General features: G+C 61.8%; 47 protein-coding genes and 3 tRNA genes. 28 read left to right on the plus strand and 22 right to left on the minus strand.

Translation table 11 applies throughout. The features are described from left to right. Positions 1-283 precede the first annotated feature (283 nt). The 3 genes from CAK78_RS05330 to CAK78_RS05340 all read right to left on the minus strand — a co-directional run bounded on the left by CAK78_RS05330 (position 284) and on the right by CAK78_RS05340 (position 598). Positions 284-359 (minus strand) — tRNA-His (locus CAK78_RS05330). A 49-nt stretch (positions 360-408) separates the two neighbouring features. Beyond that, a tRNA-Arg gene (locus CAK78_RS05335) sits at positions 409-485 on the minus strand. 36 nt (positions 486-521) lie between these two features. Next, positions 522-598: transfer RNA gene (locus CAK78_RS05340), tRNA-Pro, on the minus strand. A gap of 203 nt (positions 599-801) precedes the next feature. On the opposite strand from CAK78_RS05340, the gene folD reads away from it, so the two are divergent. Further along, positions 802-1,665 (plus strand): bifunctional methylenetetrahydrofolate dehydrogenase/methenyltetrahydrofolate cyclohydrolase FolD, encoded by an 864-nt coding sequence (gene folD, locus CAK78_RS05345; RefSeq protein WP_005300012.1) that lies wholly within the window; start codon positions 802-804, stop codon positions 1,663-1,665. Positions 1,666-1,772: 107 nt separating this feature from the next. On the opposite strand, the gene cspD is transcribed toward folD, so the two are convergent. Continuing rightward, positions 1,773-1,991: a cold shock-like protein CspD gene (gene cspD / locus CAK78_RS05350; protein ID WP_005300025.1), complete on the minus strand. Its 219-nt coding sequence runs from the start codon at positions 1,989-1,991 to the stop codon at positions 1,773-1,775. Positions 1,992-2,220: 229 nt separating this feature from the next. Between cspD and clpS the strand changes: the two genes are divergently transcribed. Together clpS and clpA are read left to right on the plus strand one after the other, a co-directional pair. Then, a complete protein-coding gene (gene clpS, locus CAK78_RS05355; protein ID WP_005300028.1) occupies positions 2,221-2,538 on the plus strand; it encodes an ATP-dependent Clp protease adapter ClpS in 318 nt (105 codons plus the stop codon). Between the two features lie 59 nt (positions 2,539-2,597). After that, positions 2,598-4,850, plus strand: coding sequence for an ATP-dependent Clp protease ATP-binding subunit ClpA (gene clpA, locus CAK78_RS05360; protein ID WP_094696609.1), 2,253 nt, complete (start codon positions 2,598-2,600; stop codon positions 4,848-4,850). A gap of 69 nt (positions 4,851-4,919) precedes the next feature. Here clpA and infA read toward each other — a convergent pair whose 3' ends face one another. The 3 genes from infA to aat form a co-directional block, all read right to left on the minus strand. After that, positions 4,920-5,138 (minus strand): translation initiation factor IF-1, encoded by a 219-nt coding sequence (gene infA, locus CAK78_RS05365; RefSeq protein WP_005300033.1) that lies wholly within the window; start codon positions 5,136-5,138, stop codon positions 4,920-4,922. A 68-nt stretch (positions 5,139-5,206) separates the two neighbouring features. Continuing rightward, entirely contained in the window at positions 5,207-5,923 is a 717-nt protein-coding gene (locus CAK78_RS05370) for an arginyltransferase (RefSeq protein WP_065017773.1), read from the minus strand. Next, positions 5,920-6,627 carry a leucyl/phenylalanyl-tRNA--protein transferase gene (gene aat, locus CAK78_RS05375; protein WP_094696610.1) on the minus strand — a complete coding sequence of 236 codons (708 nt, stop codon included), beginning with the start codon at positions 6,625-6,627 and terminating at the stop codon, positions 5,920-5,922. The genes CAK78_RS05370 and aat overlap by 4 nt, the downstream gene beginning before the upstream one ends. A 19-nt stretch (positions 6,628-6,646) precedes the next feature. Between aat and CAK78_RS05380 the strand changes: the two genes are divergently transcribed. After that, on the plus strand, positions 6,647-7,117 hold the full coding sequence (locus tag CAK78_RS05380; RefSeq protein ID WP_017765515.1) for a glycine zipper 2TM domain-containing protein: 471 nt from the start codon (positions 6,647-6,649) through the stop codon (positions 7,115-7,117). A 106-nt stretch (positions 7,118-7,223) separates the two neighbouring features. On the opposite strand, the gene CAK78_RS05385 is transcribed toward CAK78_RS05380, so the two are convergent. Together CAK78_RS05385 and trxB are read right to left on the minus strand one after the other, a co-directional pair. Then, entirely contained in the window at positions 7,224-8,471 is a 1,248-nt protein-coding gene (locus CAK78_RS05385; protein ID WP_094696611.1) for a diguanylate cyclase, read from the minus strand. 57 nt (positions 8,472-8,528) lie between these two features. Next, on the minus strand, positions 8,529-9,479 hold the full coding sequence (gene trxB / locus CAK78_RS05390; RefSeq protein WP_094696612.1) for a thioredoxin-disulfide reductase: 951 nt from the start codon (positions 9,477-9,479) through the stop codon (positions 8,529-8,531). 749 nt (positions 9,480-10,228) lie between these two features. On the opposite strand from trxB, the gene lrp reads away from it, so the two are divergent. From lrp to miaE, 8 genes are all read left to right on the plus strand, one after another. Further along, a complete protein-coding gene (gene lrp / locus CAK78_RS05395; RefSeq protein ID WP_005300047.1) occupies positions 10,229-10,720 on the plus strand; it encodes a leucine-responsive transcriptional regulator Lrp in 492 nt (163 codons plus the stop codon). A 201-nt stretch (positions 10,721-10,921) separates the two neighbouring features. After that, entirely contained in the window at positions 10,922-13,447 is a 2,526-nt protein-coding gene (locus CAK78_RS05400) for a DNA translocase FtsK (RefSeq protein WP_094696613.1), read from the plus strand. A 77-nt stretch (positions 13,448-13,524) separates the two neighbouring features. Then, positions 13,525-14,133: an outer membrane lipoprotein chaperone LolA gene (gene lolA, locus CAK78_RS05405; RefSeq protein ID WP_094696614.1), complete on the plus strand. Its 609-nt coding sequence runs from the start codon at positions 13,525-13,527 to the stop codon at positions 14,131-14,133. A 76-nt stretch (positions 14,134-14,209) separates the two neighbouring features. Beyond that, the gene (locus CAK78_RS05410) at positions 14,210-15,547 is read left to right on the plus strand and encodes a replication-associated recombination protein A (RefSeq protein WP_094696615.1); all 1,338 of its coding nucleotides are present in this window, start codon (positions 14,210-14,212) and stop codon (positions 15,545-15,547) included. Positions 15,548-15,886: 339 nt separating this feature from the next. Beyond that, the gene (gene serS, locus CAK78_RS05415) at positions 15,887-17,182 is read left to right on the plus strand and encodes a serine--tRNA ligase (protein ID WP_094696616.1); all 1,296 of its coding nucleotides are present in this window, start codon (positions 15,887-15,889) and stop codon (positions 17,180-17,182) included. A 186-nt stretch (positions 17,183-17,368) separates the two neighbouring features. Then, positions 17,369-17,857, plus strand: coding sequence for a CvpA family protein (locus CAK78_RS05420; RefSeq protein WP_094696617.1), 489 nt, complete (start codon positions 17,369-17,371; stop codon positions 17,855-17,857). 21 nt (positions 17,858-17,878) lie between these two features. Beyond that, positions 17,879-19,399, plus strand: a complete 1,521-nt coding sequence (gene purF / locus CAK78_RS05425; protein WP_005300060.1) for an amidophosphoribosyltransferase — start codon at positions 17,879-17,881, stop codon at positions 19,397-19,399. 184 nt (positions 19,400-19,583) lie between these two features. Beyond that, positions 19,584-20,342, plus strand: a complete 759-nt coding sequence (miaE, locus tag CAK78_RS05430) for a tRNA isopentenyl-2-thiomethyl-A-37 hydroxylase MiaE (RefSeq protein WP_094696618.1) — start codon at positions 19,584-19,586, stop codon at positions 20,340-20,342. A gap of 155 nt (positions 20,343-20,497) precedes the next feature. Here miaE and CAK78_RS05435 read toward each other — a convergent pair whose 3' ends face one another. The 7 genes from CAK78_RS05435 to pspF all read right to left on the minus strand — a co-directional run bounded on the left by CAK78_RS05435 (position 20,498) and on the right by pspF (position 27,076). Next, positions 20,498-21,283: a peptide ABC transporter ATP-binding protein gene (locus CAK78_RS05435; protein WP_005300064.1), complete on the minus strand. Its 786-nt coding sequence runs from the start codon at positions 21,281-21,283 to the stop codon at positions 20,498-20,500. Between the two features lie 55 nt (positions 21,284-21,338). Continuing rightward, complete coding sequence (locus CAK78_RS05440; protein ID WP_005300065.1) at positions 21,339-22,337, minus strand: peptide ABC transporter ATP-binding protein; 999 nt, start codon at positions 22,335-22,337, stop codon at positions 21,339-21,341. Next, positions 22,337-22,465, minus strand: a complete 129-nt coding sequence (locus CAK78_RS23055; RefSeq protein WP_017409657.1) for a hypothetical protein — start codon at positions 22,463-22,465, stop codon at positions 22,337-22,339. The genes CAK78_RS05440 and CAK78_RS23055 overlap by 1 nt, the downstream gene beginning before the upstream one ends. After that, entirely contained in the window at positions 22,465-23,358 is an 894-nt protein-coding gene (locus CAK78_RS05445; protein WP_045790037.1) for an ABC transporter permease subunit, read from the minus strand. The genes CAK78_RS23055 and CAK78_RS05445 overlap by 1 nt, the downstream gene beginning before the upstream one ends. A 35-nt stretch (positions 23,359-23,393) precedes the next feature. After that, a complete protein-coding gene (locus CAK78_RS05450) occupies positions 23,394-24,353 on the minus strand; it encodes an ABC transporter permease (RefSeq protein ID WP_094696619.1) in 960 nt (319 codons plus the stop codon). A gap of 2 nt (positions 24,354-24,355) precedes the next feature. Then, positions 24,356-25,951 (minus strand): ABC transporter substrate-binding protein SapA, encoded by a 1,596-nt coding sequence (gene sapA, locus CAK78_RS05455; protein WP_176452689.1) that lies wholly within the window; start codon positions 25,949-25,951, stop codon positions 24,356-24,358. A 90-nt stretch (positions 25,952-26,041) separates the two neighbouring features. After that, the gene (pspF, locus tag CAK78_RS05460) at positions 26,042-27,076 is read right to left on the minus strand and encodes a phage shock protein operon transcriptional activator (RefSeq protein ID WP_094696620.1); all 1,035 of its coding nucleotides are present in this window, start codon (positions 27,074-27,076) and stop codon (positions 26,042-26,044) included. Positions 27,077-27,272: 196 nt separating this feature from the next. Here pspF and pspA point away from each other — a divergent pair, with 196 nt between their 5' ends. The 12 genes from pspA (at position 27,273) to CAK78_RS05520 (ending at position 36,926) form a co-directional block, all read left to right on the plus strand. Then, the gene (gene pspA / locus CAK78_RS05465; protein WP_005300077.1) at positions 27,273-27,953 is read left to right on the plus strand and encodes a phage shock protein PspA; all 681 of its coding nucleotides are present in this window, start codon (positions 27,273-27,275) and stop codon (positions 27,951-27,953) included. A 3-nt stretch (positions 27,954-27,956) separates the two neighbouring features. Further along, a complete protein-coding gene (gene pspB, locus CAK78_RS05470) occupies positions 27,957-28,193 on the plus strand; it encodes an envelope stress response membrane protein PspB (RefSeq protein ID WP_005300084.1) in 237 nt (78 codons plus the stop codon). Then, positions 28,190-28,594 (plus strand): envelope stress response membrane protein PspC, encoded by a 405-nt coding sequence (gene pspC, locus CAK78_RS05475; RefSeq protein ID WP_176452686.1) that lies wholly within the window; start codon positions 28,190-28,192, stop codon positions 28,592-28,594. The genes pspB and pspC overlap by 4 nt, the downstream gene beginning before the upstream one ends. Before the next feature lie 133 nt (positions 28,595-28,727). Further along, entirely contained in the window at positions 28,728-30,134 is a 1,407-nt protein-coding gene (locus CAK78_RS05480; RefSeq protein ID WP_094696622.1) for a YcjX family protein, read from the plus strand. Positions 30,135-30,195: 61 nt separating this feature from the next. After that, positions 30,196-31,227, plus strand: a complete 1,032-nt coding sequence (locus CAK78_RS05485; RefSeq protein ID WP_094696623.1) for a YcjF family protein — start codon at positions 30,196-30,198, stop codon at positions 31,225-31,227. 172 nt (positions 31,228-31,399) lie between these two features. After that, positions 31,400-32,194, plus strand: coding sequence for a phenylalanine 4-monooxygenase (gene phhA, locus CAK78_RS05490; RefSeq protein ID WP_094696624.1), 795 nt, complete (start codon positions 31,400-31,402; stop codon positions 32,192-32,194). A 52-nt stretch (positions 32,195-32,246) separates the two neighbouring features. Beyond that, positions 32,247-32,585, plus strand: coding sequence for a 4a-hydroxytetrahydrobiopterin dehydratase (locus CAK78_RS05495; RefSeq protein WP_005300093.1), 339 nt, complete (start codon positions 32,247-32,249; stop codon positions 32,583-32,585). 28 nt (positions 32,586-32,613) lie between these two features. Further along, entirely contained in the window at positions 32,614-32,706 is a 93-nt protein-coding gene (locus CAK78_RS05500; RefSeq protein ID WP_010634202.1) for a 4a-hydroxytetrahydrobiopterin dehydratase, read from the plus strand. Positions 32,707-32,875: 169 nt separating this feature from the next. Continuing rightward, complete coding sequence (tyrR, locus tag CAK78_RS05505) at positions 32,876-34,423, plus strand: transcriptional regulator TyrR (protein ID WP_094696625.1); 1,548 nt, start codon at positions 32,876-32,878, stop codon at positions 34,421-34,423. 195 nt (positions 34,424-34,618) lie between these two features. After that, positions 34,619-35,170 (plus strand): YfiR family protein, encoded by a 552-nt coding sequence (locus tag CAK78_RS05510; RefSeq protein ID WP_094696626.1) that lies wholly within the window; start codon positions 34,619-34,621, stop codon positions 35,168-35,170. Beyond that, on the plus strand, positions 35,167-36,435 hold the full coding sequence (locus CAK78_RS05515) for a diguanylate cyclase domain-containing protein (protein ID WP_017765502.1): 1,269 nt from the start codon (positions 35,167-35,169) through the stop codon (positions 36,433-36,435). Before CAK78_RS05510 ends, CAK78_RS05515 begins: the two co-directional genes overlap by 4 nt. Before the next feature lie 2 nt (positions 36,436-36,437). Next, entirely contained in the window at positions 36,438-36,926 is a 489-nt protein-coding gene (locus CAK78_RS05520; RefSeq protein ID WP_005300102.1) for an OmpA family protein, read from the plus strand. 58 nt (positions 36,927-36,984) lie between these two features. On the opposite strand, the gene CAK78_RS05525 is transcribed toward CAK78_RS05520, so the two are convergent. Then, positions 36,985-37,719 (minus strand): TerC family protein, encoded by a 735-nt coding sequence (locus tag CAK78_RS05525; RefSeq protein ID WP_176452687.1) that lies wholly within the window; start codon positions 37,717-37,719, stop codon positions 36,985-36,987. Between the two features lie 109 nt (positions 37,720-37,828). On the opposite strand from CAK78_RS05525, the gene CAK78_RS05530 reads away from it, so the two are divergent. The 3 genes from CAK78_RS05530 to CAK78_RS05540 all read left to right on the plus strand — a co-directional run bounded on the left by CAK78_RS05530 (position 37,829) and on the right by CAK78_RS05540 (position 41,095). Then, complete coding sequence (locus CAK78_RS05530) at positions 37,829-38,944, plus strand: ATP-NAD kinase family protein (RefSeq protein WP_094696628.1); 1,116 nt, start codon at positions 37,829-37,831, stop codon at positions 38,942-38,944. Between the two features lie 110 nt (positions 38,945-39,054). Next, positions 39,055-39,333: a YfcL family protein gene (locus CAK78_RS05535; protein ID WP_005300108.1), complete on the plus strand. Its 279-nt coding sequence runs from the start codon at positions 39,055-39,057 to the stop codon at positions 39,331-39,333. A gap of 97 nt (positions 39,334-39,430) precedes the next feature. Further along, positions 39,431-41,095, plus strand: a complete 1,665-nt coding sequence (locus CAK78_RS05540; protein ID WP_094696629.1) for an AMP-binding protein — start codon at positions 39,431-39,433, stop codon at positions 41,093-41,095. Between the two features lie 74 nt (positions 41,096-41,169). Here the strand turns inward: CAK78_RS05540 and cdd are convergent, their stop codons facing one another. From cdd to CAK78_RS05555, 3 genes are all read right to left on the minus strand, one after another. Continuing rightward, positions 41,170-42,051 carry a cytidine deaminase gene (gene cdd, locus CAK78_RS05545; protein WP_094696630.1) on the minus strand — a complete coding sequence of 294 codons (882 nt, stop codon included), beginning with the start codon at positions 42,049-42,051 and terminating at the stop codon, positions 41,170-41,172. 187 nt (positions 42,052-42,238) lie between these two features. Beyond that, positions 42,239-42,925 carry an LrgB family protein gene (locus CAK78_RS05550; protein WP_094696631.1) on the minus strand — a complete coding sequence of 229 codons (687 nt, stop codon included), beginning with the start codon at positions 42,923-42,925 and terminating at the stop codon, positions 42,239-42,241. Then, positions 42,922-43,278, minus strand: a complete 357-nt coding sequence (locus CAK78_RS05555) for a CidA/LrgA family protein (protein ID WP_017785392.1) — start codon at positions 43,276-43,278, stop codon at positions 42,922-42,924. The genes CAK78_RS05550 and CAK78_RS05555 overlap by 4 nt, the downstream gene beginning before the upstream one ends. 159 nt (positions 43,279-43,437) lie before the next feature. Here CAK78_RS05555 and CAK78_RS05560 point away from each other — a divergent pair, with 159 nt between their 5' ends. Beyond that, a complete protein-coding gene (locus CAK78_RS05560) occupies positions 43,438-45,147 on the plus strand; it encodes a glycoside hydrolase family 36 protein (protein ID WP_094696632.1) in 1,710 nt (569 codons plus the stop codon). Positions 45,148-45,219: 72 nt separating this feature from the next. Here CAK78_RS05560 and CAK78_RS05565 read toward each other — a convergent pair whose 3' ends face one another. Both CAK78_RS05565 and sbcB read right to left on the minus strand, forming a co-directional pair. Then, positions 45,220-45,726, minus strand: a complete 507-nt coding sequence (locus CAK78_RS05565; protein ID WP_176452688.1) for a hypothetical protein — start codon at positions 45,724-45,726, stop codon at positions 45,220-45,222. A 154-nt stretch (positions 45,727-45,880) separates the two neighbouring features. Further along, the gene (gene sbcB, locus CAK78_RS05570; protein WP_094696634.1) at positions 45,881-47,308 is read right to left on the minus strand and encodes an exodeoxyribonuclease I; all 1,428 of its coding nucleotides are present in this window, start codon (positions 47,306-47,308) and stop codon (positions 45,881-45,883) included. Positions 47,309-47,517 lie beyond the last annotated feature (209 nt).

Below are 47,517 nucleotides of genomic sequence, written 5' to 3' on the forward strand. Positions count from 1 at the left end.
TGACCCTCCATCATCCTGCCCTGATGCGGCCGCTGTTCCAAATAGCTGTCCAGGTTTGACTACATCAGCCCCACCGACTTATGCCAAGTTGTTCCCTCTGTGATGCCCACAAGGTCCGAGACGGGTTGCTGGCAACCGCCAACACCAATGCTGATGCATTTTAGAGTGTCCCCTGTGCGACCCGTTACGGGCATTTTTTCAGGAACGGGCAGGGCATTGAAGAGGCGATTTATGTCTACAGGATTTAAATAGATAAGACGGGATGTCTTCTGAAAGGAGATAATGGGGTGGCTGATGGGGCTCGAACCCACGACAACCGGAATCACAATCCGGGACTCTACCAACTGAGCTACAACCACCACTGAAGATAGCCATTAATGCCTGCATCGGAGAGATGCATATCATCAATGGCGCGCCCTGCAGGATTCGAACCTGCGACCCACGGCTTAGAAGGCCGTTGCTCTATCCGACTGAGCTAAGGGCGCATTACCTCGACAAGCCTGGCGGCATGTCGAAAAACCTGGTCGGTGATAAAGGATTCGAACCTTTGACCCTCTGGTCCCAAACCAGATGCGCTACCGGGCTGCGCTAATCACCGAAAATCTCGCCTCCAGCATAGCGACAGCGGCTGTACTGGGCAACGGGCCGGCATCATACCCAAGCGGGAAAGCCAGCGTCAACGAATTTTTCCACCAATGAATTCAAATGCCTACTTATTGCCCTCCATGCGAGAGCCGCTAACACCCGTGGCAAAAAAATGCGACAATGCGCGGCAGTTGAACACATGGTGAGTGAAGAACGATGTCTGCCAAAATCATTGATGGAAAACAGGTTGCGCAAACGATTCGCAATCAGGTCGCAGCGCAAGTCCAACAGCGGTTGGCACAAGGAAAACGGGCGCCGGGTCTGGCGGTGATCTTGGTTGGGGTAGATCCTGCCTCTCAGGTCTATGTCGGCAGCAAGCGGCGTGCCTGTGAAGAGGTGGGCTTTATCTCCCGCTCTTACGATCTGGATGCGACGGCAAGCCAGGAAGAGTTGCTGGCACTGATCGATAAGCTGAATGAAGACGCAGACGTTGACGGTATTCTGGTGCAGCTCCCCTTGCCGGCTCACTGCGATACGACTCAGGTATTGGAGCGCATTCGTCCTGACAAGGATGTGGATGGTTTCCACCCCTACAACGTGGGTCGACTGGCACAGCGAATTCCGGCACTGCGCCCCTGCACGCCCAAGGGCATCATGACCTTGATTGAAACGACCGGGGTCAAGACACACGGCTTGCATGCGGTGGTGGTCGGTGCGTCCAACATCGTTGGCCGGCCGATGACACTGGAGCTGCTGTTGGCCGGTTGTACTACCACCACCTGCCACCGTTTCACTCAGGATCTGGAAGAGCAGGTTCGCCGTGCCGACCTGCTGGTGGTCGCCGTTGGCAAACCCAATTTCATCCCGGGTGAGTGGGTCAAGCCGGGGGCACTGGTGATCGATGTGGGTATCAACCGGTTGGCTGATGGATCTCTGGTTGGTGACGTGGAGTTCGAGACGGCCCGCAACCACGCATCCTTCATCACGCCCGTACCGGGTGGGGTGGGCCCCATGACGGTCGCCAGCCTGATGGAAAACACCCTGAGCGCCTGTCAGGACTATCACGACAACGCAAAATGATCTTTGCCTGACCCGCCAGGAGAATGCACTTCTCCTCTAGGATCGCAGCAATAAAAAAACCGGCAAGCCGCAAGGTTGCCGGTTTTTTTATTTATCCAGTTCGACTCTTACATGTTCTGTGCTTCGTTTGGCACAATGACAGAGGCATGATTGCCCTTCGGCCCCTGCTGCAGTTCGAAGTTGACTGCTTGACCTGCTTTCAACGTCTTGTAGCCTTCCATTTGTATCGTGGAGTAGTGGGCGAAAATATCTTCGCCACCTCCTTCCGGACAGATAAACCCAAATCCTTTTGCGTTGTTAAACCACTTGACTGTTCCGGTTGCCATACATCTACATCCTTTTATTGATTACCTTGAAGTCGTTGAGTAACCTGCGCCAGCCCTTTATAACTAGTAACATAGCCCATAGCAGACGGGCGCCGATTAGCAAGTAACCAATCTAGTCTAACTTTTGAGCGAGTCAAGGAGTTGTTAACAACTGATGTGATCTGGTTAACAAGTCTATTGACCAATCTTGTGTTAGGCGGTAGTAATCTAGAGGTACCAAAGCGCGACTATGAGCAAGCAGAAAGAACTCTTTGCTAATGAAGAGATTGCAGAGGCAGAGAAAACCAAGCTGCAACCGCCACCCATGTACAAGGTCGTCCTGAACAACGACGACTACACACCGATGGAGTTCGTGGTGGAGGTGCTGCAAAAGTTCTTTGGTATGGATTTGGACAAGGCCACTCAGGTGATGCTGAGCGTGCATTATAGTGGTAAGGGAGTCTGTGGCACATTCACCGCCGAGATTGCCGAAACCAAAGTGGTCCAGGTCAACACCTATGCACGTAACAACGAACATCCACTGCTCTGTACCATGGAAAAGGCTTGAATCTGATGACTTGATGGCGATGACGACACCACATTGTTGCTGTACTAGGGGAGGTGCCTATGTTGAATAAAGATCTAGAAAAGACGCTGAACGAGGCTTTCAAACTGGCCCGTGACGAGCGCCACGAATTCATGACCGTCGAGCACCTGTTGTTAGCCCTGCTGGATAACAGCTCAGCCAATGAGGCGCTGAGTTCTTGTGGTGCTGACGTGGAGCAGATGCGCAAAGAGATCAGCGCATTCATCAGTCAAACAACCCCGCTTATTCCCCGTGATGATGAAGACCGCGAGACTCAGCCCACACTGGGCTTCCAGCGGGTGCTGCAACGCGCCGTGTTTCACGTTCAGTCCTCCGGCAACACCGAGGTCAGTGGAGCCAACGTGCTGGTTGCCATCTTCAGCGAGCAGGAGTCCCAGGCCGCCTACTTCCTGAAAAAGGCCGAGATCAGCCGGCTGGATGTGGTCAACTTCCTCTCCCATGGGGTACGCAAAGACAGCAAACCGGACAACAGCAACAACAACGTCGAGTCTGACGATGAGGTCTCTGCTGCCCAGATTGAGAGCTTTGCCACCAACCTCAATCAGCTGGTACTGGAAGGGCGTATCGATCCCCTCATCGGGCGCGATCAGGAGCTCAACCGTACCATCCAGGTGCTCTGCCGCCGTCGCAAGAACAACCCCTTGCTGGTGGGCGAAGCCGGGGTGGGCAAGACAGCCATCGCGGAAGGGCTGGCCTATCGTATCGTCAAGGGTGATGTGCCCGAGGTGATTGCGGGCAGTACCATCTACTCCCTGGATATGGGGTCGCTGCTGGCGGGAACCAAATATCGCGGTGATTTCGAGAAGCGCCTCAAGGTGCTGCTCAAGCAGATCGAGCGCCAGGAAGGGGCCATCCTCTTCATCGACGAGATCCACACCATCATAGGGGCGGGGGCTGCCTCCGGTGGTCAGCTGGATGCGGCCAACCTCATCAAGCCACTGCTCTCCAATGGCTTGCTGCGCTGCGTCGGCTCCACCACCTACCAGGAATACTCCCAGATTTTTGAAAAAGACCGCGCCCTGGCGCGTCGCTTTCAGAAGATCGACATTGTCGAGCCCAGCGTGGATGACACTACGCGTATCCTGATGGGCCTCAAGAGCCGCTATGAGGCTCACCACGGGGTACGTTACACCGTCAAGGCCATCCGTGCCGCGGTGGAGCTATCCGCCAAGTACATCAATGACCGTCATCTGCCGGACAAGGCGATCGACGTGATCGACGAGGCCGGGGCGGGTCAACGCTTGCTGCCGGTGAGCAAGCGCAAGAAAGTGATCAATGTGCAGGAGATCGAAACCATCGTCGCCAAGATTGCCCGCATCCCGGAGAAATCAGTCTCCTCTTCCGACAAGGAAGTGCTGAAGAACCTGGAGCGCAATCTCAAGATGGTGGTCTTTGGCCAGGACAAGGCCATCGAGGTACTGACAGACTCCATTCGCCTCTCCCGCTCGGGGCTTGGCAACGAGCGTCGCCCTGTGGGCTGCTTCCTGTTTGCCGGCCCGACCGGGGTAGGCAAGACCGAGGTCACCCAGCAGCTCGGCAAGGCGCTTGGCGTGGAGGTGCTGCGCTTTGATATGTCCGAGTACATGGAGCGCCACACCGTCTCTCGTCTGATCGGGGCGCCTCCCGGTTATGTGGGGTTCGAGCAGGGGGGTCTGCTGACCGACTCTGTCCTCAAGCATCCGCACTCAGTGGTGCTGCTGGACGAGATCGAAAAAGCGCATCCGGACGTGTTCAACCTGCTGCTGCAGGTGATGGACAACGGCACCCTGACTGACAACAACGGGCGCAAGGCGGATTTTCGCAACGTGATCCTGGTGATGACCACCAACGCAGGGGTACAGGAGACCCAGCGCAAGTCCATCGGCTTCCAGCAGCAGGATATGAGCCACGATGCCATGGCGGTGATCAACAAGACGTTCAGTCCGGAGTTTCGCAACCGGCTTGATCACATCATCTGGTTCAACCATCTGGACATGCAGATCATCCATCAGGTGGTCGACAAGTTCATCGTCGAGTTGCAGGTACAGCTGGATGCGAAAGGGGTATCCCTTGAAGTGTCCGAGGGTGTCCGCCACTGGCTGGCCGAGAAAGGATATGACAGGGCCATGGGGGCAAGACCCATGGGGCGGGTCATCCAGGAACACCTCAAGAAACCCCTGGCCAACGAGATCCTGTTCGGGGCGCTGGTCGATGGGGGGGTTGTGAAGGTTGAGTTGATAAACGACAGCCTCAGCTTTGACTATCAGGTCGATGTTGAAGCCGTTTCCCACTAAGCATTGAACGGTCGAAAGACCACAAAAAACCCCAACCGAAAGGTTGGGGTTTTTTGCTGAATTCCTGGCTTAGCGAGAGCGGAAAACAATACGTCCCTTGGAGAGATCGTACGGAGTCAGAGCTACCGTTACTTTGTCTCCAGTCAGGATACGGATGTAGTTTTTGCGCATCTTGCCGGAAATATGAGCGATAACCACGTGACCATTCTCCAGTTCCACACGGAACATGGTATTGGGCAGGGTTTCGAGAATAGTGCCCTGCATCTCAATACTGTCTTCTTTAGCCATTGAATCCTCTTGATAAGCCACAACAAAAATCCGCTGGATCATGCCGGATTTAAGGCTATGTGTAAAGTTTACTCGGGCTTGCTGTCGATATTTTTCCATTCTCCCTGTATCAGGCGCTCATGAGGCAGGTACTGGCTCTTGTAATTCATCTTGCGGCACTCTTCCACCAGGTAGCCCAGATACAGCCAGCTGCGGCCGGTACGCCTGGCCAGTTCCAACTGGCTCAGAATGGCGAAGGTACCGAGTGAGCGGTCGGCATGGTCCGGATCGAAGAAGGTGTACATGGCACTGAGGGAGTGGGGCAGCAGATCCGTGGTGGCCACGCCGATCAGCCGATGGTTCTTGCGCATCTCGAGGTAGAGGGGAGGCATCCAGTCGCAGTGGAGAAACCCCTTGTACTGGGTGCGGCTGGGGGGATACATGCTGCCGTCATGGTGGCGTTCGCGAATGTAACGTTCATAGAGCTGGTAGTATTCGGGCTTGTCGTCGTAGCTCAGTACCAGCTCGATATCCCGGTTGAGCTGACGGATCCGCTTTTGGCTGCGGCTGGGCACGAACCGTTCGCTGTGGATACGCAGGGATTGGCAGGCATTACAGGATGGGCAGTGGGGGCGATAGATGTCGTTGCCACTGCGCCGGAAGCCGGCCGTCAGCAGGCGCTCGTAACCGCTGGCGTTGAGCAGGCTGTGATCCATCAATACCAGCAGCTGTTCCTGTTCATGACCCAGATAGCTGCACTGATGCTTGGGGGTCAGTCCTACCTTGAGGATCACTTCTTCGGTCATAGTGTCATGCTCCCCGCCTGCCAGCAGCCGGCCGCCAGTGGTTGCCGGCTCAGCTGGGTCAGCGTCGTCAGGAATTTGCTTCTCGGCCACTCCTCTATTCCCATGGTGGCCAGAAAGTCGTTCTGCATCTGGCAATCTATCAGGGCCCCGTCATGCCGGGCAAAGTGCTGGCAGAGGGCCACCATGGCCAGCTTGGCGCCATTGTCAATGCGACTGAACATGGACTCGCCACAGAACACCCGGCCGAGGGATAGGCCGTAGAGGCCGGCCTGCAGCCGGCCATCCTGCCAAATCTCGATGGAGTGGGCATGGCCAAGGCGGTGCAGTTGTCGATAGGCGTCGATCATGGGTGTGCTTATCCAGGTTCCACTGGCACTGCGACGGGGGGCGGCGCAGGCCGCTATCACCTCATTAAAGGCGCGATCGATGGAAATATCGAATGGGGTACGGCGGATAAATTTGCGCAGGCTGCGGCCGATGTGCAGTTGCGTCGGCAGCACCACGCCTCTGGGATCGGGTGACCACCACAGCAGCGGCTGGTGGGGTTCGTTCCACGGGAAGATCCCCTTGTGGTAAGCTGCCAGCAAGCGGGCGGGGGAGAGATCGCCACCGATCGCCAGCAGGCCGTTGGGTTCATCCAGGGCGTGCTCGGGGTCGGGAAACCAGCACAGCTCATCATCCAATTGGGTAAGATAGCGAGACATAAGGCAACGAGGTTCATAGATGAAGGCCATTATCCTGATAGTATCCAGCTTGTTCTGCTTTGTCACTGCGCCCGCCTGGGCCCAGGTCTACGAGCGCAATACCGCCAGGCCCGTGAATCAGGTGGTGTTTGGCCAGGTTGAAACGGTGCGCAACATCACCCAGCGTCAGATCCTGGAATCCGAGCGTTCAGGCTGGAAAACCCTGGGCGGCGCCGTGCTGGGTGGCCTGCTTGGCAACCAGTTCGGTGGCGGCCACGGTCGGGAAATCGCCACTGCCGTCGGGGCCCTGGCGGGCGCCGCTGCGGCGCAGCAGTATCAATCCGGCGGCACAGTGGTGGAGAACAAGCTGGTGGAACTGCTTATTCGCAACGAACAGAACGGACTGATCAACGTCATTCAGGATTACGATCCGGCCATGGTGTTCATGAACGGCGACAAGGTGCGCATCCTCTATTTCGACGATGGCGTGCGGGTCGACAAGACCTACTGAGCAGAGCTGTGACATGACGGGAGGTAACAGGAGGGGAACCCGACGTGTGCCCGGGGAGGGGCTGCGGTCGGGCGGTACTACACGACGAGCATCCGGGATGGTGCGATCAGGCCGCTGAGCCTTGAGACACTATCTTGTCACGACCGGTGTTCTTGGCCTGATAGAGCAGGCGATCCGCTTCGCTCAATGCCTCGTCCATGGAGACGCGCCCGACCTGGATCACCCCGAAACTGGCGCGAACGAACAGTAGCGTTTCCCGTGACAGCGGTTGCTGGCGCATCTGCTGGCGCAACCCTTCCAGCCGTTTGAGCAGCACGGGCACGGTGCAGTGAGGCACCATCAGGGCAAACTCCTCGCCGCCAAAGCGGGCGATCATGGCGTCGGGGAAGAACTGGGTGAGCAGACGGGTGAGGTGACATAACAGCTGATCGCCGATGGCGTGACCCCAGTGATCGTTGACCTGCTTGAAGTGATCCACATCGAGTACGCACAGTGCAAGCGGCGTCTCCTGGCGCTGGTGTTCCTCGAACCATTTCTGACCCTCGTTGAACCAGTAGCGCCGGTTGTAGAGCCCGGTCAGGTAGTCGCGATTGGCCGACTCCTGGATGCTGTTGAACTGCTCCAGCGCCTCCAGATTGTGGCTGACCCGGCACTGCAGCTCTTCCGGCTCGAACGGCTGGTTGAGGAAGTCGTTGGCACCCTGTTTTAGGTAGCGGGCGGAGAGGCCGCGTTTGTCCGACACCGAGATCCCGATGATGGCGAGCTGCTGCTTGCTGTAGCGCTCGCGCAACATGCGTACCAGGCTGATCCCGTCAATTTCTGGCATATAGTAGTCGACCAGTACCAACCGGATGGCCGGGTTCTGCTCGAGCTGGGCCAGCGCTTCACGGGCATGGCTCGCCTCGTGCACCCGCAGCAGTTGCTTGCGCAGCTGGGCCATGGTGCGGTGGCGGGAGGTACGGGAATCATCGACCACCAGCACTTCGATGCGCTGGTTGAGGTAGAGGCGATGGACCAGGCTGACGGCATACTGCAGGGAGTGGCGTGAATCTTTCATCACGTAATCGAGCACCCCGGCCTCAAGCCAGGCTTCCCGTTTATCCTCGCTGATGTCGGCGGTGAGGATCACCACCGGCAGGCCGCGCTCCAGCAATACCTTGACCGCTTCTCCGCTGGGGGCATCCGGCAAGGTGAGATCCACCAGGGCAACCACATACTCTTCTCCCCGACAGTGTCGGGCCCCCTCCAGGGTTTCGAACGCATCGATCTCTAATCCGGTTTGCTGGGCAATGGCCTGGATCAGCATGCGGCGAATGGTCAGACTATCCTCGACAATCAATATTTTCTGTTTCATCCGGCTCCTTAAAGCAAAAAGGCATGCCTTGCGGCATGCCTTTTATATCCCTTGTGCTTATTGCGCGTCCAGATAACGCTCTGCATCGAGGGCGGCCATACAGCCGGTACCGGCGGAGGTGATGGCCTGACGGTAGGTATGGTCAGCCACATCACCGGCGGCAAAAACCCCTTCAATGCTGGTCTGGGTGGCAAAGCCGTCGAGGCCGCCACGCACCTTCAGATAGCCGTTCTGCATCTCCAGCTGGCCGTCGAAGATCTGGGTGTTGGGCTGGTGACCGATGGCGATGAAGACGCCCATCAGTGGCAGGTCGGTGGTGGTGTCGTTCTGGGTGTTGCGCAGGCGTACACCGGTCACCCCCATGTCGTCACCCAGCACTTCGTCCAGGGTCTGGTGGGTGTGCAGCACGATATTGCCGCTCTCGACCTTGTCATGCAGGCGCTTGATCAGGATCTTCTCGGCGCGGAACTCGTCGCGGCGATGGATCAGGTGCACCTTCTTGGCGATGTTGGCCAGATAGAGTGCCTCTTCCACGGCGGTGTTGCCGCCGCCGACCACGGCCACTTCCTGGTTGCGATAGAAGAAGCCGTCACAGGTGGCGCAGGCGGAGACGCCGCGGCCCTTGAAGGCCTCTTCGGAAGGCAGGCCCAGGTACTTGGCGGAGGCGCCGGTGGCGATGATCAGCGCATCACAGGTGTATTCGCCGTTGTCGCCCTTGAGGCGGAACGGACGCTGGGTCAGCTCCACTTCATTGATGTGATCGAACAGGATGCGGGTATCGAACTTCTCCGCATGCTCTTTCATGCGCTCCATCAGGGCCGGACCGGTCAGACCCTCGGGGTCACCGGGCCAGTTTTCCACTTCGGTGGTGGTAGTCAGCTGACCGCCTTGCTGCATGCCGGTGATGAGCAGCGGATTGAGGTTGGCACGGGCGGCATAGACGGCGGCAGTGTAACCCGCCGGGCCGGAGCCCAGGATCAGCAGTTTGCTATGAGTGACTTGGCTCATGATGTGATTTCCGAGACGTGATGAGTTTGCGCGATTGTAGGTAATTCGTGATATGGGGTCAAAGGCCAGTGCGTCGATTGCATCAATCGGCCTAAAGGTCCTTCCTGAAGGGGAAACGGTCTCTTGTCACGGGTGTTCCCTGGCGGTCGTCATGGGCCCGGGTGAGCAATGCCTGGTGGCCCCACGGCCGACAACAAGGGGAGGGGAGTGGGGCTCGTGCGTACTGATTGCCGGCACAAGTGAACCGGACCTCGATCAGATGGAGACAAGCTCGCCAGGATTGACAGCTTCTGGCGCAATGGGGCCCGCCGTGGGCGGGACGTACATCTATAAAAAGAAGGGAAGCGCGAGGGGGACAACCGGCTTGGCGGCCTTGGCTAATCGTTGTGGTGACTCTGCCCTGGCGAAAAGCTCGGCAATACAGGACAAAATAGCAGCAGTGGCAGCGTGATAATCTGCATTGGCAAACTCATTGCCGCTTCCTGCGCCGCTTTGGGCGAAAACGGTATGGTTTCGTGCTGTTAGTTAACGTACACTGGCCAGAACCATGCCTAAGCGGTATTCATGGTTTTTTATTTCTTCAGGTACACCGATAATCATGCTATCCCTCGACTATCGATTGGTGTTTTATGTTGCAGTTATTTTCAGCAACATTTGCGCCTAGCATATTCAGGTATTGACAGGATTTGTGACCATAATTATAAAATGACTGGTGATTCTTACCAAAAAATAGCCAAAGGATGGAATAAATGATGGAAGCTAAGAGTCGGCTAAAGGATTTGGACAGGATTGACCGCAACATTCTGAATGAGCTGCAAAAGGATGGCAGAATTTCGAACGTTGAGTTGTCCAAACGTGTTGGCCTGAGTCCCACACCGTGTCTGGAACGGGTTCGTCGCCTCGAGCGACAAGGGTATATCGAAGGATATGCCGCCATTCTGAACCCTCATTATCTGGATGCGTCTCTGCTGGTATTCGTGGAAATCACCCTCAATCGCGGTGCCCCGGATGTATTTGAACAGTTCAACAAGGCTGTTCAGGTGCTCGAAGAGATCCAGGAGTGCCATCTGGTCTCCGGCGACTTCGACTATCTGCTCAAGACCCGAGTCAGCGACATGTCGGCCTACCGCCGCCTGCTGGGGGAAACCCTGCTGCGTCTGCCCGGCGTCAACGACACCCGCACCTACGTGGTGATGGAAGAGGTCAAACAGAGCAGTCGGCTGGTGATCAGCACCCGTTGAGTTGGGTTATGCTGTGGCTTGCCAGCCTTGCGACAAGTCACGACATTCAGAAACGAGCGGCTGGTCCGCTCGTTTCTTCTTATCGTGCCGGTTGTGAATACGGTCGGCACATCGGGCACTGGCTGACAACCGGTGGGCTTTTCAGGGATACTAGGCCCCCTTATCCCCCTGCATTACATGTTTTCAGAAAGGAGCCGGAGTTTGGCCGATAAAAAGCTGTTTACTCCTTTATCAGGTACACAACGGATCTTCGAAGCCGTCTTGATCGCCATCACCCTGATGGCTGCCTATCTCTTGCTTGCCCTGTTGTCCTACCACCCCGCCGATCCCGGTTGGTCCCAGACCTCCTGGCAAGGGGAGGTGAAGAACCTCGCCGGCAGCGCGGGTGCCTGGCTCGCCGATATCACCATGTTTACCTTCGGGGCTTTCTCCTACCTGGTGCCCCCCCTGGTCGTGCTGCTTGGCTGGAGCCTGTTCTGGCGTCCAAGCCGCTTGCTCGATGTGGACTACCTTACCCTGTCGGTGCGCATCGTCGGTTTCATCCTGACCGTGCTCGGCATGTCCGCCATCGCCAGCATGAACTTCAACGATCTGCAGAATTTCTCCGCCGGCGGCCTGGTGGGGGACGTTATCTCCTCCGCCGTGGTGCCGCTGTTTGGCGGCGTCGGGGCCAACCTGCTGCTGCTCTGCTTCGTGGCCACCGGCATCACCCTGTTTACCGGCTGGTCCTGGCTCACCATCGTCGAGCGGATCGGTGCCGCCTGCACCGGTTCGGTCAGCGCCGTTTATCACTTTCCTGCTACCCTGGGCCGCTGGCTCACCGGCGGCTGGCGCCAGCCCCGTTACGAGGGGCCGGATCCCCTGCTGGAAGGGGGCGTGGGTGCCATCGAGCTGGGTGACGACGAGGAGGATGAGCCGCACACCGGCTGGACCCGTCGTCCCAGGGAGAAGGCGGCTGCCAAGGGCCAAAAGGCCAAGTCCGAGGAGTGGCTGCCCGAGCTCGACGAGGATACCTTCCAGTTCGATCCGCAGTTTGACGACGACGATGATGAGCCTGCGCCGGTTACCCGCACCAAGCGGGCCGCCGCGGCCGGCGCCCGTCGTCAGCCCGCGCTGGTGACGGCCGATGACGAGGACGATGATCTCGACTTGCCCTGGGCCGAAGGGGATGAGGAGGCGCCGGCACCGGCTGCCCCAACTCCTGGCAAGCCCAAGCGCCGCCTGCAACCAGGGCTGCCCCCCTTGCCGAGCATCGAGCTGCTGGACCGTCCGCCCGCCAAGACCCAGATGATGAGCAAGGACGAGCTGGAGCGCATGGGCCGGCTGGTGGAGGCGAAACTCGCCGACTACAACGTGCAGGCCAAGGTGGTTGGCGTCTATCCGGGCCCCGTCATCACCCGCTTCGAGCTGGATCTGGCACCCGGTATGAAGGCGAGCAAGATCACCAACCTCTCCCGCGATCTGGCCCGTTCTCTGTCGGCCAGCAGCGTGCGGGTGGTGGAGGTGATCCCGGGCAAGACTTATGTGGGGATCGAGCTGCCCAACCGGGTGCGTCAGACTGTCTACCTGCGCGAGACCCTCGACTGCGAGGCGTTCTCGGGCAGCCGCAACCCGCTCACCATGGGCCTGGGTCAGGACATCGCCGGCGAACCCGTGGTGGTGAACCTCGCCAAGATGCCCCACCTGCTGGTGGCCGGTACCACCGGCTCCGGTAAGTCGGTGGGGGTGAACACCATGATCATCTCCATGCTCTACAAGTCGACGCCGGACGATCTGCGCTTCATCATGATCGACCCCAAGATGCTGGAGCTGTCGGTCTACGAAGGGATCCCCCATCTGCTGACCGAGGTGGTCACCGACATGAAGGATGCCGCCAATGCCCTGCGCTGGTGCGTGGGCGAGATGGAGCGTCGCTACAAGCTGATGTCGGCGGTCGGGGTGCGCAACCTCAAGGGCTACAACGACAAGGTGCTGGCGGCCATCGAAGAGGGCGACCCCCTGCTGGATCCGCTGTGGCGTCCGGGCGACTCCATGGATCAGATGCCGCCTGAGCTGGAAAAACTGCCTCACATCGTGGTGGTGGTGGACGAGTTTGCCGATATGATGATGATCGTCGGCAAGAAGGTGGAGGAGCTCATCGCCCGTATCGCCCAGAAGGCGCGGGCGGCTGGTATTCACCTCATTCTCGCGACCCAGCGTCCGTCGGTGGATGTGATCACCGGCCTCATCAAGGCCAACATCCCGACCCGTATCTCGTTCCAGGTGTCGAGCAAGATCGACTCCCGTACCATCATCGATCAGGGTGGCGCCGAATCCCTGCTCGGCATGGGCGACATGCTCTACATGCCGGCTGGTACCTCCAACCCGACCCGGGTGCACGGCGCCTTCGTCGATGACCACGAGGTGCACAAGGTGGTGGCGGACTGGAAACTGCGCGGCGAGCCGAACTACATCGAGGAGATCCTCTCCGGCGAGTTGGGCGGCGAGGGCGGCAGCGGCGAATATGGCGGTGGTGACGACGAAGAGCTCGACCCCCTGTTTGACGAGGCGGTGGCCTTCGTGGTGGAGTCGCGCCGCGGCTCCACCTCCAGCGTGCAGCGCAAGTTCAAGATTGGTTACAACCGGGCGGCCCGTCTCATCGAGCAGATGGAAAACCAGGGCATCGTCAGCGCCCCGGGCGGCAATGGTCAGCGCGACGTGCTGGCCCCGCCGCCGGTGCGGGACTAAGGCTCACCCCTCTATCATCCTGGCCATGCCCTTTGCGGGCGTGGCCTTTTATCGAGATAGCCGTTATGAAAAGCGTGATGAAAAAACAACTGTTGATGGGCACTGTGCTGCTGGTGGCCAGCAGCCAGGCGTGGGCCGACGCGGCCAGCGATCTCAAGCAGAAACTGGCGGGGGTGAGCCTCTTCTCCGCCAAGTTCGCCCAGGTGGTCTATGACAGCAAGGGCAAGGAGCTGCAGCGTGCCGGCGGTACCCTGCTGGTACAGCGTCCCAACCGTTTCAACTGGCACACCACCACGCCGGACGAGAGCCTGATCGTGGCCGATGGCAAGGATGTCTGGATCTACGATCCCTTCGTCGAGCAGGTCACCGCCCTCAAGATGAAGGATGCGGTGCTCAACACCCCCTTCGTGCTGATCGCCGGCAACGACGATTCGCTCTGGAAGAACTACGACGTGACCCAGCAGGGGGACGTCTACACCGTCACCAGCCGCAACCAGGACGAGTTGATCGCCTCCTTTCGCATCACCTTCGACCGCCAGAACAACATCAACCGCTTTGACGTGAAAGAGGCCCAGGGGCAGTGGAGCGAGTTCACCCTGAGCAACTTCAACCGCAAGCCGGCGCTCAAGGGCAACGAATTTGTCTTCAAGACACCTGCGGGGGTCGCACTGGACGATCAGCGCTGATGCGCAAGCAGACGCTGGCTTTATTGGCAGGCCGCCCGGCAACGGTGGCCTGCACCCTTCCTGACGGTCAATACAGATGAGCAATTTATCGCTGGATTTCTCGTCGGACTTTCGTCCGCTGGCGGCCCGGATGCGGCCACAAACCCTCGAGCAGTATATCGGTCAACAACATATCCTCGGGCCCGACAAACCGCTGCGCAAGGCGATCCTGGCGGGCCACTGCCACTCCATGATCCTGTGGGGCCCTCCCGGCACCGGCAAGACCACGCTGGCAGAACTGGTTGCTCACTACTGCCAGGCCGAGGTGGAGCGGCTCTCGGCGGTGACCTCCGGCATCAAGGAGATCCGCGCCGCCATCGACAAGGCCAAGGAGAACAGCTGGCGCGGGGTGCGCACCATACTGTTCGTGGACGAGGTGCACCGCTTCAACAAGAGCCAGCAGGATGTGTTCCTGCCCCACATCGAAGACGGCACCATCACCTTCATCGGCGCCACCACCGAGAACCCCTCGTTCGAACTCAACAACGCGCTGCTCTCCCGGGCTCGGGTCTATCTGCTCAAACGGCTGGAGGAGAGCGACATCCTCGCCATGATCGATCAGGCGATGCAGGACCCCCGTGGCCTCAATGACCCGAGCCTCGCCTTCGCCCCCGGGGTGAAGGAGGCGCTGGCGAAAGCCGTGGATGGGGACGGGCGCAAGTCCCTCAACTATCTGGAGCTGTTGGCCGACATGGCCGAAACCGACAGTGCCGGAGCGCGGGTGATCGACAGCAGCCTGCTCGCCGCCGTGGTGGGGGAGCACGTGGCCCGCTTCGACAAGGGCGGTGATCACTTCTACGACCTCATCTCGGCGGTGCACAAATCCATCCGGGGTTCGGCGCCGGATGCAGCGCTCTACTGGTATGCCCGCATGGTGAGCGCAGGTTGCGATCCCCTCTACATCGCGCGCCGGCTGCTGGCGATTGCCTCCGAGGACGTGGGCAACGCCGATCCCCGTGCCATGCAGGTGGCCCTCTCGGCCTGGGACTGCTTCCATCGCATCGGCCCGGCGGAAGGGGAGCGGGCTATCGCCCAGGCGATCGTCTACCTCGCCTGCGCCCCCAAGAGCAATGCGGTCTATACCGCCTGGAAGGCGGCGCTGGCGGACGCCAAGAACCTGCCGGACTTCGAGGTGCCGCCGCACCTGCGCAACGCGCCGACCAGGCTGATGAGCGAGCTGGGCTATGGCGCCGAGTATCGCTATGCTCACGACGAGCCGGGCGCCTATGCCGCCGGCGAGCTGTACTTCCCGCCTGAGCTGGCCGGCAAGCAGTACTATCAGCCCACCGATCGCGGCCTTGAGAAGCAGATCGGCCAGAAGCTCGACTACCTGCACGAACTGGACAAGCAGAGCCCGCGCCAGCGGGAGAAATAACCTACCGGGGCAGGGGAGTGGCCGCGCCTCTGCCTGACCAATTCGGGCCGATTGCACGTTAATTGGTCAGCCGATTTGATCCAGGTCGTCATCCCCCGGAAAACAGGGCAAAACGGGCGCAATAGTCCCTGTTCGGGCGGGGGGGCGGTCTGATACACTGCCCCTCTGACCCCGCTTGTCTTGGCCTGGTGCCATCTTCTTGATTTCGAAGGCTTGCTCTTGTTGGCCCGATGCAAAAAGACGACAGGGGTGTGCCAACCGATGTTAACTTCCGGATCTGTTTCCCAGCCCGTCATGATGACTCAGGCCCAGATCCCATTTTAAAAAAGTAGGTAAACCATGCTGGATCCCAAATATCTGCGCAGCGACATCGACGATGCCGCCGCTCGTCTGGCGACACGTGGCTACGCTCTGGACGTAGCGGCTGTCAATGCTCTGGAAGAGAAACGCAAGGATCTGCAGTCCCGTACCCAGGAGCTGCAAGCCGAGCGCAACGCCCGCTCCAAATCCATCGGTGAGGCTGCCCGTCGCGGCGAAGATGTTGCCCCGCTCAAGGCCATCGTTTCCAAGATCAACGAAGAGCTCGAGACCAGCAAGGTCGAGCTGGATGCCCTGCTGGCCGAGCTGAAGACCATCGCTGACGCCATCCCCAACCTGCCGAGCGACACCACCCCGGTTGGTCGCGACGAGAACGACAACGTGGAAGTGCGCCGCTGGGGTACCCCGCGCGAGTTCAGCTTCCAGGTGCGCGATCACATCGATCTGGGTGAAGCGGTCAAGGGCGTCGACTTCAAGAACGGCGTCAAGCTCTCCGGTTCCCGTTTCGTGGTGATGAAGGGCCAGATCGCCCGCCTGCACCGCGCCCTGGCCCAGTTCATGCTGGACCTGCACACCCTGCAGCACGGTTACACCGAGTGCTACGTGCCCTACCTGGTCAACCCGGACAGCCTGTACGGCACCGGTCAGCTGCCCAAGTTCTCTCAGGATCTCTTCAATACCGGCATCGAAGGGGAAGGGGAGGAAGAGGGCAAAGTACGCAAGTTCTCCCTGATCCCGACCTCCGAAGTGCCGCTCACCAACATGGCCCGCGACGAGATCTTCGACGAGCAGGAACTGCCCATCAAGATGACCGCCCACAGCCCCTGCTTCCGCTCCGAGGCGGGCTCCTACGGCCGTGACACCCGCGGTCTCATCCGCATGCACCAGTTCGACAAGGTCGAGATGGTACAGCTGGTGCACCCGGAAAAATCCTGGGACGCGCTGGAAGAGATGGTGGGACACGCCGAGAAGGTACTGCGACTGCTGGAGCTGCCGTATCGCGTGATGGCACTCTCCACCGGTGACATGGGCTTCTGCGCCGCCAAGACCTACGATCTGGAAGTGTGGCTGCCGGCCCAGAACACCTATCGCGAGATCTCCTCCGTCTCCAACTGCACCGACTTCCAGGCGCGCCGCATGCAGGCTCGCGTGCGCATCGACGGCAAGCCGCAGCTGCTGCACACCCTGAACGGCTCCGGCCTGGCGGTGGGTCGCACCCTGGTGGCCGTGCTGGAGAACTACCAGCAGGAAGATGGCCGTATCGCCATCCCGGCTGCGCTGCAATCCTACATGGGCGGCCTGACCCACATCGGGTAAGCGCTCATTGCAGACGACAACGCCATGGCATGCCATGGCGTTGTGCATTCTGGTGCCGGTCAACCGTTTCTATCGTGAATAAATCTGCGCTGCCGGCGCCTCTTTGAACATGTAACACAATTTTATCAAGCATTGCGCAATCGTTTTTGTTAGACTGCGCCGCAATTTCGCAGGACATCTTTTTCTATGGTCTGGATTGATTACGCCATCATCGGCATCGTCGGTTTCTCTGCTCTCATCAGCCTGGTGCGCGGCTTCGTCAAGGAGGCCATGTCTCTCGTCACCTGGTTCGTCGCCTTCTTCATCGCCAGCCATTTCTATTCCGATCTTGCCGTCTATTTCACCTCCTTCAGCGATCCCCTGGTGCGCAACGGTCTGGCCATCGCCGCCCTGTTCGTGGCGACCCTGATCCTGGGCAGCGTGGTCAACTACGTGGTGGGGCTGCTGGTGGACAAGACCGGGCTGTCCGGTACCGATCGGGTACTCGGCATCTGTTTTGGCGCCATTCGCGGGGTACTGATCGTCAGTGCCCTGCTTTTTTTCATGGATACCTTCACCAGCCTCTCCCAGAGCGACTGGTGGGTGGCATCCAAGCTGGTGCCCGAGTTCAAGCCGGTCATCCAGTGGTTCTTCGGGTTCATGCTGAACTCATCGAGTTTTCTTAAACAGGTATAGTGACTTCGAGGTAGCAAAGACATGTGTGGTATTGTCGGTATAGTTGGCACCACCCCCGTCAATCAGGCCCTCTACGACGCCTTGACGGTGTTGCAGCACAGGGGACAGGATGCCGCCGGGATCGTGACCATTGACAGTGGAAACTTCCGGCAACGCAAGGCCAACGGCCTGGTGAAGGACGTGTTTGAAGTGCGTCACATGCAGCGCCTGAAAGGGCATATCGGCATAGGACATGTCAGATATCCCACCGCAGGCAGCTCCAGTGCCGCTGAAGCCCAGCCTTTTTACGTGAACTCTCCCTACGGCATGGTGCTGGCCCACAACGGCAACCTCACCAACGCCAAGGAGCTCAAGGAGCAGCAGTTCAAGGTGGCCCGCCGCCACATCAACACCACCTCGGATTCCGAAGTGCTGCTGAACGTGCTGGCCCACGAGCTGGATCGCTGCGACAAGATGGCCCTGCAACCGGAGGACATCTTCGCCGCGGTGCGCAAGGTGCATCAACAGATCCGTGGCGCCTATGCGGTGGTCTCCCTGGTGATTGGCCACGGCCTCATCGGCTTTCGCGATCCCAACGGCATTCGCCCGCTGATCCTGGGTCGCCGGGTCGACGAGCAGGGGCAGGTGGAGTACATGCTCGCTTCCGAGAGCGTGGCACTCGATGCCATCGGGTTCGAAACGGTGCGTGACATCGCCCCGGGCGAGGCCATCTACATCACCGAGCAGGGCCAGCTCTTCTCCGAGCAGTGTGCGGAGAACCCGCAGATGAGCTCCTGCATCTTCGAGTACGTCTACTTCGCTCGCCCTGATTCGTGCATCGACAAGGTGTCGGTCTATGCCGCCCGCCTCAACATGGGTCGCAAGCTGGGTCAGAAGATCGCCCGCGAGTGGGAAGATCTCGATGTGGACGTGGTCATCCCCATCCCGGAGACCTCCTGCGACGTGGCGCTGGAAATCGCCCACACCCTGGATCTGCCGTACCGTCAGGGCTTCGTGAAGAACCGCTACATCGGCCGTACCTTTATCATGCCGGGCCAGACCCAGCGCAAGAAGTCGGTGCGTCGCAAGCTCAACGCCATCAGCTCCGAGTTCAAGGGCAAGAAGGTGTTGCTGGTGGATGACTCCATAGTGCGCGGCACCACCTCCGAGCAGATCATCCAGATGGCCCGTGAAGCAGGGGCGGCCAAGGTCTACTTCGCCTCGGCGGCACCGGAAATTCGCTTCCCCAACGTCTACGGCATCGACATGCCCACCGCCAACGAGCTGATCGCCCACGGCCGGGAAGTGGAAGAGGTGTGCAAGCTCATCGGCGCAGATGGCCTCATCTTCCAGGATCTGGAAGATCTGGAAGCGGCGGTGCGGGAGATCAACCCCGAGCTGCGTCACTTCGAGACCTCGGTGTTCAACGGCCACTACGTTACTTCCGACGTGGATCAATCCTACCTCGACCACCTCAATGCCATGCGCAGCGATGACAACAAGGCGGTGCGCGAGTGGCAGGAAGGCACCAGCAACCTGGAAATTTTTAACGAAGGCAGTTAAACGTTTTCCACGCTGAGGTGTTGCAACGAGATGGGGGCCAAGGCCCCCATTGTTGTTTCCGCTTGCCGAAAAGGGCCCGCATCTGCTTGAAAAAGCAGCGTTTGTACCCGTAGCTATGGGCAGTGGCGGCGGGATCCGCTAGCATGGGCCGCCGCCGTATCAACCCGACCAGACGAGAGTTCAGATGGATGACCTGCTAGCCCCCGTGCGCCAGTTTTTGCACTGCGAGACCCCGGATGCGTGGATCGAGATGGCGCGGGATCCTGCCCAGCTGCCGACCCTGCTCATCGATCACGCCAACTGTGAGAACAAGGCTGCGCTCACCGCCCACAGCCTGGTGCGCCGCTACTGCCTGCCCAAGGGCAAGCGACATCTGTTGCCCAAGCTGGAGTTCTATCGGGAGCTGGACGCCATTCCGGAGAAGGCCGAGATCCTCGGCAAGCGGACCATGGGAGAGACCGATCGCACCGTGTTCGAGGGGCTCTCTCGCAATCCGCTGCTGTTTCCCATGGTGCGCCTTATTCAAGAGGAGCTGCACCACTTCGAGCAGGTGCTGGAGCTGATGGCCGCCCGCGACATCCCCTACGGCCCGGTGACCGCCTCCCGCTATGCGCGCAACCTGATGCAGCACGTGCGCACCCACGAGCCCGCCACCATAGTCGACAAGCTGATCATCGGCGCCTACATAGAGGCGCGTTCCTGTGAGCGTTTTGCCAAGTTGGCACCCCATCTGGACGAGGAGCTGGGTCGCTTCTACGTGTCGCTGCTGCGCTCAGAGGCGCGCCACTATCAGGATTATCTGGCGCTGGCCGAGCAATATGCGGGAGAGGACATCAGCGAGCGGGTGGCCTTCTTCGGCCAGCTGGAGGCGGAGCTGATCCGCTCGCCGGATCCGCAGTTCAGGTTCCATAGCGGTCTTCCTGTCAGATCTGACAGTTGTTGACGCGAAGGGGGCTGCCTACCATTGCAGCGTTCCTACTACGAGCGACGCATTCATTTTTGAGCGCAATTCCCGGCCCTGAGCCGGGATTTTTTTGTCTCTTTTTCAGGGCAGCGGAAACAGCGGGAAAGGGCCGGCGGCAGGCCGCCGGGCAGGGCTCAGCGGCGGTATTCGTTGTCGTAGTTCTGGATGAGGCGGCGGGTCACCTCGTGCTGGGGATCGGCGAACACCTTGAGGGTCTTGCCGCGCTCCACCACCCGCCCTTCGTGCATCACCAACACCTCGTCGCTGATGTGGCTCACCACCCCCAGATCGTTGGCCACCAGCACATAGCTGAGCCCCATGGTCTCCTGCATCTCCAGCAGCAGGTTGATGATCTGGGAACGTACCGAGATATCCAGAGTAGAGAGCGCCTCGTCGGCCACCACTATCTTGGGGTTGAGGATCAGTGCACGCGCCAGCGCCACCCGCTGCTGCTGGCCGGCGGAGAGCATCTGCGGGTAGAAGAGGGCGTGATCTGCCAGCATGCCCACCATGCGCAGGGTTTGTATCACCTTGTCGCGGCGCTCCTCCTCGGTCATCTCGGTGTTGAGGCGCAGCGGCGTCTCCAGGATCTGGCCGACCCGGATCTTGCGATTGAGGGAGGAGTTGGGGTCCTGGAAGATCATCCGCAGCAGCTTGCAGCGGGTCTGATAGTCACCGTGGATCATCGGCTGCCCCTCGATGGCGATCTCGCCACCGCTCGGCTCTATCATGCCCGCCAGAATCCGGGCCAGGGTGCTCTTGCCGGAGCCGGCCTCGCCGACGATGGCCAGGGTCTGGCCCACCTCGAGATCAAAGGAGAGCGGCTTGATGGCTTCCACCGCCCGGCGTCGAAACAGGCCGGTGCGGTTCTGATAGGTCTTGCACAGGCCCCGGACCTGCAGCAGAGAGGGTTCGATCACTGTCCTGACTCCTTGGTGACAGGGCTCGCTGTCACGCACTGATACGAAATTGACGTCACTTTTTGGGCTCTTCCATGTTCAGCGGGAAATGGCAGCTGAACTGGTGCCCCTTGATCTTGCTCATCAGCGGCGTCTGCACGCACTGCTTCTGGGCGTAGGGACAACGGGGGCCGAGCCGGCAACCGATGGGCAGGTGCTGCAGCGGCGGAATGACGCCGGGCAGGGTCTCGAGGCGCGACTTGTGGCGAACCAGCTTGTCAAAGTCGGGGATCGACTTGAGCAGCGCATCGGTATAGGGGTGGTGGGGGGTCTCCAGGATCTGCTCACGGGTGCCCACTTCCACCATCTGGCCGCAATACATCACGTTGATGGTGTCGGTCAGGTTGGCGATGGCGGCGATGTCGTTGCTGATGATGAGGATGGTGGTGTTGCCCAGCTTGTTCATCTTGTCCAGCAGCCGCAGGATCTGCGAATGGGTGGTGGACTCCATGGCGCTGGTGGGTTCGTCCGCCACCAGCAGGCGTGGCTGGTTGGCGATGGCCATGGCGATCATCACCTTCTGGCACATGCCGTCCGACAGCTCGTGAGGGTAGGCCCGCATCACCTTGCGGTGATCCTTGACGCCGACCCGGTGCAGCAAGGCGATGGCCTTCTTCTTGCGCCACTGGAAGCGCTGCCAGAACTGCCCCTCGAACGAGTCGGTCGGGATCGCCTCTTCCAGCTGGGTGCCGATCTCCTCTGAGGGGTCGAGACAGCTGATGGGGTCCTGGAAGATCATGGCGATCTCGCGGCCCATGATGCGGCGCCGCTCGCGGGGCGCCATGGTCAGCAGGTCCATGTCGTTGAAGCGCATCCGGTCGGCGCGCACCGTCCAGTTGTCCTTCTGGATGCCGACGATCACCTTGGCCACCAGGCTCTTGCCGGAGCCGGATTCCCCCACCAGGCCGCGGATCTCCCCCTCGGCCAGGGTCAGGCTCACCTTGTCCACCGCCTTGACCTTGCCCTGCGGGGTGTCGATCTCGATGGTGAGGTTGCGTATGTCGAGCAGCGGCATCAGTCGTTCCCCTCTTTGAGTGCTTCGCGAATGCCTTCGCCAACCAGCGATGGGTTGACCTGCACGCCGTACAGGAACGGGCAGGGGACAAGGGTGAGCATGCCTATCTTGGGCACAGAGCATTGCATCAGTCATTCCCCTCTTTGAGCGCTTCGCGAATGCCTTCACCTACTAGATTGGTGACCAGCACGCTGAACAGGATGGCCATGCCCGGCAGGGTCACGGTCCAGGGGGCGAGGTAGATGAGATCGCTGGAGTCCGCCAGCATGGCGCCCCACTCAGGTTGCGGTGACTGGGCGCCGAGGCCGAGAAAGCCCACCGCCGAAATGTCGAGGATGGCCGCCGACAGGGTGCGGGTGGTCTGGGCCACCAGGGTCTCGACGATGTTCGGCAAAATGGCGAGGCGCATGATCCGCAAGGGGGGCGAGCCATCGAGCCGGCTGGCGATGATGTACTCCTTCTGCATCTCGGTGTGGACCGCGTTGTAGGTGGCCCGGATGAAGGGCGGGATCAGCGCCAGGGTGATGGCGATCAGGGTGTTGAACAGACCCGGCCCCAGGATGGCCACCATGATGATGGCCAGCAGCAGGGAGGGGATGGAGAGCAGGGTATCGAGCAGGTGGTGCAGCACGCTCGACTTGAGCCCCTTGCTCATGCCGCCGAGGATGCCGATGGCGGTGCCCACCACCATGGCGATCACCACCACCAGCAGGGCGTTGCCAAAGGTGAGTCTGGCACCCACCACCAGCCGGGAGAGGATGTCGCGCCCCAGATCGTCGGTGCCGAGGAAGTAGTCGATGTTGCCGCTGTTGGCCCAGGAGGGGGCCAACAGCAGGCGGGAGCTGTGCTGCTCGTCGATGCCGTAGGGCACCACCAGCGGGCCGAACAGGGTGATGAGCAGCAGGATCACGAAGCACCAGAGCCCTGCCATCGCCAGCGGATTGCGGCGATAGGAGGCCCAGGTCTGCTCCAGTGGCGAGAGGATCTTGAGCTCGGGGTAGAGGCTAGTCTTGTCTTGCATAGGATTCCTGGCTTCGGGTCATGCCATGAGCACGTTCAGTCTTGTTTTGCATAGAGTTCTTTGCGCCGCGCCGGGTAGATGATGGTGGTGAGCAGCTCGGTGCTGACGCTGATGAAGATGACGAAGCTGGCCACCACCAGGGTGGCACCGCGGATGGCGGCGTAGTCCTGCAGGGCGATGCTGTTGATGAGCCAGCGGCCGATGCCGTGCCACTCGAATACTACCTCGGTGATCATGGCGGAGGTGAGCACGCTGCCCAGCTGCAGGCCCAACAGTGGCAACACCGGCGGCAGGGCGTTCTTGAGACCGTGACGCCAGACGATCTGGCGGCGGGAGAGGCCGCGGCTGGCCGCCGCCTTGATGTAGTTCTGCTTCATCACGTCGATGAGGGAGCTGCGCACATGGCGGATCACCTCGGTGGTGGGCACCACCGCCAGCACCAGCGAGGGCAAGATCAGGTGGCGCAGGGCGTCGTGCAGGGCGGCCTGGCGCCAGGGCTCGTGGCTCATCAGCACGTCGATGAGGGCGATGCCGGTGATGGAGGGCACGTCATAGAGCAGGCTGATCTGGCCCGAGGCGGGCAGCCAGCCGAGATCCAGCGAGAAGAACATCACCACCAGCAGTGCCAGCCAGAACACCGGCACCGCGTAGCCGATGAGGCCGGCGGTCATGATGGTGAGATCGAGCGGCTTGCCCTGGGAGAGGGCCGCCAGGGTGCCGAGCGGGATGCCCACCAGCAGCGAGATGGCGAAGGCCGCCCCGCAGAGGATCAGGGTGGCGGGGAAGTAGTGACGGATCTCGTCCAGCACCGGCAGACCGGAGACGCTGGAGAGCCCCAGATCCCCGTCCAGAATGCGGCGCAGAAAGTCGGGGTAGCCGCTCCAGAAGCTAGCCTGCTGGCCGATGAGGCGCACGTCCAGCAGGTAGGCGACGAAGGTCAGCGCCAGCAGGGTGATGAGCAGCAGATTGATGCGACGCAGGATATAGAGAAACATGCTTACTCCCGATAGACCTGGTTGAAGACGGTGCCGCCAAAGGGCATCAGGGAGAGCCCCTCGATGTCGCTGCGGCTGACCTGGGTACGCAGGGCATGGGCCAGCGGAATGAGCGGCATCTGTTCGTTGAGCAGGGTCTGGGCGTAATAGTAGTTGCGCAGCCGGAACGCCAGCTGGGGCGTGGTCACCGCGTCGTCCAGCAGCTGATCAAACGCCGGGCTGCACCAGCGGCTGTAGTTGTTGCCGCGCTCGACGGCGGCGCAGCTCAGCAGCTGGCGAAAGAAGTTGTCCGGGTCGGCGTTGTCGGCAATCCAGCCGCTGAGCAGACTGTCGTACTGACCCTGGGCGAGGCGGGCCTCGATGACCGGCCACTCCTGCTGCACGATCTTGAGCTTGATGCCGATCTTGGCCAGATCGCTTCGCATCAGCTGGGCGGTCTTGAGGGCATCCGGGTTGTAGGCGCGCGAGCCCGGTTGCACCAGCACCTGCATCTCGAAGCCTTGCGCCAGTCCCGCCTCCTTGAGCAGCTGACGCGCCCGTTTGAGATCCGGCTGGCGCATCGGCAGGGAGGGGTTGTAACCCCAGGAGAGCGGTGGCAGCAGGCTGTTGGCGGGCTGGCCCGTCTTGAAATAGACCGCCTGCAGCAGGTTGTCGATGTTGATGGCGCTGGCGATGGCCTGGCGCACCTGCACCTTGTTGAACGGTGCCTTGCGGGTGTTGAGGGCGAGGAAAGCGACGTTCATGCCGGACTGCACCGCCAGGCTGAGGTCGGGATCCTTGTCGATCACCGACAGCTGGCTGGCGGAGGGGGTGCTCATCACGTCGCACTCGCCGGTCAGCAGCTTGGCCAGCCGCTTGGAGGACTTGGGAGTGATGTCGTAAATGAGCTGCTCAATCTTGGCCTCGCCGCCCCAGTAACCCGGGTGGCGCAGGTAGCGCACGTATTCGTTGTGGCGATACTCCTTGAAGCTGAACGGCCCTGTGCCCACCGGGCGGCTATCGATGAGCCCCGGGGTGCCGGCCTTCTGCAGTTGCTCGGCATACTCGGCAGAGAGCACGATGGCGTAGTCGCTGGCCAGGGTGGCGAGGAAGGAGGCATCCGGCCGGTTGAGCTCGAACACGACTTTATCGGCCCCCTTCCGGTAGACCCGCTTGATCAGCTGATCCAGCCCCAGGCTGTAGAAGTAGGGGTATTCGCCGCCGGACACCTCGTGATAGGGGTGCAGCTTGTTGAGCAGCCGCTGCCAGGTGAACACCACGTCGTCTGCGTTGAGGGCGCGGGAGGGGTTGAACCAGGGCGTGTGGTGAAAGGTCACCCCCTGGCGCAGGGTCAGAGTATAGGAGAGGCCATCCTCGCTCACCTGCCAGCGGGTGGCGAGCCCGCCTTCGAGCGCCAGGGTATTGGGATTCACCTCCAGCAGGCGGTCATAGAGCGGGCGCGAGCTGGCATCCAGGGTCACCCCCGAGTTGGATACCTGGGGATTGAAGGTCTGGGGCGAGCCTTCCGCACAATAGATGAGTCCCGTTCTGGACGCGTCATCCTGTTTGTGACAACCGGTGAGCAGCACCAGCACACCAAGCAGCAGGGGTTTGAGCATTCTCATTGTCGAACCATGTTTTTATACGAAGTTGCCGGCGATGGGGCCGGCAAGGGGCGGGAGCCGCTTTGGCACGGGCTGCCCGGGTTATTAATCCGCATCGTTGTCACTGTCCAGCAACTGGTATTTGCGCAGCATGCCGCGGAACTGGTGATAGCTCAGGGCCAGCAGTTGGGCGGCTTTGCGCTGATTATACTGGGATTGCTGCAACGCTTGCTTGAGTAAATTAATCTCGTAGCCCGCCACCGCCTGTTTGAGGTCCAGCGGCAGGGTTGCAGTGGCCGCAACAGGCGCCGGTTGCACCTCGCTCGGCAGCACTGCGGCGGTGTCGGTGCGAGCCAAGGGTCGCCAGGGGGAATCGAACGGATTGAGCACCAGCTCGGCCAGCGGCAACTGGGGGCTGCCCTGGCGGTAGATGCTGCGCTCCACCACGTTTTTCAGCTCCCGCACGTTGCCGGGCCAGGGGTAGTCCAGCAGCAGCTGGGTCGCCTTGCGTGAGAAGCCGGCAAACAGCGGATAGCCGAGCTCCCGGGTCATGCCGTGGGCGAAGTGCTCCGCCAACATCAGAATATCGTCGCGCCGCTCCCGCAGGGGGGGCAGGGTGATGACGTCGAAGGCGAGCCGGTCGAGCAGGTCGTGGCGAAATTGCCCCTTGTCGGCCAGCGCCGGCAGATCCTCGTTGGTGGCGCACACCAGCCGCACATCCACCTTGAGGGCCTTGGCACCGCCCACCCGCTCGAACTCGCCGTATTCGATGACCCGCAGCAGTTTTTCCTGCACCCGGGCGCTGGTGGTGGCCAGCTCGTCGAGAAACAGCGTGCCGCCATCGGCCCGCTCGAAGCGACCCTGATGACGTTTGGCGGCGCCGGTGAAGGAGCCCGCCTCGTGGCCGAACAGCTCGGTCTCCAGCAGGCTCTCGCTCAGGGTGGCACAGTTGACGGTGACAAAGCTTTGATCCCAGCGCGCCGAGAGATAATGTAGGCGGTGGGCGATCAGCTCCTTGCCGGTACCCCGTTCGCCGATGATCAGCACGGGCTTGCGCAGCGGCGCCAGGCGGGAGGCCTGCTCAATGATCTCGAGAAATGCGTTGGATTCCCCCAACAGGCTTTCCGTGGCCGTGGTCATAGTCATCCCCGTGAGTCGGTGAAAGCTGGTCAATCTTACCAAAAGTTGGTGATTCTAATCATTACTTGTGTGGCGCCTCTTGAAATGCGATCGAGCAGCCCCATATAAATCAACAAGTTAAATTCTGTTCCAGATTGGCACACAAGTTGCCATTGTCAATGGAGAAACAACGTATGCCAACCACAGGAGTACAATCATGAGTATTTTTTCCCGCCTGGCCGACATCATCAATTCCAACCTGACGGCCCTGCTCGACAAGGCAGAAGATCCCCAGAAGATGGTGCGCCTGATCATCCAGGAGATGGAAGACGAATTGGTGAAGGAGCGTTCCAACCTGGCCCGCTTCCTAGCCAACCAGAAAGAGATCGGCCGTCAGGTCGCCCGCCATCAGGAGCGGGTCGCCGAGTGGCAGGGCAAGGCCGAGCTGGCCCTGAGCAAGGAGCGGGAAGATCTTGCCCGCGCGGCGCTCATCGAGAAGAAGAAGCAGGCCGAGCTGGCCGACTCCCTGTTGCGTGAGCAGCAGGCGGTGGACAGCGGCATCGAGAAGCTGGGGGAGGAGATCCGTCAGCTGGAAGCCAAGCTGGAAGATGCCCGTGCCCGCCAGAAGGCGATGGCCATTCGCACCGAAGCGGCCAGCAGCCGTCTCAACGTACAGAGCCAGGTGGCCCGTGGCGACAGCCAGGCGGTGGTGAGCAAGTTCGAGCGCATGGAGCGCCGCATCGACGAGATGGAGGCCCGTGCCGATCTGGGGCAGTCCGACAAGGCGCTGGCCCAGCAGTTTGCCGAGCTGGAAGCCGACGATCAGATAAGCAAAGAGCTGGAAGCCATGCGCCAGAAGCTGGGCCAGAGCGACACCACGCCGAAACAGGGAGAGTAACTGATGGAAGATTTGCTGGGTGTGTTGATGGTTCCCATGGTGGTCTTCATGGTAGTGGTGGCCCCCATCTGGCTGGTGCTGCACTACCGCGCCAAGGGGCGCATTGGCGCTGGTCTTGCCGATGGCGAGCGTGAACAGCTGCAGGGCCTGCTGGTGCGTGCCGAGAAGATGCAGGAGCGGGTCGGCGCCCTGGAGTCGATTCTGGATGCCGAGGTTCCTGGTTGGAGAAACAAGGTATGAGCAGCATCAGTCGTGAAGGTCGCAATCTGTACCGGGATCCCCAGCGCGGCAAGATAGCCGGGGTCTGTGCCGGTCTGGCAGAGTACTTCGGGGTGGAGACCTGGATCGTGCGGCTGCTGGCCATCAGCGGCCTCATCTTCGCCGGTTTCATCACCTTCACCGCCTACGTCGCCGCCTGGTTTATGCTCGACAAGAAGCCGGTCACCCTCTACGCCCAGGAGGATGCCGACTTTGCCGAGGTGCGGATGAAGGCACGCAGCTGGCAGGCAGGTGTCACGCCTCATCAGGCCCTTGCCCGCATCGGCCAGGAGCTGGATGCGCTGGAGCCCAGGGTGCAGCGCATCGAGAAGCTGGTGACCTCCAAGGAGTTCACCCTGCAGCGGGAGTTTCGCAACTTGTAAGGCCTGAGCGGTACGATGGCCCCGCCGGCCTGGATTTGCCTCTGATGGCAGGGGAGGCGGGCGGGGATCATGACGAGAGCGGTGCTGCCTGCCACCCGCTTCGCCGGGCAGCTACGGGAGAACAGAACAAGCCTTGATACTCAATAAACTGGAACAGCAATTCAATCGCCTGCAGCACAAGGCAAGCGATGTGGTGAACCGGGTCCGGGATCGCCACATCCGGCTGGCGGTGACCGGCCTCTCTCGCAGCGGCAAGACCGCTTTCATCACGGCGCTGGTCAACCAGCTGGAACATGCGGCCATCGACGGCCGGCTGCCCCTGTGGGATGCCCTGCGCCAGGGGCGCATCCTCGGCGCTCGCCGGGTGCCCCAGCAAAATGCCCACATTCCCACCTTCCCCTACGAGCGCGGTCTCGACTCTCTGTTTGGCGATCCGCCGGCCTGGCCGGAGCCGACCCGCGGGGTGGCGGAGGTGCGCCTGGAAATCCGCTATCGTACCCGCCATCCGCTGCGCAAGCACCTGGGGGAGATCTCCACCCTCTACGTGGATCTGGTGGATTACCCCGGGGAGTGGCTGCTCGACCTGCCACTGCTTGAGATGAGCTACGAGCAGTGGAGCGAGCAGGTACGCGAGCAGCTGCGCCGCCCCGAGCTGCAGACCCTGGCCGCCGGCTGGCTGGCACCGGCATGGCAAGCAGATCAACCCTTCGAGGAGCGGCCGGTGACTCAGCTCGCCGAGCGTTACACCGATTACCTGCACGCCTGCAAGCGTGAGCTTGGGCTGCACCTGATCCAGCCCGGTCGCTTCGTGCTGCCGGGGGAGTATGCCGGTGCCCCCATGCTGCAGTTCGTGCCCTGGGTGTGGGAGATGCCTGCCGGCGAGCCGGCCGAGGGAACCCTCTACGCCACCCTCAAGCAGCGCTTCGAGCAGTACAAGCAGCATCTGGTGCAGGGGTTTTATGAGCAGCACTTCGCCGGTTTTGATCGCCAGATCGTGCTGGTGGATTGCCTGCAGCCCCTCAACGCCGGAGCGGCCAGCTTTGGCGACATGCAGCAAGCCATCGCCCGCATCATGGAGAGCTTTGCCTACGGCAAGAGCAACTGGTGGCGGCGGCTCTTCTCGCCGCGCATCGACAAGCTGCTGTTCGTGGCGAGCAAGGCCGATCACGTCACCCCGGAGCAGCACGGCCCCATGGTCTCCCTGCTGCAGCACCTGGTGCGCAGCGGCCGCGGCCAGGCCCGTTTTGAGGGGATTGCCACCGAGTGTCTGGCGCTGGCCGCCATCAAGGCGACCGAGGTGGGCAAGGGGGTGGCCGATGGCCGCGAGTTCCCCGCCATCCGTGGCACCAGCCTGAGCGGTGAGCCGCTCTTGCTGTTTCCGGGCGAGGTGCCATCCCATATCCCGCCTGCGCAGTGGTGGAACAGCCAAGGCTTTGATTTTCAGGCCTTTCGCCCGCTGCCCATGAGCGCCCATCAGGCGCTGCCCCATATCCGGCTCGATGCGGCGCTGGAGTTTCTGCTCGGGGATCACCTCGAATAAGGGTGTGCGGCCCGGGTTTGTTGCCAGCGCCGCACCCAGAAGACGGTTTTCAGGAGAAGCGATGAACGATCAGACAAAAGCGCAGCCGCCGCTGCAGGGCAAGGTGATCCTGGAGCCCACCTTGGCGACAGCCGGTGAAGAGCGAGCGCCGGCACCGGCCCAGCGGCTGGAGGAGGCGAGCTTCGAGCGCCTCGACGAGCTGGAAGATCTCACCGAGGTGGAGAGCGCCCTCGTCATCAAGCCGCGTCGCCGTCATCGGCTGCTGGCCTGGGGGCTGGGAGCGGTCGGCCTGCTCTCTCTGGGCCAGTACGGCGCCTTTCTCTACGATCAGTTTCTCACCACCCCGCTCTGGGGCGGCGCCTGGTTGGCGGCCTCGGCACTGGTCGCGGCGGGCACCGCCGGGGTGGTGGGGCGCGAGTGGCTGCGCCTGCGCACCCTCAGGCGGCGCCAGGATGTGCGCTCGCGGGCCGAGGATCTGCTGGCTCATCAGGGGGTCGGCCAAGGGCAGGCCTTTTGCGAAGGGCTGGCCGAGCGCAGCGGCGACAAGGGGCGCGAGGGGTATCAAACCTGGCTGGCCCAGCTCGACGAGAGCCACAACGATCGGGAGGTGTTGACCCTCTACAGCCAGCTGGTACTCGGCGAGCGCGACAAGCTGGCGCAGGCGCGGGTGGCCAAATGGTCGGGGGAGGCCGCCGTGCTGGTGGCCCTGAGCCCGCTCGCCAGCGTCGACATGATGTTGATGCTGTGGCGCAACCTGCGGATGATCGAGGATATCGCCGACGTCTACGCCATCGAGCTCGGCTACTGGAGCCGCATTCGCCTGATTCGTCAGGTGTTTCGCAACATGCTCTACGCCGGCGCCACCGAGCTGGTGACCGAGGTGGGGATGGACTTGCTGGGGGCCGAGCTCACCGCCAAGCTCTCCGCCCGTGCCGCGCAAGGGGTAGGGGCCGGACTGCTCACCGCTCGCCTCGGCCTGCGCACCATAGAGGCGTGCCGCCCGCTGCCCTGGTGCGCGGACGAGAAGCCGAGATTGGGAGAGCTGCGCAAGCGGCTGATCGGTCAGCTGGCGGGCTACCTCAACAAGGGGTGAGCACCAGGCCAGGGGCTCGATTGTGGTTGTCACAAATTATTTACAATTGTCCGCGGCAGCCGACCCCTAGGTCGGCTGCTTTTTTGGGGGGTAAACCGTTACAGTGATCTCATCGCGCAATGGCGCCACACCGCCCGGATGGCGGGTTGCAACCCAGAGGATGGAGTCAACCATGGCAAGTCTCTACACCGCCCACCAGCCGGATGAATCGGGCACGATCCACTACTCGGACGAGGAGCACGGCACCTGGCAGATCCTGATCGCACGTCAGCTGGCGGCGCTCGAGGGCAAGGCCTGTGACGAGTACCAGGCCGGGCTGGCGCGGCTTGACCTGCCCCGGGATCGGATCCCCCAACTGGCCCAGATCAACGCCGTGCTGCAACCGGCCACCGGCTGGTCGGTGGCGGCGGTGCCGGCCCTCATCTCCTTTGACCGCTTCTTTGCCCTGCTGGCCAACCGCCAGTTTCCTGTGGCCACCTTCATCCGCCGCCGGGACGAGCTTGACTACCTGCAGGAGCCCGACATCTTTCACGAGATCTTCGGCCACTGCGCCATGCTGACCAACCCCGCTTTCGCCCACTTCACCCATGTCTATGGCCAGCTCGGCCAGCGGGCCGGCAAGGAGGAGCGGGTCTTTCTGGCGCGGCTCTACTGGTTCACGGTGGAGTTTGGCCTGCTGGCCACGGCAAAGGGGCTTCGCATCTACGGTGGCGGCATTCTCTCCTCCATCGGCGAGACCGCCTATGCTCTCGGCAGCCAGCCGGTACTGCAACCCTTTGATCCCATCGAGGTGCTGCGCACCCCGTATCGCATCGACATCATGCAGCCCACCTATTTCGTGCTGCCCGAGCTTGATGAGCTCTATCGTCTGGCTGAGCAGGACATCATGGCCATGGTGGCCGAGGCGCGCCGTCTGGGGTTGCGTCCCCCCCGTTTCGCACCGGCCGGCGGCAAGCAGGCGAGCTGAGCCGCCCGCCGGTGTTGATCACCCCTTTTCATCGATACACAAGGAGAGTCCCATGTCCGAACTGGCCAGCCAGCAGTGTGAAGCGTGCCGCGCCGATGCCCCCAAGGTGAGCGAGCAGGAGCTGAGCGAACTGATGCGCCTCATCCCCGACTGGCAGCCGCTGGTGGTAAAAGGTGAGCTGCAGCTGCGGCGCGAATTCACCTTCCGCAACTTCAAGGAGGCGCTCGCCTTCACCAACCGGCTGGGCGAGCTGGCGGAGGCGGAGTTTCATCATCCGGCAATCCTGACCGAATGGGGGAAGGTGACCGTCAGCTGGTGGACCCACAAAATTGGCGGCTTGCACCGCAACGACTTCATCATGGCGGCGCGTACGGATGAGCTGCTGAAGTGAAGACGCCCTCACTCACCGAGTGGGCGAGATGGTGACCGCCAGCTGGTGGACCCACAAGATAGGCGGCTTGCACCGCAACGACTTCATCATGGCGGCGCGCACGGATGAGCTGCTGAAGTGAAGAGGCCATTCCTCATCGACAAATTGCTCAAATAAACGCCTGTAGATGACGCGGGCCTGCTCGGTGAAAACGGGGCGGGCCCGCATTTTTATGGGCTGGCGCTCGCACTGGCGGGATCGAGTCTGTATTATCCGGTCATTCATAGAGTTAGCTAGGAAGTGTGTCCCGAATGCGTCTTGAAGTCAGCTGTGAAGACCGCCTGGGCCTGACCCGGGAACTGCTCGACCGCCTGGTGGAGCACAACATCGATCTGCGCGGCATCGAAATCGATACCTCAGGCATCATCTATCTCAACTTTCTCGAGCTGGAGTTTCGTGATTTCCAGCACCTGATGCCGGAGATCCGCCGCATTCCCGGCGTCTATGACGTCAAGACCATCCCCTACATGCCCTCCGAGCGCGAGCACCATGAGATTGAGGCGCTGCTCAAGGCGCTGCCGGATCTGGTCTTCTCCCTCGATGCCAAGGGCAAGGTGACCCAGGCCAACCAGTCCGCCCTCACCACCCTGGCCCTGCCGGTGGAGGAGGTGCGCGGCGTGGCGCTCGGCTCCCTGGTCAAGGGCTTCTCCTTCAGCCGCTGGCTGGAGGCGAGCGAGATCCGCCCGCAGACCTGCAAGCTCAGCATCGGTGGCGAGGAGTATCTGGCGGATCTGATGCCGCTGTTCGTGGCCGAGGAGAAGGGCAAGCAGGCCCTGGCCGGCGCCGTGGTGGTGCTCAAGTCCGCCCGCCGGGTCGGTATGCACTTCAGCGCGCTCCACGCGGTGGAAGTGGGGGGCTTTGAACACCTGCAGGCCGAGAGCCAGAAGATGAAACAGGTGCTGGCCCAGGCGAGCAAGCTGGCGATGCAGGATGCGCCGCTGCTCATCGTCGGCGAGACCGGCACTGGCAAGGAGCTGCTTGCCCGCGCCTGCCACGGTGCCAGCCTGCGCTCCAGCCACCCCTTCATGGCGCTCAACTGTGCGGCCATGCCGGACAACGTGGCCGAGAGCGAGCTGTTCGGTTACGCCCCCGGCGCCTTTGGCAACAACACCGAGGGCAAGCGCGGGGTACTGGAGCTGGCAAGCGGCGGCACCCTGATGCTGGACGAGATCGGCGACATGTCGCCCCATCTGCAGACCAAGTTCCTGCGGGTGCTGCAGGATGGCGTGTTCCGCCGGGTCGGCGACGAGCAGGAGGTGAAGGTCAACGTGCGCTTCATCTGCACCACCCAGAAACAGCTGCTGGATCTGGTGCACGAGGGCAAGTTCCGGGAAGATCTCTACTACCGCCTTAACGTGCTGAGTCTGGCGCTGCCGCCGCTGCGCGAGCGCAAGGCGGACATCATGGCGCTGGCCCAGCAGTTCGTCTCCCGTTTTGCCAGCGAGCTGCAGCGTCCGCGCCCGCGCTTTACCCGCAACATGGCCGAATACCTGACCGCCTATCGCTGGCCCGGTAACGTGCGCCAGCTGCGCAACTGCCTCTATCGGGCCATGACCTTGCTGGAAGGGGACGAGATCGGCCCTGAGCACGTGGACTTGCCGGTGGCCGCCGATGCCATGCCGCTCATCGACGAGTGGTTCGAAGGGGGGCTGGACGAGGCGGTGAAACGCTTCGAGAGCCGGCTGCTGGAGCGGCTCTACCCGGCGTTCCCCTCCACCCGTCAGCTGGCCAAACGGCTGGGGGTGTCGCACACCGCCATCGCCAACAAACTGCGGGAATACGGGATCAGCAAGAAGTAACCCCATGAATGTAACTTATCGCAGGGCTCACGCCGGGGTGGGCCCTTTTCATTATTGTGACGCCAGCCCGGCCAACCTCTTGCTCTGCGGGCTGCGCCTTGTCATGCTGCTGACAAGTTCAATACTATCTCCTGCCGGCTCACCCCCTTCGGGCCTGTGCCCAGTGCGGTTGCTGAGGCGGGTGTAAGCGCAGGCATGATGCACTCTTTTTCACTGTTCAGGATCCTGGTGTGGCTGGCGCCCCTGTTTTGCTCGCTGGCCATCTCCGGCGAGTCGCACCCGCTCACCGCGGCCGAACTGCGGTCCGAGCAGGTACGCCAGACCGTGCTCGACATTCTTAGCTATACCCGCTGGCCGAATGAACCCAGCGAGCTGCGCCTGTGCGTGGCGGCGCCGACGGAGTACGCCACCGCACTCTTTTCCATCAAGCAGCAGGCCAATGGCCGACCGGTCAGCGTCCATCGTTACGAAATCGATGACGAGGCGATCGGCCCCCAGTGCGACGTGCTCTATCTGGGGGTGCTCTCCTCCGAGCGGCGCTTGCCGTTGTTTGAACGGCTGCGTGGCTACCCCATCCTCAGCATCAGCGAATCCAGCTCCGAGTGCGTGGCCGACGCCGTCTTCTGCCTGCAGATCGGCAAGGAGCGGATCCGGTTCAGGGTCAATCTGGATGCCCTGGCCAGGAGCGGAGTGCGGGTGCATCCGGCGGTGCTCAAACTGGCCAAGGCCGATGAGGGGGGGGCATGATAGGTCTGTTCCGCCCCCCTTCCCAGCGCCTCACCTTGCGACAGAGTCTGGGACGCACCCACCTAGTGACGTCCCTGACCGCGGTTTGCATGGCCGGCCTGCTGTTGACCGGCATCGCCCTGCTGGCGCTGCGGCTCTATGCGGATCACAACCTGGAGCTGGTCGCCCGCGCCATCGGCTATACCAGCGAAGCGGCCGTGGTGTTCCACGACGAGGAGGCGGCCCGGGAGGCGCTGGAGGCCATCCTCACGCACGAAGACGTGGCGCAGGCCAGCATCTATCTGCCGAGCGGCCAGCTGCTGGCGAGCTGGAGCCGGGCCATGAGCACCCCCTGGTCCGGCCTTGAGCAGTATCTGGCGCGGATCATCCTGCCGGGGCCGGTGGATCAGCCGATGATGCGGGGGGGCATGGAGATCGCCCACATCCACCTGGTGGGGCACGGCCAGTATCTGTTGTTGTTCCTGCTGCAAACCCTGCTGGCCATGCTGCTCTGTCTGGTGCTCAGCACCCTGGGGGCCCTCTATGTGGCGCACCGGATGCAACACTCCCTCACGGCGCCGCTCAAGGAGCTGGCCCAGGTGGCCCACAGCGTGAGCCGCCAGCGGATCCTCGCCATGCGGGTGCCGGAGGCCAACATCGCCGAGCTGCACGAGCTGGGTCAGGATTTCAACTCCTTGCTCGACGAGCTGGAGGCCTGGCAGGCCCACCAGCGGCGGGAGAATGCCAGCCTGCTGCACCAGGCCACCCACGATGCCTTGACCGGCTTGCCCAATCGTGCTCTGTTTGAGGCTCGTCTGGATCAGGCGGTCACCACGGGCCGGCTGCATGACGAGCGCTTTGCGCTGCTCTATCTCGATTGTGATCGCTTCAAGCAGATCAACGACACCCTAGGCCATGCCGCCGGGGATGACGTGCTGATCGCGTTGGCCAGACGGGTACAACATCAGCTGCGGCCGATGGATCTGGTATGCCGTCTGGGGGGCGACGAGTTTGCCATCCTGCTAACCCCCCTCTCCCTGGTGGAGGAGGCGGAGGATGTGGTTGCCCGCATCCAGCAGGCCATGGCGGACCCCGTGGTACTGGGGGACGGCAGCCAGCTGGTGGCGGCCGTCAGCATTGGCGTCGCGCTGTATCCGGATCAGGGGCAGAGTGCCGCCGATCTGCTGCAGCAGGCGGACCATGCCATGTACCAAGCCAAACGGCTGCGCCGGGAGCTTGCACTCCATGAGCAGCTGGAATTTGATGTCTCTGCTGAGGAAAAATAACAATGAAGATCCATGTCCTGATGAAAACCGGCTTGATCGGTCTGCTGTTGAGCGTGCTGATGGGTTGCCAGAGTGCTCCCCACGGCCTCACGGCAGAGCAGATCGCCGTACTCAAGGAGCAAGGCTTTCGCCTGACCGACGAGGGTTGGACTCTGGACTTCTCCAACCGTGTGCTGTTTGCCAACAACGCGGATGCCCTGACCCCCAAGACGCGCGTCGTGGTGGAAAAACTGGGGACGACGCTGCTGGAAGTGGGCTTGAACCGGGCGCGGATCGATGGTCATACCGACTCCAACGGGGCGGCGGACTACAACGATCAGCTCTCCTACAAGCGGGCGCAGTCGGTGGCCGACGTGCTGGTATCGGTCGGCATGCCGCAGGCCAACCTGGACATCCGGGGCCGTGGTGAGCGCGATCCGATCGCCGACAACAAGACGGCTGCCGGTCGGGCCGAGAACCGCCGCGTGGCGATTGTCATCAGCAATGAATGACATGGTTGTGTAGATACAAAAAAGAGCGCCATCAGGCGCTCTTTTTTGTGGTTTGTAGTTATTGCTGCTTGAGCTTCTCGCGGTCGTGATGACTGCGCAGGCGGATGTTGATCATCTCCACCGTCAGCGAGAAGGCCATGGCGAAGTAGATGTAGCCCTTCGGAATGTGCAGATCCATCCCCTCGGCCATCAGCGCAAAGCCCACCAGGGTGAGGAAGGAGAGGGCCAGCATCTTGATGGTGGGGTGGTTGTCGACGAAGTCGCCGATGGCCTTGGCGGCGAACATCATGATGAAGACGGCGATCATGATGGCCAGTACCATGACCGGCACGTGATCCGCCATGCCCACCGCCGTGATGACCGAGTCCAGGCTGAAGACGATGTCGAGGATGGCGATCTGGATCAGGGTGCTGATGAAGCCGGAGGCGGCCGTGGTCACGCTCTCAGGCTCGGCGGCCCCCTCCAGGGTGGCGTGGATCTCGTGGGCACTCTTGCCGATAAGGAACAGGCCCCCCAGCAACAGGATGAGATCGCGGCCCGAGATGGCCTCGCCCAGTACGGTGAACAGCGGCTCGGTGAGGCGCATCACCCAGGCGAGCGATAGCAGCAGCAGGATGCGGGTGCCCATGGCAAGCGCCAGCCCCAGGATCCGCGCCTTCTGGCGCTGGGCTTCCGGCAGACGGCCGACCAGGATGGAGATGAAGATGATATTGTCGATGCCGAGCACGATCTCGAGCAGGGTCAGGGTGGCGAGCGCGACCCAGGCAGAGGGGTCCAGAACCCATTCCAGCATGATGAAACCTTGGTTGAAAAAATTGAAGCAGCGCATTTTAGCAGGGGAGTCACGGCTTGTCCCTGCGCCTTGAAAAGATAAAATGGCGGGCGTCTGCAGGGAGGAAATCATGTTTCGTTTAGGACTCATCATCAATCCGGTCGCCGGCATCGGCGGCGCGGTCGGTCTCAAGGGCAGTGACGGCATGGTGGCCGAAGCGCTGGCCCGTGGCGCCGTGCCCAAGGCTTGCGAGCGGGCTCGTCAGGCGCTGCTGCCATTGTGTGAACTGGCAGAGCGCTTCGAGCTGCTGACGGTGGCAGGGGAGATGGGGGCCGAGCTTGCCGGCGAGCTCGGTCTGCCCTGTCGCATCGTCTACCAGCCCGCCACTGTGCCCACCACGGCGGCCGATACCCGCGCGGCGGCGCTGGCGCTGCGCGAGGCCGGCGTCGATCTGCTGCTGTTTGCCGGCGGTGACGGCACGGCGCGCGACATCTGTGCGGCGGTGGGGGAGTCGTGCCATGTGCTGGGGATCCCGGCCGGCTGCAAGATCCACTCAGGGGTGTACGGGGTGACCCCCGCCGCCAGCGGCCGGGTGGCGGCTAGGATGATCGCAGGCGAACTGCTGAGTCTGGTGGATGCCGAGGTGATGGACATCGACGAGGAGGCGTTTCGCGCCGGCAAGGTGCGTGCCCGCCACTATGGCCAGCTGCAGGTGCCCGGCGATCTGCGCTACGTGCAGGCGGTCAAGCAGGGGGGACGGGAGTCCGAAGAGCTGGTGCTGGCGGACATCGCTGCCGGTGTGGTCGAGCAGATGGAGCCCGATACCCTCTATCTGATGGGCTCCGGCAGCACGGTGGCGGCCTGCATGACGGAGCTCGGCCTCGAAAATACCCTGCTCGGTGTGGATCTGGTGGAAAATGGCCAGCTTATCGGGCAGGATCTCTGCGCCGCCGAGATCCTGACCCGGATCCGCGGTCGTCGCTGCCGGCTGATCATCACCCTGATCGGCGGTCAGGGACATCTGTTCGGGCGCGGAAATCAGCAACTGAGTCCAGAGGTGATCCGGGCCGTCGGGCGGGACCAGATCCAGGTCCTGGCCACCAAAGCCAAGCTGGCAGCCCTCGATGGCCGTCCGCTGCTGGTGGATACCGATGATCCGGCGCTGAACCGGTCGTTAAGTGGTTATCTGCGGATCACCACGGGATACAAGGATCAGGTCATCTACCCGGTGGCCAACCCGGAATAGGACATCAAGGATGCGGCTGGCCTGGCGCCAGAGAGCCGCGATCAACCGGATCGCGGTTCCACTCCCCCGAATTATTTTGCCGGCAATCCCGGAAAATGAGGCTGCGTTAAATGACGATTCATGAATTTGAGCACAAGTTGTTGGGACTGATAGACAGCATGGTGGCCACGGCGACCGATGACGAGCTGTTTGCCGGGGGCTACCTGCGCGGCCACATCTCGCTGGCGGTGGCGCGGGCCGAGCTGGAAGGCAAGACCCTGGTGCGGGATGTAAAGAGCTATGTGCTGCGCAGCCTGAACGAGGCCATTTTGCAGGGTGAACTCTCGGAAGAGGATGAGAAGCTGGTGCAGGCGATGTGGATTCGTTTGCAACAACAGGCAGAAGCTTGATCGGTTACACAGTTCAAACAGAAGTTTAAGTTTATTCTTCCCTGAGGTTAGTGAAAGGTTAATAATAAGTTTCGCCTTTTGTTTCAGGGATTAAACTATGGCTTCCTCCTCGCGTATTGCCAATAAACTGCCGCTCGAAATGCTCTATCACTGGGAGCGGCAGTCTCCTAACAGAGTCTATCTGCGTCAAACCATCAACCGCGAATACGTGGACTTCACCTGGGGCGAAGTGGCCGATGAGGCCCGCCGCATGGTGACGGCACTGCGTCAGCTGGGGCTGGTGGCCGGTGACAAGGTGGCGCTGCTCTCCAAGAACTGCGCTCAGTGGTTCATCGCCGATCTCGCCATGCAGATGGGGCAGTACGTGAGCGTCCCCATCTACCCCACCGCCAACGTCGACACCATCGAATACGTGCTGCGCCACAGCGAGGCCAAGGCCATTTTCGTCGGCAAGCTCGATGACTGGAAGAGCCAGGAGGCGGGGGTGCCCGCCGATCTGCTGCGCATCGCCTTCCCCTATGACACCATGCCGGCGGCCCACCAGTGGGACGAACTGCTGGATCGTCACGAGCCGATCCCGGACAGCCCGGTGCAGGCGCCGGACGCCCTGCTGAGCCTGGTTTACACCTCTGGCAGCACCGGCAAGCCGAAAGGGGCCATGCTGAGCGTCGAGCGTTATGCCTGGTCGTGCGAGAAGCTGGTGGAGACGGTGAGCCTGACCCAGTCCGACCGCGGTTTCTCCTATCTGCCGCTGGCCCACATCACAGAGCGGGTCTACATCTACGGCGGCAGCCTCTACGGCGGCGCCACCATCGCCTTCCCCGAGTCCCTCGATACCTTCATCGAGGACGTCAAACGCTGCCGTCCCACCGTGTTCATCTCGGTGCCGCGGCTGTGGGCCATGTTCCGCATCAAGATCCTCGAGAAACTGCCCCAGCAGAAGCTGGCGCTGCTGCTCAAGATCCCCTTCGTCTCGGGCCTCATCAAGCGCAAGCTGCAAAAGGGGCTGGGGCTGGATCAGGCACGGGTGCTGGGCTGCGGCTCGGCCCCCGTGTCGCCGGCCCTGCTTGAGTGGTACCTGAGCATAGGCCTTCAGGTGACCGAAGCCTGGGGCATGACCGAAAACCACGCCTACTCCACCATCAACTACCCGTTCAGGGCCGACAAGATAGGCACGGTCGGCAAGGCAGGGATCGGGGTCAACATCAAGATCTCCGACGAGGGGGAGATCCTCTGTCGCTGCGAGGGCATGATGCTGGGCTACTACAAGGATCCCGAGCACAGCCGCGAGGCCATCGACGAAGAGGGCTGGCTGCACACCGGCGACATGGGCAAGCTGGATCGGGAGGGCTACCTCACCATCACCGGCCGCATGAAGGACGTGTTCAAGACCGCCAAGGGCAAGTATGTGGCGCCGGTGCCCATCGAAGGGCTGCTGGGCCAGGAGCCCATCATCGAGCAGCTGTGCGTGATTGGCTACGGCATGCCGCAGCCGGTGGCGCTGGTACAGCTGGCGGAAAACGCCATGAAGGGGGATCGCAGTCAGGTCAACGCCCAGCTGGAGGCGGCCCGCAACCGGGTCAACGAGCAGCTGGAATCCCACGCCAAGATTCGCGGCATCCTGGTGGTGAAGAGCCCCTGGAACATCGAGAACGGGGTGCTGACGCCCACCATGAAGATCCGTCGCCACCTGCTGGAGCAGAAGTACGCAAACCTAGGGGATGCCTGGTCCTCTTCCCAGAGCATCGTCTGGGAGTCCTGACGGGGGATAAGCTGATCACCGCAAAGCAACAAGGGGAGCCACTGGCTCCCCTTGTTGTTTCAGGCCATGGCCGATCAGACCGCCTGATACTCCAGTTCGACCGAACCGAGCGCCTTGAGGGTGGCGCGGGCGGAGTCCTGCTGGCTGATCTGTCCATCCTTGCTCTCCAGCAGCACGGCGCGGCGGATGGTGGCAAGATCCTCGCCGCCCAGCACCGCATGGGCACAGGCCATCTGCATCGGCGGCAGGCTGGGGTTGAAGGCGGCATTCTCGGCGTAGCGGCCGCAGAAGATGCGACCGTCGGCGAACTGCAGCGCCACCGCGGCATAACCCTGGCTGTAGGGGGCGTAGCTCTGGCGGGCAGCGGCCAGCGCGGCCTGCCACAGCGGATCCTCGCTCTCAAGCTGGAGCTCGTCGTGGGCCTGCGGGCTCATCAGCGCATCCGTGATGTCCAGATCCGCCGGGCCGAACGAGTGGGGCAGGAAGGATTGCAGCGCGCTCAAGTCGTCCGGCAGGGAAACCTTGAGGGTCTTGGCGGTGCTCAGCTCGTTCATGAACTGGCGGCAGTGACCGCAGGGGGTGTAGTTGACGGTGATTTCAGAGATGCCGGTCTCGCCGCCCAGCCAGGCGTTGGAGATGGCGGACTGCTCGGCATGCACCGAGTGAAACAGTCCCTGACCTGCAAACTCCATGTTGGCACCGAAATACCAGTTGCCGCTCAGGCCGCAGGCGATGGCACCGACGAAGAACTTGGAGATGGGGGCCACTGAGCAGGCGGCGGCCAGCGGCAGCAGGGCTAGGCGCAGGGCGCGATCGTCAAGACCTGTGGCGGCCTTCAGAGTGGCGACCTGATCGGCGGTGAAGCTGGCCTGGAAATCATCGCCCAGCATGGGCAGCAGGGCTGCCTTGAGCGGGGCGGACAGGGTATCGAGTGGCTTGGCAAAACGGGGATGCATAGTGTGTCCTCAAAGGCCAATTGGGGGGCCATTGTAGGGAGCAAGCTCGGCTAAATGTGTGAGCGTGCTCACGCCCTGACGGGCAAACGGAGGGGGATGTTAATGGAAACGTTTGTCTTGTGCAAATTGTGCGGCAGGTCGCACATCGGCGGGCCCGCAGGCCCGCCGCAGCGGAAAAGGGTGCGCTTCAGCTCAACCAGTGGTAAATGGCAAACAGCAGGGGCGCCACGGCGGCGGTGAGGATGCCGCACACCACCATGGCCAGCGAGGCAAAGGCGCCCTGGGTGATGCCCTGCTCAGCGGAGGTGGCGGTGCCGATGGCGTGGGCGCAGGCCCCCATGGCCAGCCCCTGGGCTTCGGGGTCGGTGACCCGCATCAGCCTGAGCAGGGGGAAGCCGATCAGGGCGCCGACGATCCCGACCACTACCACCACGGCGGCGGCGATGGCAGGAATGCCGCCCAGGGACTGGCTGACGCTCATGGCGAGCGGGGTGGTGATGGATTTGGTGGCGAGCGAGGCCAGCAGTGCCGGATCAGCCCCCATAAAATGACCGATAACCAGGGTAGTGCAGACCGAGATCAGGACCGAGCTCAGGGTACAGATCAGGATGGGTTTGAGCCTGGCCTGGATCTGGCGGGCCTGCTGATAGAGGGGCAGCGCCAGCGCCACCACCGCCGGCTCCAGCAGTGCCGTGATGGGGCGGGTGCCGCTCTCGTATTGCTGAAGCGGCAGATCGAACCAGAGCAGCAGGCCGATGATGACGGCGGTGGGCACCAGCACCGGGTTGATGATGGGCCAGGGCAGCTTGCGATAGAAGGCCCGGGTGGCGAAATAGAGTGCCAGGGTCAAGGGAATGGCCAGCCAGAAGATCATCTGTTCATCCTCTGGTAGAGGCGGCCGACGGTGCCGAGGATCAGCACGATCCCGAGCACGATGCAGAGCATGATGAGGCCGAAGGATTGGCGTAGCGGCTCAAGCCAGGCCACCAGCCCGACCGCCACCGGCACGAACAAGACCCCCATGTGGCGCAGCAGCAGGCCGGCGCCCTGCTCGACCCAGTGCAGTTTCACCAGTTGCAGGGAGAGCAGCACGAACAGCAGCAGCATGCCGATGATGCTGCCGGGAAAGGCGAACGGCAGGATGGCTGCCAGGGCTTTGCCCGCCAGCAGGCAGGCGACGATGACCAGAAAGTCACGAAGGTACAGCAAGGCACGTTGCGCGATCACAGGAGCCCCATCTTGGTAACGGTAAAGTAAGGAATACGCCAGTCTACCAGAGAGACAGGGTCGCGGCATTAAAACAATAACAGCTGAAATCAGTTCGTTTGAGGCTGATTTCATTGAAGATTTTCAGATAGAACCCTTTTCGAACCACAAGGAGTCGCCATGACATCTCTCTTGTCCCGCCTGCGTCAACTGGCGGACGACCACCATCTCCCCCCTTCGTTGCTGCAAACCCGCCAGTGGGAAGGCCCCCTGTGCCGGGTGCGGCTCGACAACACTGGCGGCAGCGAGGCCCGGGTCGGGCACTGGACGCTGTTTGACGGCAAGCTCGGCCTCTCGCCTGCGAGCGCCATCTATGGCGAAGGCTTCCAGATGCTGGCCCAGACCATGGGCAGCTGGCAAGCGCCGCAGCCGGTCGGCCGCTGCCCCGATGCCGGCGTCTACCGCATCACCGACGATCAGGGCTATCACACGGTGCACAACCTGCTGCTGGTGGAGCACGACAGGGGCTGGCTGCTGTTCGCCTTTGCCAGCTGCCAGCGCTTTGGCGGGGAGTTTCGGCTCTACCCCGATGGCCGGCTGCAGATCCTGATGAATTGTGAGGGGCGTGCACTCCCTGCCGGCCAGTTCTGGCAGAGCGAGGCGCTGCTCTGCCTTGAGGGGAAAGATCGGGAAGTGCTGCTGGCCGAACTGGCGCAGCGGATCGAAGCCGAGCATGGCTCGCTGATCGGCCAAGTCGGCGAGCGCCCCAGCGGCTGGTGCTCCTGGTATCACTACTACGCGGACGTGTGCGCCGCCGATATTCGTGAGAACCTGCAGGTGCGTGCCGAGCGTTTCCCGGCGCTGCGCTACGTGCAGATTGACGACGGTTATCAGGCCAAGATGGGCGACTGGCTCACCCCGTCGGCCAAGTTCGAGCAGGGGGTGGCGTCCCTGGCCGCCGAGATCAAAGGTGCCGGCTGCGAGCCGGCGCTCTGGGTTGCCCCCTTTATCGCCGAGCCCGGCTCCCAGGTGTTTCAGGAGCACCCCGACTGGTTCGTGAAGGGGGATGACGGGCAGCCACTGCCCTCCGAGCGGGTTACCTACGGCGGCTGGCGCTGCACCCCCTGGTACGTGCTGGACGGCACCCACCCCGAGGTGCAGGCTCACCTCGAGCGGGTGTTCCGTACCCTGCGCGAGCAGTGGGGCATCCACTACTTCAAGCTTGACGCCAACTTCTGGGGGGCCATCCACGGCGGTCGCTTCCACGACCCGGCTGCCACTCGGGTCGAGGCCTACCGACGCGGCATGGCCGCCATCCTGCGCGGGGCGGGCGAGGGGGCCTTCCTGCTCGGCTGCAACGCGCCCATCTGGCCAAGCCTTGGGTTGGTGCACGGCATGCGGGTGAGCGATGACGTGGAGCGCCACGGCCATCGCTATCGCCAGATCGCTCGCGAGGCCTTCTGCCGCGCCTGGCAGAACGACCGGCTGTGGGCCCTCGACCCCGACTGCATCTGTCTGCGGGATCTGCCGAGCCAGCAGGCGAGCCCTGCCGAGTACCGCTTTCATCTGGCGGCGCTGGTGGCAAGCGGCGGCATGATGCTGGCCGGGGACAGGCTGCAGGACCTTGACGAGGTTCAGGCGGCGCAGCTGCGCAAGCTGCTCGAGCTCTGCGCGGCGCGCGCCCCTTGCGCCCGTTTCGAGTCGATGGACTTTGCCTGCGGCGAGGTAAGCCTGCCCGGGAGCGGCACCCTGCTCTGCCTCTTCAACTGGGAGGCGCAGCCTCAGGAGTTTTTGCTGCCGGCGGGTGGCGAGGATTTCTGGGATGAGGGTGCCGTCGGCACTGCGCTCACCCTGCAGGGGGGCGAGGGGCGGGTGATCCGCTACCGCTGAGCAGGCTGGCAGTCATGATTCAGGCTCCCGTGGGAGCCTGAATTTATTGTGAAAGGAGCTGCTATAGCGGAGTCAGTAACGCCACTCGAAGCCGATGGCGTAGTTGGCGGCGCCATAGCCCGGGATTTCGTTGCTGGAGAGCAGGGCCTTGAAAGTGAGCTGCGCCGTGATCGGAATGCCGAGCCCCATGCCGAGGGCTACCTCGTCGTTGGTGTTGCCCATCATGTCGGCCCGGATCATCCGATAGAGCGACATGTCCTGGCTCATGTGCACATAGCTCTGGGAGGCGCGATTGTAGAGCTGGCCGAATACCTCCAGCTGAAAACCGGCCTGGGGAGTGATGGCCAGCGGCACGCCGACGAAGTTGTAGAGATCGGAGCGGTTGAAATAGCTGTTGGTGATCTGGGGGGTAAAGTCGGTCTGCCGATAGAGGCGACTGAAGTTGCTCTCGATCATTTCATAGGTCTGTTGCGGCAACTGCAGCAGGTAGTCGGGGATATCAAAGCGTACGCCCGCCGTGGCGGCCGAAGGCAGCAGGGCACAGATGAGCAAACCAAAAGCGGATAATCCTGAGCGCATCGGATGAGGCATCCCCAAGGGTCGATAGGCCAACCGGCCGTTAGTGCAATGTTAGCGCACAAATAATTGAAACATCAGGAGTCTTTGCTCCCCTTCCCATTATGTCGCGGGGCGGGGGAGCGTACAGTCATTTAACCGTGAGGCGGGTCACATCTCACAGATCTTCGAGGTAGTGATAGAGGCTCTTGAGGATGGCGAAGTTCCGATCGTTCCCCTGATTCTGCTCGGCCAGCGCTTCCAGGCGTGGCACATAGTCGGGCAGACGGCGGCTGAAGTAGTCGCTGCAGTGCAGGCGCCAGCGCTTTTGCTCCGTTTCGCTCAAGGTGTGCGGCCAGTTGCGGGCGCGGTAGCGGAACAGCATCTCCGGCAGACGTGGATCCGTGAAGGCAAACTCCCGCTCGCCCAGCAGATCTGCCGGGGTGGCGCGCACCAGATCCATGGTGGACTTGTCGCCGTGACCGAAGAAGCCGGCGTAGAGCTGGGTATCGGGATCGCCGTCATTGTTGCCGGCAAACTCCTGATTGAATACTTCCACCAGTTTTTCCCGCACTTCGGGGTGGGCGCGCAGCAGATCCAGGCTCTTGCGGCACTGAGCCCGGTCGATGCCCAGCTCGTCCGCCCGCTCCGGCGTCAGGGTAGCGGCCGGCGCCAGCACAGGGCACTTGTTGATGTGCACCAGCTTCACCGGAATGCCGGCCAGATCCCCCAGCTCTTCTTTCTTGGTGTAGAGGCGCTCGCGGATCTCCTCGCTGGTGAGCTCGATGAGCGGGGTGGGATCGCGAGTCAGATCCACCATGATCACCGCGTTCTGGTTGCTGGGGTGCCATGCGAGCGGCGACACCCAGCTTGCGCACCCCTGCCAGGGGGAGAACATGCCGGAGACGTGTACCAGGGGTTTCATGGTCACCACGTCGATGAGGGCCTTCACCTTGTTCTTGTTGCGAAGATCAAAGAGATAATCGAACAGCTTGGGCTGGGCCTGTTTCACCAGCCTGGTCATCTCGATGGTGGCCAGCACATCCGAGAGCGCATCGTGGGCATTGGCGTGTGTCACGCCGTTGGCCACCGTCAGTTTCTCCAACTTGAAGCTCGGCTTGCCCTCTTCGTCAAACGCCCACTCTATTCCCTCCGGGCGCAAGGCGTAGCAGGCCCGCAGCATGTCGAGGATGTCCCAGCGGGAGTTGCCGTTCTGCCAGGCATAGGCATAGGGGTCATAGAAGTTGCGATAGAGGGTGTAGCGGGTTACCTCGTCATCGAAGCGGATGCTGTTGTAGCCAAGTACGCAGGTGCCTGGGGTGGCGAACTGCTCGTGGATCTGGCGGATGAAATCCGCCTCGCACAGGCCGTCCTTCATCGCTTTTTGCGGCGTGATGCCGGTGATCAGGCTCGCCTCCGGCTCCGGCAGGTAATCCGCCGGCGGCTTGCAATAGATGACCAGCGGCTCGCCGATGAGGTTGAAATCCGCATCGGTACGAATGCCGGCGAACTGCGCCGGTCTGTCCCTGGCCGGGCTGATGCCGAAAGTCTCGTAATCGTGGAAGTAGAATGTTTGCTGCGCTGTTTGGTTCTTGGGTGTGCTCATGTGTTCTTGTTTTATCGCCTAAGCTTCTGATTATATGGTTCTTAATGATGTGTTCAGCATTATCTGAGCACCCAATAAATTCTTTGCTGTTCGTGTCTGTCTGCCTATGTTCACCGCCCAATTAGTACAATTCAAAGTACAAAACATGGTATTTTGTAGTACAAAATTTTACCTGATTACCCATGATTAGCAGTCACCCCGAACTATAC

This window comes from Aeromonas sp. A35_P (genome assembly GCF_002259925.1).
Classification (GTDB): Bacteria; Pseudomonadota; Gammaproteobacteria; order Enterobacterales; family Aeromonadaceae; genus Aeromonas; species Aeromonas dhakensis.

What these genes read in the sequence shown, in the direction of transcription:
- folD (WP_005300012.1), top strand. Translation starts at nt 802, where the DNA reads ATGTCTGCCAAAATCATTGATGGAAAACAGGTTGCGCAAACGATTCGC.
- cspD (WP_005300025.1), bottom strand. Translation starts at nt 1,991, where the DNA reads ATGGCAACCGGAACAGTCAAGTGGTTTAACAACGCAAAAGGATTTGGG.
- clpS (WP_005300028.1), top strand. Translation starts at nt 2,221, where the DNA reads ATGAGCAAGCAGAAAGAACTCTTTGCTAATGAAGAGATTGCAGAGGCA.
- clpA (WP_094696609.1), top strand. Translation starts at nt 2,598, where the DNA reads ATGTTGAATAAAGATCTAGAAAAGACGCTGAACGAGGCTTTCAAACTG.
- infA (WP_005300033.1), bottom strand. Translation starts at nt 5,138, where the DNA reads ATGGCTAAAGAAGACAGTATTGAGATGCAGGGCACTATTCTCGAAACC.
- CAK78_RS05370 (WP_065017773.1), bottom strand. Translation starts at nt 5,923, where the DNA reads ATGACCGAAGAAGTGATCCTCAAGGTAGGACTGACCCCCAAGCATCAG.
- aat (WP_094696610.1), bottom strand. Translation starts at nt 6,627, where the DNA reads ATGTCTCGCTATCTTACCCAATTGGATGATGAGCTGTGCTGGTTTCCC.
- CAK78_RS05380 (WP_017765515.1), top strand. Translation starts at nt 6,647, where the DNA reads ATGAAGGCCATTATCCTGATAGTATCCAGCTTGTTCTGCTTTGTCACT.
- CAK78_RS05385 (WP_094696611.1), bottom strand. Translation starts at nt 8,471, where the DNA reads ATGAAACAGAAAATATTGATTGTCGAGGATAGTCTGACCATTCGCCGC.
- trxB (WP_094696612.1), bottom strand. Translation starts at nt 9,479, where the DNA reads ATGAGCCAAGTCACTCATAGCAAACTGCTGATCCTGGGCTCCGGCCCG.
- lrp (WP_005300047.1), top strand. Translation starts at nt 10,229, where the DNA reads ATGATGGAAGCTAAGAGTCGGCTAAAGGATTTGGACAGGATTGACCGC.
- lolA (WP_094696614.1), top strand. Translation starts at nt 13,525, where the DNA reads ATGAAAAAACAACTGTTGATGGGCACTGTGCTGCTGGTGGCCAGCAGC.
- CAK78_RS05410 (WP_094696615.1), top strand. Translation starts at nt 14,210, where the DNA reads ATGAGCAATTTATCGCTGGATTTCTCGTCGGACTTTCGTCCGCTGGCG.
- serS (WP_094696616.1), top strand. Translation starts at nt 15,887, where the DNA reads ATGCTGGATCCCAAATATCTGCGCAGCGACATCGACGATGCCGCCGCT.
- CAK78_RS05420 (WP_094696617.1), top strand. Translation starts at nt 17,369, where the DNA reads ATGGTCTGGATTGATTACGCCATCATCGGCATCGTCGGTTTCTCTGCT.
- purF (WP_005300060.1), top strand. Translation starts at nt 17,879, where the DNA reads ATGTGTGGTATTGTCGGTATAGTTGGCACCACCCCCGTCAATCAGGCC.
- miaE (WP_094696618.1), top strand. Translation starts at nt 19,584, where the DNA reads ATGGATGACCTGCTAGCCCCCGTGCGCCAGTTTTTGCACTGCGAGACC.
- CAK78_RS05440 (WP_005300065.1), bottom strand. Translation starts at nt 22,337, where the DNA reads ATGCCGCTGCTCGACATACGCAACCTCACCATCGAGATCGACACCCCG.
- CAK78_RS23055 (WP_017409657.1), bottom strand. Translation starts at nt 22,465, where the DNA reads ATGCAATGCTCTGTGCCCAAGATAGGCATGCTCACCCTTGTCCCCTGC.
- CAK78_RS05445 (WP_045790037.1), bottom strand. Translation starts at nt 23,358, where the DNA reads ATGCAAGACAAGACTAGCCTCTACCCCGAGCTCAAGATCCTCTCGCCA.
- CAK78_RS05450 (WP_094696619.1), bottom strand. Translation starts at nt 24,353, where the DNA reads ATGTTTCTCTATATCCTGCGTCGCATCAATCTGCTGCTCATCACCCTG.
- sapA (WP_176452689.1), bottom strand. Translation starts at nt 25,951, where the DNA reads ATGCTCAAACCCCTGCTGCTTGGTGTGCTGGTGCTGCTCACCGGTTGT.
- pspF (WP_094696620.1), bottom strand. Translation starts at nt 27,076, where the DNA reads ATGACCACGGCCACGGAAAGCCTGTTGGGGGAATCCAACGCATTTCTC.
- pspA (WP_005300077.1), top strand. Translation starts at nt 27,273, where the DNA reads ATGAGTATTTTTTCCCGCCTGGCCGACATCATCAATTCCAACCTGACG.
- pspB (WP_005300084.1), top strand. Translation starts at nt 27,957, where the DNA reads ATGGAAGATTTGCTGGGTGTGTTGATGGTTCCCATGGTGGTCTTCATG.
- pspC (WP_176452686.1), top strand. Translation starts at nt 28,190, where the DNA reads ATGAGCAGCATCAGTCGTGAAGGTCGCAATCTGTACCGGGATCCCCAG.
- CAK78_RS05485 (WP_094696623.1), top strand. Translation starts at nt 30,196, where the DNA reads ATGAACGATCAGACAAAAGCGCAGCCGCCGCTGCAGGGCAAGGTGATC.
- phhA (WP_094696624.1), top strand. Translation starts at nt 31,400, where the DNA reads ATGGCAAGTCTCTACACCGCCCACCAGCCGGATGAATCGGGCACGATC.
- CAK78_RS05495 (WP_005300093.1), top strand. Translation starts at nt 32,247, where the DNA reads ATGTCCGAACTGGCCAGCCAGCAGTGTGAAGCGTGCCGCGCCGATGCC.
- CAK78_RS05500 (WP_010634202.1), top strand. Translation starts at nt 32,614, where the DNA reads ATGGTGACCGCCAGCTGGTGGACCCACAAGATAGGCGGCTTGCACCGC.
- tyrR (WP_094696625.1), top strand. Translation starts at nt 32,876, where the DNA reads ATGCGTCTTGAAGTCAGCTGTGAAGACCGCCTGGGCCTGACCCGGGAA.
- CAK78_RS05510 (WP_094696626.1), top strand. Translation starts at nt 34,619, where the DNA reads ATGATGCACTCTTTTTCACTGTTCAGGATCCTGGTGTGGCTGGCGCCC.
- CAK78_RS05515 (WP_017765502.1), top strand. Translation starts at nt 35,167, where the DNA reads ATGATAGGTCTGTTCCGCCCCCCTTCCCAGCGCCTCACCTTGCGACAG.
- CAK78_RS05520 (WP_005300102.1), top strand. Translation starts at nt 36,438, where the DNA reads ATGAAGATCCATGTCCTGATGAAAACCGGCTTGATCGGTCTGCTGTTG.
- CAK78_RS05525 (WP_176452687.1), bottom strand. Translation starts at nt 37,719, where the DNA reads ATGCTGGAATGGGTTCTGGACCCCTCTGCCTGGGTCGCGCTCGCCACC.
- CAK78_RS05530 (WP_094696628.1), top strand. Translation starts at nt 37,829, where the DNA reads ATGTTTCGTTTAGGACTCATCATCAATCCGGTCGCCGGCATCGGCGGC.
- CAK78_RS05535 (WP_005300108.1), top strand. Translation starts at nt 39,055, where the DNA reads ATGACGATTCATGAATTTGAGCACAAGTTGTTGGGACTGATAGACAGC.
- CAK78_RS05540 (WP_094696629.1), top strand. Translation starts at nt 39,431, where the DNA reads ATGGCTTCCTCCTCGCGTATTGCCAATAAACTGCCGCTCGAAATGCTC.
- cdd (WP_094696630.1), bottom strand. Translation starts at nt 42,051, where the DNA reads ATGCATCCCCGTTTTGCCAAGCCACTCGATACCCTGTCCGCCCCGCTC.
- CAK78_RS05550 (WP_094696631.1), bottom strand. Translation starts at nt 42,925, where the DNA reads ATGATCTTCTGGCTGGCCATTCCCTTGACCCTGGCACTCTATTTCGCC.
- CAK78_RS05560 (WP_094696632.1), top strand. Translation starts at nt 43,438, where the DNA reads ATGACATCTCTCTTGTCCCGCCTGCGTCAACTGGCGGACGACCACCAT.
- CAK78_RS05565 (WP_176452688.1), bottom strand. Translation starts at nt 45,726, where the DNA reads ATGCGCTCAGGATTATCCGCTTTTGGTTTGCTCATCTGTGCCCTGCTG.
- sbcB (WP_094696634.1), bottom strand. Translation starts at nt 47,308, where the DNA reads ATGAGCACACCCAAGAACCAAACAGCGCAGCAAACATTCTACTTCCAC.